The sequence below is a fragment of the Rhodanobacter caeni genome, assembly GCF_039523575.1.
In the GTDB taxonomy this organism is placed as follows: domain Bacteria; phylum Pseudomonadota; class Gammaproteobacteria; order Xanthomonadales; family Rhodanobacteraceae; genus Rhodanobacter; species Rhodanobacter caeni.
Map to the genome: position 1 here is coordinate 114,501 of NZ_BAAAFO010000002.1, position 57,671 is coordinate 172,171.

The window sequence follows — 57,671 nt, forward strand, 5'->3', positions numbered from 1 at the left end:
ACCGGCTTCGGCAAGCTGGCCAGGGTGCATGTCCCGGCCGATCAGCTGGAACAGTTGCAGACCAACCTGGTGCGCTCGCACGCGGCGGGCGTGGGCCCGCTGCTGGACGACACCAGCGTGCGCATGATCCTGGCCCTGAAGATCGCCTCGCTGGCGCGCGGCCACTCCGGCGTGCGGATGCAGGTCATCGACACCCTGCTGGCGATGTACAACGCGGAGCTGTGGCCGTGCATCCCGTGCCAGGGCTCGGTGGGCGCCAGCGGTGACCTCGCGCCGCTGGCGCATCTGGCGCTGGCGGCGATGGGCGAAGGCACGGTGCGTTGCCGCGGCGAGATCATCGATGCCGCCGATGGCCTGCGCCGCGCCGGCATCGCCCCGCTGCGACTGGCCGCCAAGGAAGGCCTGGCCCTGCTCAACGGCACCCAGGTGTCCACCGGCATCGCGCTGATGGCCTTGTTCGGTGCCGAGCAGGTTTTCGCATCGGCGGTACTGGCTGGTGCCTTGAGCGTCGACGCCGCCTGCGGTTCGGATGCGCCATTCGACGCGCGCATCCACGCGGTACGCGGGCAGCCGGGGCAGATCGAGGTGGCCGCGCTCTACCGGCAACTGCTGCAAGGCAGCGCCATCCGCGAATCCCACCGCGTCGGCGACCCGCGCGTGCAGGACCCCTACAGCCTGCGCTGCCAGCCGCAGGTGATGGGCGCCTGTCGCGACCTGCTGCGGCAAACCGCGCGCACGCTGGAGATCGAAGCCAACGCCGTCTCCGACAACCCGCTGCTGTTTCCGGAAAGCGGCGACGTGATCTCCGGCGGCAACTTCCACGCCGAGCCGGTCGCCTTCGCCGCCGACCAGCTCGCCATCGCGATGGCGGAAGTCGGTGCACTATCCGAGCGCCGCATCGCGATGCTGGTCGACGCCAGCATCTCCGGCCTGCCGGCCTTCCTGGTGCGGGATTCGGGCATCAATTCCGGCTTCATGATCGCCCACGTCACCGCCGCGTCGCTGGCCAGCGAAAACAAGACCCTGGCACACCCCGCCAGCGTCGATTCGCTGCCTACTTCCGCCAACCAGGAAGACCACGTCAGCATGGCCACCTTCGCCGCGCGCAAGGCCGCCGACATCGTCGCCAACGTGCGCCGGATCGTGGCCATCGAACTGATGGCCGCCGCCCAGGGCATCGACTTCCGCCGCCCGCTGCGCTCGTCCGAGGTACTGGAGGCCGCGCACGCGCGCATCCGCGAAGCCGTACCGCACTACAGCGAGGACCGCTACCTGGCACCCGACATCGAGGCGTTGAATGCCCTCATCGACAGCTCGGCACTTCACGAATTTCTCGACCTGCCGCTGCCGTCGACGGTGCCGTGATGGGCAATCTGCAGCGCGGCACGATGGCGAACGCCGCGTTCGAGGGGCAGAAGCCCAGACACAAAAAAACCCGCGTCGGCGGGCTTGATCACTCGAGCGGACTGACGAGCAATGGTGGCTATGGGTGGACTCGAACCACCGACCCCAGCATTATGAGTGCTGTGCTCTAACCAGCTGAGCTACATAGCCATCGGGAACCCGCCGCGGGGGATCGGAACGATCACGGGTGGGGCGCGGCAGTTTAGTCGTCTGGACCCTTCTGTTCAAGCCTTGAGCTTGCCGTGGCTTCGCGCGCCGTGCTTGAATCGGGCTGGCGGGTACGTTCCCGTGCGGCGCGGCGCCGCGTGATCCGAGGAAGCGAGATGATCGACGCTGATGGCTATCGACCGAACGTGGGCATTGTTCTGCTGAATGCGGACGGCCGGCTGTTCTGGGCGCGCCGGGTCAATCGCGACGGCTGGCAGTTCCCCCAGGGCGGCATGCGCAGCGACGAGACGCCGCTGGAGGCGATGTATCGCGAGCTGGAGGAGGAAACCGGCCTGGCACCGCATCACGTGGAAGTGATCACCGCCACCCACGGCTGGCTGCGCTACCGCCTGCCGGGCCGCTACGTTCGCCACCATCAGCGCCCCACCTGCATCGGCCAGAAGCAGGTGTGGTTTCTGCTGAAGCTGGTGGGCGGCGAGGAAGCGCTGAAGCTGGACGCCAACGAGAAGCCGGAGTTCGACCTGTGGCGCTGGGTGGATTTCTGGTACCCCGCCGCGCATGTGGTGAATTTCAAGCGGCAGGTCTACGAACGCGCGCTGCGGCAGTTTGCGCCGCTGGTGGAAGGCCTGTTCCAGGTGGACCTGGGCACCGCGCCGCCGCGCGAAAAGACGACCCCACCGCCGTCCGAGGGCGGCCGCAAGGTGGCCTGAACACGCCGGCGACGGGCGGGTCGGCTTGCCGGTGTTGACAATCATTCGCATTCGCGTTCTTATACGCGCCATGTACGTCTGCATGTGCAACGCCGTCACCGACCACGACATCCGCCGCGAGGTGGCTGATGGCGTGCGCACGTTCGCCGAGTTGCAGGCTCGCACGGGCTGCTCCGACTGCTGCGGCTGCTGCGAGCCGGAAGCGCGCGCGATCCTGGAGCAGGCGCTGGCCCAGGCGCCGTTCCCGCTCCCCTTCGTCACGGCCTGAACCCCCCTTCCCCGCAACGCCCGTTTGCCGCATCGCCCGATGCATCGGCAAACCATAGCCATTCGCGTTTCGCCTTGGCATCGGCGACCTTTGTATAGTCACCCGGTCGTCAACGGAGAACTGCCATGAAGGGTGATGCCAAGGTCATCGAGTTCCTGAACAAGGTGCTCTACAACGAGCTGACCGCGATCAACCAGTATTTTCTGCACTACCGCATGCTCAAGGACTGGGGCTACACCGAGCTGGCCGAGCACGAGTACAAGGAATCGATCGAGGAGATGAAGCATGCCGATCACCTGATCGAGCGCATTCTTTTTCTCGACGGCCTGCCGAACCTGCAGCACCTGGGCAAGCTGCGCATCGGCGAGAACGCGCTGGAATCGATGCAGGGCGACCTGGATCTGGAGCTGGCGGCGGTGAAGGACCTGCGCGAAGCCATCGCCTATAGCGAAGGCATTGCCGACTACATCAGCCGCGATCTGTTCAAGAACATCCTGCATGACGAGGAAGACCACATCGACTGGCTGGAAACGCAGTTCAGCCTGGTGCGCGACATCGGCGCCGAGCGCTACCTGCAGAGCAAGATGCAAAGCTGAAGTCCATCGTTGTGACCGGCGGCGCTTTTCCGAAGCGCCGCCCGGCGGCCAACCTTGACCGCCTCGCCGTGGCGACGCTATACCTTGGGTTTGCCGGGGGAGTCGCATGGCCTCACGACCACCACCGCGTTTCGTGGTGCGGCCGCACGATGAGCGGCGTCATCGGGGATTCTGGCTGGGCCTGGCCTGGCTCGGCAGCGTGGTACTGACCGCTGCACTGGTGGCATGGCTGACCTCGCGCAGCGCGCCCGCCAGCGTCGACCATCGCCAGCAAAGCGCCTTGGCCGCGCAGGTCGAGCAGCTGAAACAACAAGTCGCCAACCTGGAAAGCGCCGCGCGGGTGAACGAGGTGGCCACCCGCGCCCTGCGCACCACCTTGACCCAGCGCGAAACCGAGCTCAGCAGCCTGCGCGCCGACCTCGGCTTCTACTCCCGCCTGGTCGGCGGCGATGGCCGGCGCACCGGCCTGCAGGTGCAAGGCGTGCGGCTGCGCCCCATCGCCGGCTCGCGCGGCTGGGACATCAGCCTGAGCCTGTCGCAGAACACCCGCCGCGGCAGCGACATCAGCGGCGCCGTCACGGTCGACGTGGAGGGCTTGCGCGGCGACAAGGTGACCCGGCTGGCGTGGACCGCCGTGGGTGACGCGGGCCAGAAAGCCGGCATGCCGTTCAAGTTCCAGTATTTCCAGCAGTTGCACGGCACCCTGGTGCTGCCCGCCGATTTTCGTCCCACCCGGCTGCACCTGCGTATCCAGCCGGAGGGGCAACCCGCCATCGTCCGCAGCGTCGCCTGGAGCGATGCGCTCAGCGGCAACATCAATACCGTCCTGGGAGACAACGATGCTCAACCGTAAGCGCCGGGAGCGCCACCATGCCGGCAACGACACCAGCCTGATCGCCCGCGGCACCGTGATCCGCGGCGACCTCTGCTTCAATGGCGCGCTGCATCTCGATGGCCGCGTCGAAGGCACCATCGTGGGCGAGGGCGAGGAGGCGATGTTCACGCTCAGCGAGCACGGCCAGGTCGACGGCGAGATCCGCGTGCCGCACGCGATCCTCAATGGCCATGTGACCGGCGACGTGCAGGTGACCGCCCGGCTGGAGCTGTCGGCGCAGGCGCGCATCGACGGCAACCTGCGCTACCACACGCTGGAAATGGCCGCCGGCGCCCAGATCAACGGCAGCATTTGCCGCGAAGGCGACGGCAACGAAGACGCCGCGCGGCGCGAACTGCCGGCCCCCACCGACGTGGACGCGGCCACGCCCGCCTGAGCCGGTGATCGCGATGGCGCCGCCCGCGTTCATGGTGGCGGGCCCCGGCGCGGGTATGCTTGTACCGTCCCGCAACGACCCCATCTGGAACGTCCATGGATACTTTCGTCGCCATCCCCGATTACCGCAGCGCCAGCGCGCCGCTGTTGTTCACCGCGGCGGCCGCCAGCAAGGCGCATGAATTGATCGCCGAAGAAGGCAATCCGGCGCTGAAGCTGCGTGTATACATCTCCGGCGGCGGCTGCTCGGGTTTCCAGTACGGCTTCACCTTCGATGAAACCCAGGCCGAGGACGACCTGGCGGTCGAGCGCGAAGGCGTGACCCTGCTGTGCGATCCGCTGTCGCTGCAATACCTCACCGGCGCGCAGATCGACTACGCCGAAAATCTCAGCGGCGCGCAGTTCGTCATCAGCAATCCGAACGCCAAGACCACCTGCGGCTGCGGGTCGTCGTTTTCCGCCTGAGCCGGTCCGCCGCGCATGGACCGGGCCTGCACGCCGCCACCCAACACTTTCGCCGGGCTCAGCCTGGTGCTCGACCGGGTGGCCGAGCGGCGCGATGACCACGCCTGGATCGCGGCCCAGGCAAGATCAGCCGAAGCGCGTTATCTCCTGCTCGACGCCGCCGGCGACACCTTGCTGCAACGCGATCGCCAGGCGCTGCGCTGGCTGGACGCCGCCGAGCGGGAACAACGGCTGGGCGACGTATCGGCCAGCATGCTCGGCCTGATCGACGGGCGGCCGCATTTCGTGCTGGCGCTGGACGATTCCGCCCGCACCAGCGCGCTGGCGATCTCGCTGGGCGCACCGTTCGCCAGCCTGCGCCACGCAGGCCTGCAGTTGCCGGTCGATGAAGCGGCCTTGTTCGCGTACGCCAAGGGCCTGGTGCATTGGCAACGTGAAACCCGCTATTGCGGCCACTGCGGCGCGCCCCTGCGCCTGGTCAGTGCCGGCCATCGTGCGCAATGCAGTAGCGCCGAATGCGCGCGCATGCATTTCCCGCGCACCGACGCGGCCATCATCGTGATCGTCGAGCACGACGGCGCCTGCCTGCTGGGCCGCCAGGCCGGCTGGCCGGTGGGCCGCTACTCGACGCTGGCCGGTTTCGTCGAACCGGGCGAGGCGCTGGAAGACGCCGTGCGCCGCGAAGTGGCGGAGGAATCCGGTGTGATCGTGGACACGGTGGATTACCACTCCTCGCAACCGTGGCCGATGCCCGCCTCGCTGATGGTGGGTTTCACCGCCACCGCGCGCTCGCGCGACATCGCCATGCGCGACCACGAGCTGGAGGAAGCGCGCTGGTTCACGCCGCAGCAGATCGCCGACGGCCTGGCGGATGGCAGCTTCCTGCCCTCGCCGCCGCTGTCGGTGTCCTACCAGTTGCTGGCGCATTGGCTGCACCGGCGCGGCGGCATGGCGCTGGACGAACTGATCGCCGCGGCGGGAAAAGCGGCGCGATAGCAGCGGCGCACGGCGCGCGCGTGGGCGCACCGAAGCATTCGGCCGTCCAGACGGCGGATCGTCGCTCGCTTACAATGGGGCGTCCACCCGTGAGTGTCCGTCATGGCCATCAGCCTGTTCATCGTTCTCATCGCCCTCGGCCTGCTGCATCTGCGCCCGCAACTGGCCCGCTGGGGTGGCGACCGGCCGTTTCGCCAGTGGGTGCGGCAACTGGGTGACACCAGTGGCGTGGGGCGCGTGGTGCTGGCCCTGCTGTTGCCGCTGGTGCTTTGCGCCGCAGTGGCCTGGCTGCTGGGGCGGCTGCCGCTGGGTGAACTGTGGCAGATGCTGTTTGCACTGGCGGTGCTGCTGTATGCGTTCGGTCCGCGCGAATTCGAGGCGGATCTGGAGGCGATCGTGCAGGCGCCCGACGGGCTGCAGCGCGAAGCCACGGCGCAGGCGCTGACCGAGGATGGCGAGACGGTGGCCTGGCAGGCGGCGGCGCTGGGCGAAGCGGTGGCGTACGCCGCCCTGCGCCGGCGCTTCGGCGTGCTGTTCTGGTTTTTCCTGCTCGGCCCGGTAGGCGCGCTGCTGTACCGGCTGGGGCAGACGCTGGGGCGTGATCGTTCGCTGCAACTGGACGACGCCACCGCCGTCAGCGCGCGCCATGTGGCCAACGCGCTGGACTGGCTGCCGGCACAACTGCTCACCCTGACCCTGGCCGTGGTCGGTCACTGGGAGGCGGTGATCGGCGCATGGCGGCGCTGGCACGCGCAGGCCGCGCCCGAAAGCTGGTACAGCGCGGGGCCGGGCTTTCTTGGCGCGGCCGCCCGCGCCGATGCGCTCAGCGACATCGAAGGCGGCGATGGCTACGCCGAGGATCGCACCGATCCGCTGGCCGAACTGGTGCGGCTGCGCAGCGCGCTGCTGCGCGCGCTGCTGGCGTGGCTCAGCGTGGTGGCGCTGGTCGTGATCGGCGGCTGGGTGGCTTGAGAGCCGGGGTTTGGGATTCGGGATTGGGAATTCGGAAAGGCGCGCTAGGCGAGGTCGCCGCGTAATTCCTTGACGCGCGCCTCCAGTACTTCGGCGCTGGCTTGTGCCGGTTCCAACGGCGCGCCGGCGACCAGTTCCACCCGTGCCCGGAAGCGACGCGGCAGGCGCGCGCGGTGCAGGCGCGAATCGCGGCGGCTCCATACGCTGCCCCACAGGCCACGCAGCGCCAGCGGCACCACCGGCACCGGGCGTCGCGCCAGAATCTTCTCCACACCCGGGCGGAACGGAGCAATCTTGCCGTCGCCGGTCAAGCCGCCTTCGGGAAAAATGCACACCACTTCGCCCGCCGCCAGCGCGTCGTCGATCGCGTCATAGGCCTGCTGCAATACGGCCGCATCCTCTTTGTGGCCGGCGATCGGGATCGCCCTGGCGGTGCGGAAGAGGAAGCGCATCAGCGGGATGTTGAAGATCTTGTAGTACATGACGAACCGCACCGGCCGGCGCAGGTTCGCCATCAGCAGCAGTGGGTCCATGTAGCTGACGTGGTTGCACACCAGCAGCACCGGGCCATCTTCGGGAACGTGCTGCAAGCCGTCAGCCCGCACCCGGTACAGCGTGTTCACCAGCACCCAGGTAATGAAGCGCATCAGGAACTCGGGCACCAGGGTGAAGATGTACGTGGCCACCGCGACGTTGAGCAACGCGGCGGCCAGGAAAATCTGCGACGCGCCCAGGCCGAGCGCACCCAGCCCCAGGCCGAACCCCGCCGCCAGCACGATCAGCAAGGCATTGACGATGTTGTTGCCGGCGATGATGCGCGACAGCTTTTCGCGCGGCGAGCGCGCCTGCACGAAGGCAAACAGCGGCACCACGTAGAAGCCGGCAAACACGCCGATCAGGGTGAGGTCCAGCGCAACGCGCCAGCTGCCGGCGCCGTGCAGGAAAGCCAGCCAGTCCAGCCCGCGCACCGACGCGATGCCGTGCCGCGCGAAGTACAGATCCACGCCGAACACGGTGAGCCCGAACGCGCCCAGCGGCACCAGCCCGATCTCCACCCGCTTGCCCGACAGCCGCTCGCACAGCAACGCGCCGATGCCGCTGCCGACCGAGAACAGGGTCAGCACCAGCGTATTGACCGTGCCGTCGCCGCCCAGCGTCTCGCGCGTGTAGTTGGGCAACTGCGCGATCAGCACGGTGCCGAAGAACCAGAACCACGAGATGCCCAGCACCGCGTTCCACACGGCGCGATCCTCGCGCGTGATGCGCAGCACGCGCGCGGTCTCGCTGAACGGGTTCCAGTTGAACTTCAGCCCCGGCGCCGTGGCCGGCGCGGCCGGAATCCGGCGGCAGACAAGATACCCCGCCACCGCCACCGCGATGGTGGCGCCCGAGGCCAGCAGCGGACCCACGCCGGCGACCAGCATCAGCGCATTGCCCGCGATCATGCCGATCAGGATCGCCAGCTGCGTGCCCATTTCCACCAGGCCGTTGCCGCCCACCAGCTCGGCCGGCTTGAGCGCCTGCGGCAGGATCGCGTACTTGATCGGCCCGAACACCGTCGAGTGCATGCCCATCATGAACAGCACCACCAGCAACAGCGTCACGTGGTGCGTGTAGAAGCCGATGGCGGCAACCACCATCGCCACGATCTCGAACAGCTTTACCGCGCGGATGATGCGCGTCTTCTCGAACTTCTCCGCCAGTTGCCCGGCGGTGGCCGAGAACAGGAAGAACGGCAGGATGAACAGCGCCGGCGCGAAGTTGGTGTACAGCGACACGGTGTGGTCGTCCAACCCCATCCGGAACGCCACCAGCATCAGCAGCGCATTGCGGAACGCGTTGTCGTTGAACGCCCCCAGCGCCTGCGTCCAGAAGAACGGCGCGAAGCGACGCTTGCCCAGCAATGCGAATTGGCTCATGCGGATCCGTGGTGGTGGGTGGAAGGTGTCGAGCGCTTGCTACCTGGCGTTATCCAGCACGGGCAAAGAGCGCCCCCATCCGCCTTCGGCACCTTCCCCCGCAAGCGGGGGAAGGAAACTTGGGAGCTTGCGGCGAACCTGCTGTTCCTTCCCCCGCTTCGCGGGGGAAGGTGCCCGACAGGGCGGATGGGGGCGCTTTTGGCCACGTCCGATCTCCCCTTCAGAACCCCGAACCGGCTTCACCGCAGCGTCAAGCGCGATGCAGCGCCCGATGCGCGATGTCGCGGCGGTGGAACGCGCCCTCGTAGCGGATCTTCCCGATGGCGTCGTAGGCATGTTGGCGGGCGGCGGCGAGATCGTCGCCAAGCGCGCAGACGGTCAGCACGCGGCCGCCGGCGGTGACGGCGCGACCGTGTTCGTCGAGCCTGGTGCCGGCGTGGAAAACCTTGACGTCGGGCGCGGCGGCGGTATCCAGCCCGTCGATCGCATCGCCGCTGCGCACCCGCGCCGGATAACCCGCGGCAGCCAGCACCACGCCGATCGCCGGCCGGCGGTCCCAGCGCGCGCTGACCTCATTCAGACGGCCATCCAGCGCCGCGTCGATCAGGTCCACCATGTCCGATTTCAGCCGCATCAGGATCGGCTGGGTTTCCGGATCGCCGAAGCGCACGTTGTACTCGATGACCTTGGGGTTGCCCTGCTTGTCGATCATCAGCCCCGCGTACAGGAAGCCGATGAACGGCGCGCCTTCCAGCGCCATGCCGCGCAGGGTGGGTTCGATCACGTCCTTCAGGATGCGCCGCTCGACCTCGGGCGTGACCACCGGCGCGGGCGAGTACGCGCCCATGCCGCCGGTGTTGGGGCCCAGATCGCCCTCGTCGCGGCGCTTGTGGTCCTGGCTGGAAGCCATCGGCAACGCGTGGCTGCCGTCGCTCATCACGATGTAGCTGGCTTCCTCGCCGTCGAGGAATTCCTCGATCACCACGCGGGCGGAGGCGTCGCCGAAGCTGTGCGCGCCCAGCATGTCGTGCAGGGCCAGCTCGGCATCGGCCTGGGTCAGCGCCACCACCACGCCCTTGCCGGCGGCCAGGCCGTCGGCCTTGATCACGATCGGCGCGCCGTGCTGGCGCACATGGGCCAGCGCCGGCTCCAGCTCGGTGAACACGGCGTAGTGCGCGGTGGGAATGTTGTGCCGCCGCAGGAAATCCTTGGCGAACGCCTTGGAGCCTTCCAGCTGCGCGGCAATCGCGCGTGGCCCGTAGATGCGCAGGCCCGCGTCGCGGAAGCGGTCGACCACGCCGGCCACCAGCGGCACCTCGGGGCCGACCACGGTCAGCGCGATGTCTTCGTCACGGGCCAGTTTCAGCAGGCCGTCGAGATCGGTCACCGCCACGGCGGCGTTGCGCACGCCCGGCTCGCGGGCGGTGCCGGCGTTGCCGGGCGCCACGATCACTTCGCTGACCCGCGGCGATTGCTTCAGCTTCCACGCCAGCGCGTGTTCGCGACCGCCGCTGCCGATGACGAGAACCTTCATGTACTGCTCCGATACCATGCGCGCCGACGCGGCGCCGTCGCGCATTGTAGGGCACGCTGCGCCGCTGACGGCCGCGCGTCAGTCTTGCGGCTGGCTTTCGTCGGCCGTGTGCAGCAACGCCAGCAGCGCCGCGCGCGGCAATTTGCCGGTTTCGTTGCGCGGCAGCGCGTCCACCAGTCGCAGCGGGCGCGGCAGGAACAGCGGGTCGATCGCGCGGCGCAGCGCGTCGAGGATCGCGTGTTCGTCCAGCCCCGGCGCCACCACCACGGCGGCGACGCGGCGCACGCCGATGGCGTCGGCGTCGTCCAGCTGCAGCATCACGCCGTCGCGCACGCCGGGGATGGCCAGCAGGCGGCGGGTGAGGTCGGCCAGCGAGGCGCGCTTGCCGGCGATCTCCAGCAGGTCGGCATGGCGCCCGCGCAGGCGGAAACGCCGGCCGCCATTGTGCAGGCTGACCAGGTCGGCCAGCGCCACCGGGCGATCCAGCTGCGGCGCATCGACCAGGGTGCCGTCCGGCTGCGGGTGCAGGTGCACGTCGGCGAACAGCGACCATTCCTCCTGCACGCCGGCGCGGCGGCTGGCGAACACGCAGGTCTCGGTGGAGCCGAACACCTCCAGCAACGGCGCACCGAAACGCTGTTCGGCGGCCCGCGCCAGTTCGCCCGACAACGGCGCCGTGGCCGAAACCATCGCCGCCAGCGGCGGCAGCGCAATGCCCGAATCGACCAGCGCACGCAGGTGCACCGGCGTGGTCACCAGCACCCGCGGCGCGGGTATCTCGGCCAGCGCCGCCGCCACGTCGGCGGGAAAGAACGGCCGCCCGGCATGGATGCCGACGTCGCCGAGCAGCGGCAGCAGCACCGACATCTCGATCCCGTACATGTGCTGCGGCGGCACGGTGGCGACCACTTCGAAACGCGGCCCCAGCTCGGCGCTCAGCATCTGCAGGTTGCCGGCGGTGCTGGCGTGGAAGCTGCGCCAGGTTTTCGGGTTGGCGCTGGGCGTGCCGGTGGAGCCGGAGGTGTAACCGATCGCCACCACCTGGTCGGCGTCGATCAGCGGCAACACGAAGTCACTACCCCGCGTGGCGTCTTCCAGCGGCGCCAGGCGCTGGTAGCGCGGCGGCGCCTGATCGAGCGGCAGGTCGCCCAGCACATGGCAGCCCGGATGCGCCGCCATCACCTCGTCCACCGCCTGCGGCGCCCGCGAGGACGGCAGCAGGTTGGTCTGGCCGCGCAGCACGATCGCGCAGAACGCCACCAGGAACATGTAGCGGTTCTCGCAGAGGTTGACCGTGGCGGCCGTCGCCGGCAACTGCGCGGCCACCTGCCGCACGTGATCGAGAAACCGGGAGGCGCCGATGGGCGCGCCGTCGCGCCAGGCTACCGTGCGTGCGGGGTGGGTGACGGACAACAACGGCAGCCGCTGCGGCGCCTCATGCTGGAACGTGTCGTAGACGATGGCCAAGCGCGGGGTCTCCTGTGGCATCCGGCCGGTGGACCGATGCTTCCTTGCCGATGGTTTCAGCGACGGATTATCGCGTGGACGTTCAAGACCGGATAGTGGCGCCGGTGAGCGCGTCGCGAATGGTCGTGGGGCGTTGCTGCTGCCCCAGCGGCGCGTCGAGCAGGCCGTCCAGGGCATCGCCGAAATAACCGGCCACCGCGTCGGCCGAGCGCGCCGGTGCGCTGCCATGCGGGTTGGCGCTGGTGGACACCAGGGCGCCGCCGTAGGCGCGGCACAGCGCGGCGGCCGGCGCGTGGGCCGTTACCCGCAAGGCGATGCCGGCGTGCGCGCCGGCGATCCAGTCGGGAACGTCGGCGGCGCGCGGCAGGATCCAGGTATGCGGCCCCGGCCAGCTGTCCATTACCTGCGCCAGCACGGCGGCGGGGACGGCGCTGCGATCGATGTAGCGCTCCACCTGCGCGACGTCCGCCGCGATCAGCAGCACACCTTGCGTCGGTGGCCGCTGCTTCAGCGCAAACAGGCGCTCGAACGCCGTCCGGTTGCGCGGGTCGCAGCCCAGGCCGAACACAGCCTCGGTCGGATAGGCCAGCACGCCGCCGTCGCGCAGCAGCGCGGCGGCGGCATCGGTCTGGTCCGCGGTGAAACGCTGCAGCATCAGGCCTCGTCCGCGCTCGACATGGCCGCCTTGCTGGCCGGCGTCTTGCGGGTGGCCGTCTTCTTCGCCGCCGCCTTCTTGGTGGCGGTTTTCCTGGCCGCCGTTTTCTTGGTGGCGGTCTTCTTGCTCGCCGTCTTTTTGGCGGCGGCCTTCTTCGCCGCCGGAGCCTTCTTTGCCGCCACTTTCCTGGTCGCCGCCTTCTTGCCGAAGCGGCCTTTCTTCACCGGCGCGGCGGCCAGCAATTCAAGGCACTGGGCTTCGGTCAGCGTCTTGGGTTCCTGGTCCTTCGGGATGCGCGCGTTCTTCTCGCCGTCGGTGATGTAGGCGCCGTAGCGGCCGTTGAGCACCTGCACGCCGTTGCCGAAATCGAGGATCAGGCGGTTGGCCAGCATCTCCAGCTTTTCCTGCACGATCTGCAGCGCGCGCGGCAGTTCGATGGTGTAGGGATCGTCCTCGGGCTTGAGCGAGGCGTAGGTGCTGCCCTGCTTCACGAACGGGCCGAAGCGGCCGATCGCCACGCTCACCTCGTCGCCGTTCTCGGCCTGGCCCAGCTTGCGCGGCAGCTTGAACAGCTCCAGCGCCTCGGCCAGGGTGATGGTGTGCATGCTCTGGCCCGGGCGCAGGCTGGCGAAGGTGGGTTTTTCCTCGTCGTCCTTGGTGCCGATGGCGGCATAAGGCCCGAACCGGCCCAGCCGCACGGACACCGGCTTGCCGGTTTTCGGATCGGTGCCCAGCTCGCGCGCGCCAGTGGCCTCGCTGCGATCGACCGATTCGGTTTTCTCGTCCACCTGCTGCTTGAACGGCTGCCAGAAGCGCTCCATCAGCGGCACCCAGGCCTCCTCGCCGCGGCTGACGGCGTCCAGCTCGTCCTCCATCTTCGCGGTGAAGTCGTAGTCGACGTACTGGGTGAAATGCTGGGTGAGGAACTTGCTGACCGCACGGCCCACGTCGCTGGGCTTGAAGCGGCGGCTGTCGAGGTACACGTACTCGCGGTTCTGCAGCACCTGGATGATGCTGGCGTAGGTGGACGGACGGCCGATGCCGTGCTCCTCCAGCGCCTTGACCAGGCTGGCTTCGGAGTAGCGCGGCGGCGGCTCGGTGAAGTGCTGGTCGGCGGCGATCTCGTGCAGCGGCACCGCCTCGCCTTTCTCCAGCCGCGGCAGGCGCCGGCCTTCGTCGTCGTCATCGGCCTTCTTCTGGTCGCTGCCTTCCTCGTACACGGCCAGGAAGCCTGGTTCGACCACCGTGGTGCCGCTGGCGCGGAACGAGGCATCGCCGCCTTCCACGTGCGGCAGCGCAAATTCCACCGACACGGTGTTGAGCGTGGCGTGGATCATCTGGCAGGCGACGGTGCGCTTCCAGATCAGCTCGTACAGCTTGCGCTGGTCGTCGTTGAGGTAGGCCGCCACGGAGCGGGGCGTGTGCATGGCCGAGGTGGGACGAATCGCCTCGTGCGCCTCCTGCGCGTTCTTCGACTTGGTCTTGTACACCTGCGGCGCATCCGGCAAGGCCTTGCTGCCGTAGTCGCGGGCGATCAGCTGGCGCAGCTCGGCCAGCGCGTCGTCGCCGAGCATGGTGGAATCGGTACGCATGTAGGTAATCAGGCCGACGTTGCCTTCGTCGCCCAGCGCCACGCCCTCATACAGGCCTTGCGCCACCTTCATCGTGCGGCTGGTGGTGAAGCCCAGCTTGCGCGCGGCCTCCTGCTGCAGGGTGGAGGTGGTGAACGGGGCGGCGGGGCGGCGCTTGCGCTCCTTGGAGCTGACCTCGCTGACGGTGAGCCGGCCGCGCGCCGCCTGTTTCAGCGCGCTGCGGGCCGCCTGTGCATCGGCTTCGCTGGTGAGGTCGAACTGCTCGAACTTCTTGCCGTTGAGCTTGGACAGGCGGGCGGTGAAATCGCCCTCGGCATGCTTGAGCTGGGCCTCGATGGTCCAGTATTCGCGCGCCTTGAACGCCTCGATCTCCTCCTCGCGCTCCACGATCATGCGCAGTGCCGGCGACTGCACGCGGCCGGCGGACAAGCCGCGCTGCACCTTGCGCCACAGCACCGGTGACAGGTTGAAGCCGACCAGGTAATCCAGCGCGCGGCGCGCCTGCTGGGCATCGACCAGGTCGTGAGACAGCTGCCGTGGCGCGGCCACCGCGGCCTTGATCGCCTTGGGTGTGATCTCGGAGAACACCACCCGGTGCAGCTGCTTGCCCTTGGTCAGGCCGCGCTCCTTCAGGATCTCGCTGATGTGCCAGCTGATGGCCTCGCCTTCGCGATCCAAGTCGGTCGCCAGATAGATGTCGTCGGCCGCCCTGGCCGCCTTGGCGATGGCATCGACGTGCTTCTCGTTGCGCTCGATCACCTCGTAGGCCATGGCGAAGCCATGGTCGGTATCGACCGCGCCCTCCTTCGGCCGCAGGTCGCGCACATGGCCGTAGGAGGCCAGGACCTGGAAGTCCTTGCCGAGGTATTTGTTGATCGTCTTGGCCTTGGCCGGCGATTCGACGATGAGCAGGTTTTTTGCCATGAAGCTGGATTTCCACAAACGAAGGACCGCCGCCGGGCGACGGGCGCATATATATAGTTGAAACCACGCCGGGCGGGCGACTGTCAAGCCGCATTACGCCGCCCGGGCGTTCAGCCAGCCAGTTGCTGGTAGCGATTGCCGGACAGCGTCTCGACGCGTCCCTGCAGTTCCAGCATCAGCAGCATCGAGGAAACGGCCGCCGCCGTTTGCCCGGTACGCTGCACAAGTTCGTCCAGTGTCGCCGGATCGTGGCCGAGTGCCTCGCACAGGTCGCGATAGGCCGGATCGACCGGTTCCGCCGCCGCGGCATCACCAGCGGTGGCGGCCGCGTCCGTACTACGCAGCCGCGCTGCCAGCTCGCCGCCAAGCATGCGCGCTGCCGGCGTCAATGTCTCGATGATCTCGGCCGCCGTTTCCACCAGGCGGGCGCCATCGCGGATCAGGCGGTGGCAACCGCGCGCCAGCGGATTGTGGATGGAGCCGGGCAGCGCGAACACCTCGCGCCCCTGCTCGCCGGCCAGCCGGGCGGTGATCAGCGAGCCGGAACGCAGGCCCGCCTCGACCACCAGAGTGCCCAGCGACAAGCCGGCAATGATGCGGTTGCGACGCGGAAAATGGTCGGCGCGGGCACCGGTGCCGGGCGGGAATTCGCTGATCAACGCGCCCTGCGCGGCAATGCGCCGGGCCAGCGCATGGTGCTTGCGCGGGTAGACCCGGTCGGGCCCGGTGCCGATCACCGCCAGCGTGCCGGCACCGGCATCGAGCGCAGCCGTGTGCGCGGCGCCGTCGATGCCGTCGGCCATGCCGCTGGTGATGGCGAAGCCGGCCTGCGCCAGCGCCCGCGCGAAGGCGCCGGCATGGGCCATGCCGGCCACGCTGGCGCTGCGCGCGCCGACGATGGCCACCTGCGGCAGCAGGGCGAGGCCGGGATCGCCGGCCACGAACAGGACGGCCGGCGGTTGCGGGATGTTTTCCAGTTGCGGCGGGAAATCCGCGTCGGTACAGCGCAGCAGATGGTGATCCGGCTCGGCCAGCCAGGCCAGGTCGGCGGCCAGGCGCGCCTCGTCGGGCGCGTCGAGCCACGCCTTGGCGCCGTCGCCCAGCGCCGCGGCATGGCGATGCAGCTCGCGCAGCGCGGCGTGGATGTCGCCATCGGCCGCATCGAGCTTTTCGCGCAGGCCGCCCGGCCCCAGGCCGGGCGTGCGCAGGGCGGTCAGCCAGGCGCGCAGTTCGTGTGTTTCGTCCATGGCCCGAAGTTTACGCAGTCGCCCCAGACGACCACGGCGCGGTGGTAGCCGCGCCGTGGTGTCAGGGAATGTCGATGGGCCCCACGCCCCTGGATTACTCCGGCATCGTCAGCCTGTCGTTCTTGTGCACCGGCCGCAGGCTGTCCATCACCAGGCCGTAGCTGACCCGGTCGAACGTGCGGAACACCATCACGTGGCCCACGAATTCGTCCGGCAGGGTGACCCGCGAGCCCACGCCGCGGCGCCAGCTGTTGCTGGCCACGTCATCATGGATGTTCTCGCCGGGGTGGTAGATCGAGAACGTCGTGCCGTTGTCCACGCCATCCTTCGCACCGACCGACAGCGCCACCACCTGACGCGAGCCCACCGCGTCCAGCGCGTCGGCGAAGCCGATCACGTGCGCGTCCCTGGCGATCGACTTGGGCGGGTGCGGGTAGTAGTAGGGGTCGTACGGCGTGTCGTCGATCGGCAGCACGCGGTCGCCGGTGCGGATCTCGCGGGTGGAATCGAGCAGCAGCAGGGTGGACGGATCGCCCACGCGCAGGGTTTCGGCGGTGCCGATCACGGTCACTTCCACGCCCATGTCCTGGCCGCGGCCGTACTGGCCGTCGTGGCGGGAATCCTCGCGCCACGGCGCGTTGACCATGGCCGCGTTGCTGTCCAGCTCGTGGGCGAAGATGCGGCTGTCGGCGTCGTTCGGATCATCCTGCTCGAAGCCGCGGAAGACGTGGCTGGGGCGCACGATCGCCCAGCGCTGGCCGGGGGTGGCCTGCAGGCCGCGCACGTAGAGGTTCTGGCCCACCGCGCCGCGCAGCCGGTTTTCCTCCAGGCCCACCACGTAGGGCGCGGAGCTGACCTCGTTGGAATTCATCACGCGCAGGTCTTTCAGGAAGGTGCGCAGCTCCGACAACGGGATGGCCGGCACGGCATCGCCCTCGCGATGCACGCTGGGCTGCAGGCGCAGGGTCGGGCCGTTGATGAAGGACAGGTTGAGCACGTCGCCCGGATAGATCAGGTGCGGGTTGCGCACCTGCGGATTGGCCTGCCAGATTTCCGGCCACAGCCACGGCTTGACCAGGAAGCGGGCGGAGATGTCCCACAGCGTGTCGCCGCGGCGCACGGTGTAGTTGTCGGGGTGATCGGCACGCAGCTGCGCGCCTGCTGCGTAGACGGCCACGGTTACCAGCAAGCCGGCCAGCAGGACGATGCTTTTTCTGATCATTGTTGGGAATCCCCCTCCCCCTATGCTCGGTCGAGTGTAGCTGAACCTTCTTGACGCGCAACCGGCATCCGTCGACAAAAATCGTCTGCAGACACGCGCTTGCCGACGTACAATGAGGCACATTCTAAATGGCGCCAGGGCTCGATTTTCACCAAGTCGCCCGCACTTTCGGCGTCGAGGTGAGAAAACCATGTCCGTTCTGCCCATTCTCGAATTTCCCGACCCGCGCCTGCGTACCCGGGCCGCGCCGGTCAGCGTGTTCGACGCGAAGCTGAAACAGTTCGTCGCCGACATGTTCGAAACCATGTACGCGGCCAATGGCGTAGGCCTGGCCGCCACCCAGGTCAACGTGGCCCAGCGCGTGCTGGTGACCGACATGAGCGAGGGGCGCACCGAGCCGCTGGCGCTGATCAACGCGCAGATCCTGGAAAAGGAGGGCTCGCAGGTCTACCAGGAAGGCTGCCTGTCGTTTCCCGGCCTGTACGCCGACGTCACCCGCGCGCTGAAGGTGAAGGTGAAGGCGCAGGATGTCGCCGGCAACGAGATCGTCGTCGATGCCGAAGGCCCGCTGGCGGTCTGCATCCAGCACGAAATCGACCATCTCGACGGCAAGGTGTTCGTCGACTACCTGTCGCCGCTGAAGCGCGGCATGCTGCTGAAGCGGCTGGAGAAGGCGCGCAAGCAGGCGGCGAGTGCTTGAATAGTGCCGGCTTGAGCAACCCCGGCCTGCGGGTGGTTTTCGCCGGCACGCCGGAGTTTGCCGTGCCCTGCCTCGAAGCCTGCCGCGCCAGCGGCGCCGAGGTGGTGGCCGTCTATACCCAGCCCGATCGCCCCGCCGGCCGCGGCCGCAAGCTGACCCCCAGCCCGGTCAAGCAGGCCGCGCTGGCCGCGGGCATCGCGGTGCATCAACCCGAATCGCTGAAATCCGCCGACGCGCAACAGGCGCTGGCGGAGCTGAAGCCGGACCTGCTGGTGGTGGTGGCCTACGGCCTGATCCTGCCGCGCAAGGTGCTGGCGATTCCCCGCTTCGGCTGCTGGAACGTGCACGCCAGCCTGCTGCCGCGCTGGCGTGGCGCCGCGCCGATCCAGCGCGCCATTCTTGCCGGGGACGCGGAAAGCGGCGTCGACCTGATGCAGATGGAAGCGGGCCTGGACACCGGCCCCGTCCTGCTGGAACGGCGCACGCCGATCACGCGCGAAGACACCGGCGGCTCGTTGCACGACCGCCTTTCCGTGCTGGGCGCGGAGGTGCTGGCCGACGGCCTGCGGCGCCTGCTTGCCGGCGACATGCCCTCGGCCGTGCCGCAGGCGGACGACGGCGTGACGTATGCGCACAAGCTGGACAAGGCGGAGGCGAAACTCGATTTCCGGCGCCCGGCGATCGAGCTGGAGCGCCAGGTGCGCGCGTTCGATCCCTGGCCCGTTGCCGAAGGCGAGATTGCCGACGAGCACCTGCGCATCTGGGCCGCGCTGGCGATCGACACGCCGCACCAGGCAACGCCCGGCAGCGTGATCGCGGCCAGCCGGGACGGCATCGACGTGGCATGCGGGCAGGGCGCGCTGCGCGTGCTGGCGGTGCAGCGCGCGGGCGGCAAGCGCATCGGCGCCGCCGACTATCTCAACGCGCGCCCCCATCTGCTACCGCCGCGCCATCCAGACGGGAGCGTCTGAGGTGGCCTCGAAGGCAAACAGGCGATCCCGCACGGCACCTTCTCCTCCTCCTCTCCCCCAAGGCGAGAGGAATGAGGAGAGGGGCGGGTGGTTGTCATGAAACCCGACACCCGCGCGCTGGCCGCCAAGGGCCTGGCCGAAGTCGCCCTGCGCGGCGCGTCTTTGCGCGACGTGATGGAGCGCAACGCCAGGCGATTGGCCGATCCCCGCGATCGCGCGCTGCTGATGGCCCTGCTCAGCGAAGGCGCGCGCTGGTGGCTGCGCTTCGACGCGGCCATCGACGACCTGCTGGAGAAGCCGCTGCGGCACAAGGACCCGGCCGTGCACGCGTTGCTGGTGCTGGGTCTGGTGCAGCTGGAGATCCTGCAGTTGAGCGACTACGCCGCCGTGGCCGCCACGGTCGAGGCGACGCGCACGCTGGGCCGGCCGCCGCTGGCTGGCCTGGTCAACGCCATCCTGCGGCGCTGGCAGCGCGAGCGCGACACCCTGCTCGCCCGCCTCGATGCCAGGCCGCAAACCCGCCACGCCCACCCGGCCTGGCTGGCCGCCGCGCTGCACCGCGACTGGCCGCGGCAGGCCGAGGCGGTGATGGAGGCGGACAACCGCGAGCCCCCATTGATGCTGCGCGTCAATCGCCAGCGCAGCGAACGCGCGGCGCTGATCGAACAATTGCAGGCCGCCGGCTACGCGGCCAGCGCGCATCCGTGGCTGGACGATGGACTGGTACTGCCGCACAGCACCGACGTCACCCGCATGCCCGGGTTCGAGGACGGCCTGTTCGCCGTGCAGGATGGCGCCGCCCAGGTGGCCGCCGACCTGGCCGACCTGCGCGACGGCCAGCGCGTGCTGGACGCCTGCGCCGCGCCCGGCGGCAAGGCCTGCCACCTGCTCGAACGCGCCGACATCGACCTCACCGCACTGGAGTTCGACGCTGCCCGCGGCGAGCGCATCCGCCAGAACCTGATGCGGTTGCGCCTGGATGCGAAAGTGGTGACCGGCGATGCCGGTGCGCCCAAAAGTTGGTGGAAGGGCCAGGCCTTCGATCGCATCCTGGTCGACGCGCCCTGTTCGGCCACTGGCGTGTTGCGCCGCCGCCCTGACGTGCGACTGCACCGGCGCGAAAGCGACATCCCCGCCATGCAGGCGCAGCAGCGGCGCATCGTGGCGGCGCTGTGGCCGTTGCTGGCGCCGGGCGGGCGGCTGGTCTACATCACCTGCTCGGTGCTGCGCGCCGAGAACGAGGCCATCGTGGGCGAACTGCTGGCCGCCCAGCCCGATGCGCAGGCGGTGCACTTCACCCTGCCGGCAGGCCACGCAGCCGGCGTCGGCTGGCAGATCCTGCCGGGCGACGGCGACCTGGACGGCATGTATTACGCGGTGATCGGCAAACGGGCCACGTGAAGGGCTCAGCTGGCGGTAAGCCGCATCCGGCTATACAACGCGTCTATCCACCGCTGTCTGGTATGTTCCGGCACCGCTTCCCCATCGGTCTCCACCCGGACGGCACGCCCCCGTTCCCCACTCAATTGCGCAAGCGCTGGAATGCCATGGACGCCATGCAAGGCACACACTTGAAGCGATGGTCGCTGGCGTGCTGCAGCTTGCTGGTCGTGCTGGTTCCGTTGTCGTTCTCCATCGAGCGGCACGTCAGGGTGGTGCCGATCGCGCTGCTTTTCCTGACCGGCCTGTGGCTGCTGGTGGCCGACCGCTCGGTGCGCCGCAGCTACCGCCACGCCTGGCCGGCAATGCTTCCCGCGGCACTGATGGTGGCGCTCTCGGTGGTCAACATCTGGCAGCACCGGCTTGGCTGGCGCGAATTCGACCAGTCCGCGCACATCATCATGTACGCGGTGATCGCGGCCGTTTTCACCCTCGGCCTGAACATGCGCCGGGTCTGGAACGGCTTCAGCCTGACCCTGATTTTCCTTGGCGTGGTGAGCATCGTGCAGCACCATTGCTATGGTGTGCTGCGGCCGGCAGGACTCAATGGCGGCCCCGCCAGCACGATCGAGTTCGCCACCGTGATGCTGGGGCTGACCTTGCTGGCGCTGCTGCAACTGTTGAAACCGAAAGCGCCCACCGCCGAAAAATGGCTGCATGGCGCGGCCATGGCGCTGGGCATCTATGGCGCGCTGCTGACCCAGAGCCGCGGGCCGCTGCTGGCGTTCGTGCCGGCGTTTGCGCTGGTGATGGCACTGCATGGCTACCGCAAGGGCCTGCGCCGCCGGCAATGGCTGCCGATCCTGGTGATCGGCATCGCCGCGGCGCTCACGGCCGCGGCCAACCTCGACGGGCGGTTGGTCGACCGTTTCGCCAGCATCAGGAACGAGGTCAGCACCTACAGCCCCGATCACAACGCCACGGGCGCGGTACGCGAGCGGCTGGAAATGTGGCGCACGGCCGTGCGCGCGTTCAAGGAGCACCCGCTGGCCGGCGTGGGCATCGATCGCTTCGGCACCTATGTGCGCAGGGAAGTGGCGGCTGGACGCACCAACGCGGCGGTCGCCAAGTATGGCCATCCTCACAACGAATACCTGGATGCCGCGGCCACCCGCGGCATCTTCGGGCTGCTGGTGCTGGTGCTGCTGTTCGTGTTGCCGTTCTTCTATTTCTTCCGGCATGCGGGCGATCCCGACGATGCCGTGGCCAGGCCCGCCTATGCCGGCCTGGCGATCGTGGTGCTCTATGCGGTCTGCGCGCTCACGGAAAGCGTGCTTTTCCGGGTCATGTCGCAATCGCTGTTCTTTTTCCTGCTGCTTGGCCTTGCGGTGCGGGTGGGCGACGGGCTTCGCCGCCGGGCCGAGGACCACGCGGGCTGACCGTTGCGCAACGCGCGGCCTCGCGTCGCCGGGCGCAGACGCTAGACTTCCCCATCGACTCCCGCGTTTCCGCTTTCGCAGGCTTGCGCCGGCGGGAAAGGCGGGGCTTTCCTGGCGCCATCGCGTGGCGCCGCGTTCGGGACTATCCATGGCAAAGCCGCACCGTTACCTGCTTTTCGCCGAGTTGTCGTATGCGTTCGAGATCCTGCGTCCGCTGCAGGCAGCCGCGCTGGAACGCGGCGACGAGGTGGCGTGGTTTCTCAATGGCCCGGCGCCGGGCAACCTGCTTCCCGGCGAACGCTTGCTGCGTACCACGGCGGAAGTGCGTGCGTTCGATCCCGACGCCGTGCTGGTACCTGGCAACGAAGTGCCGCTGTCGTTTCCGGGGCTGAAGGTGCAGGTTTTCCACGGCCTGGGCATCGAGAAGAAGGGCCACTTCCGCATTCGCGGCATGTTCGACCTGTTCTGCACCTTCGGCCCGCTGACGACGGCACCGTTCGAGCAGCTGGCGCGGCAGCACGGCTGGTTCAAGGTGGTGGAAACCGGCTGGCCAAAGACCGACGTGTTGTTGCGCACGCCTCCCGCTGCACGCGCCGAGGGCGACGAGAAACGCATCCTCTACGCGCCCACCTTCAGCCCCTCGCTGACCTCGACACCGGCCCTGGCGGCCGAGATTGCCGGCATCGTGGCGCGCCGGCCGTGGCGCTGGACGGTGAAGTTCCATCCGAAGATGGCCGAGGAATTTGCCGCGCCGCTGCGCGCGATCCATGGCGACAACTACGAGATCGTCTCGACCACCGCACTGGCACCGCTGCTGCAGGAAGCCGACGTGCTGCTGACGGACACCTCGTCGGTGGCCGCCGAGTTCATGTTGCTGGACAAGCCCGTAGTGGCGTTCCGCAACCGCCTGCCCGGCCCGTACCTGGTGAACGTGGACAACCCCTCCGCACTGGAGCGCAGCCTGGAAGCTGCGCTGGGCGGGGACGATCCCTCGCGCGACGCGCGCCGCGAATACGCGCATGCGATGCAGCCGTGGCGCGACGGACGCTCCAGCGAGCGCGTGCTCGACGCGGTGGAAGCGATGCTGGCGACCGGTCGCGGCGGCCTGAAACGCAAGCCGCTCAGCCTGCTGCGCCGCTTCAAGTACTGGCGCACGCTGCCATGAGCGCGGACAACAGCGAGGCAGGGGAGCGACCGATGAAAAACGTCGTGCTGACCTACGGCACCTTCGACCTGTTCCACGTCGGCCACCTGAACCTGCTGCAGCGGCTGAAGGCGCTGGGCGATTACCTGGTGGTGGGCGTGTCCACCGACGAGTTCAACGCCACCAAGGGCAAGCAGACGATCGTGCCGTTCGCCGATCGCCAGCGCATCGTGCAGAACATCAAGTGCGTGGACCTGGCCATTCCGGAAAGCCACTGGGAGCAGAAGGTGGGAGACATCGCAAAATACGGCGTGTCCACCTTCGGCATGGGCGCCGACTGGACCGGCCGTTTCGACGAACTGAAGGCGCATTGCAACGTGGTCTACCTGCCGCGTACCGAGGGCATTTCCAGCACCAGCATGAAGAAACTGCTGCGCGTGCTGGACAAGGAGCACGTCGACGACCTGCGCCAGGCGCTGAACGTGATCTCGGCGATCATCGACCGCTTCGACTGAACAGGCCGCCGTGCCCCTGGCCTTGACTGGTAGAGTCGCCGCATGTCCCAGCTTCCCCTGACCCTGGTCGTGATGACCCACAACGAGGCGGCCGTGATCGGCCGCTGCCTGGACAGCGTGCCGTTCGCCGCGGAAAAGCTGGTGATCGACTGCGGCAGCACCGACGCCACGCTCGAGGTGGCGCGCACCCACGGTGCCCGCGTGGTGCACCAGGACTGGCTGGGCTTCGGCCCGCAGCGCAATGTCGGCACCACCCAGGCCAGCCATCCTTGGATTCTTGCCCTCGATGCCGATGAATTTTTGTCGCCGGAGCTGGCGCGCGAGCTGGAACAACGGCTGCCGCAGGTCATGGCGTCCGACGCCTGCGTGGGCATCCTGCGCCGGCGCACGCTGTACATGGGCGCGCCGATGCGCTGGTACCGGCCGATGGTCGGCGAGAAGCTGGCCCGCCTGTACCATCGCGACCGCGCCCGCTGGCGCGACGTGCGGGTGCATGAATCGCTGGCCTGGAGCGGCCCGCAGGCGTCGTTCCGGGCGCCGTTCGAGCACGAGAACAACCCCACCCTGGTGCACAAGGGCCTGAAGGTGCTGCGCTATGCGGAGCTGAAGGCGCGCGACTGGCGGCAGAAGGGGCGCAAGCCGCGCATGTGGGATTGCGCGCTGGTGTTCGTCACCACCTTCTTCAAGGATTACGTGGTGCGCCTGGCCATGCTGGACGGCTGGCGCGGCTTCGCGGTGTCGCAGACCAACGCCAGCTACGCGGTCTACAAGCGCATGCGCTATTACGAGATGTGCCGCAACCCGGCGTCGGTGGAGATGGCCGGCGACGTGCTGATCCGCCACGATCTGGATCGCTGAGCGCGCCGGTCACGGTACGCGACGACCGCTTGGCGCCGCGCCAGCCGGTACGATCTGCGTCGTCCGCCACGTTGCCGCGATGCGCCGCAGGCTAGAATCGGCTGCCTCTCAGCCAAGAGTTTTCCCGTGCCCGTCAACGCCTATAGCCGTCTCGAAAACCTGCGCGCCATGTGGTCGTGGTTGTTGTTGTGGACGGTGGTGGCGCTGCTGGCCATTTTTTCGCACGGGCCGATGCCGCTGTATTCGACGCGCACGCTGGCGGTGGCCTGGGAGATGTTCAACCAGGGCCACTGGCTGGTGCCGCACATCAATGGCGAGCCGTACAGCGAGAAGGCGCCGCTGCTGTTCTGGTTGATCCAGGGCGGCTGGTTCGTGTTCGGCGTCAACGACGTGTGGCCGCGCGTGCTGGAAGTGCTGTTCGGCGCCACCCAGCTGGTGCTGCTGTCCACGCTGGCGCAGCGGCTGTTTCCGAACCGGCCGTGGATGGCCAAGGCGGCGCCGTGGATGCTGCTGGCGCTGGGCTATGCGTTCCTGTTCGGCCTGCAGATCATGTACGACGTGCTGCTGGCGGTGTGGACGCTGGCGGCGCTGCTGTGCCTGACGCCGAAGGCGCGCCGGGCCGAGCCGCGCTGGTTGCTGTTCGGCATCTGCATCGGGCTGGGCCTGCTGACCAAGGGCCCGGTGATGCTGCTGCACGTGGTGTTTCCGTGGCTGCTCGGTCCGTTGTGGAACGACTGGGCGCGCGAGCACCGGGCCCGCTGGTACGGGCGCGGCGTGCTCTCGCTGCTGCTGGCGGCGGCGATGTTGCTGGCGTGGGCCTTGCCGGCCGGGCTGTCCGGTGGCGAGGCTTACCGGCAACGGCTGTTTTTCACGCAGACGGCCGGGCGCGTGGTCGACGAGTTGTCCCGCGGCAAGGATCTGCAGAACCACGCCCAGCCCGCGTGGTGGTACCTGCTGTGTCTGCCGGCGTTGCTGTTTCCGTTCAGCGGCTGGCCGCGCGCGCCGGTGGCGGTAGCGGCAACCTTGCTGCGCCGGCCATGGGAGCGCGGTATCCGGCCCGCGCTGTGGCTTTCGCTGCTGGCGCTGGTGGGCCTGGTGGTGGTGGCGCTGATTCCCGGTGCCTGGCCGTGGACGGCGAAACTGCTGGTGGGCCTGTTGCTGGCGCCGCTGTCGATCGCCCTGCTGCGACGGCCGCTGGAGCCGGGCCTGCGATTCGCGCTGTGCTGGTTGCTGCCGGGCTTGTTCGTGTTTTCGCTGATCAGCGGCAAGCAGCTCTATTACCTGCTGCCGGAGCTGGCCGGGGTGACACTGCTGATCGCCGGATGCATCGCCATGCTGCGCGAACGTCATCCGGTGCTGGCCACGCATGGCTGGCTGGGTACCTGGCCGCTGGGCGTGGGCGGCATCGTGTTCGCGGTCCTGCTGTTCGCGCTGCCGCTGCTGGTGGACAGGCATGTGCTGGTCGGCGACTGGGCCACCGATGCCGCGCCGTATACCCGCTATTTCAGCGTGGTATTCCTGCTGCTGGGCGGGTTGCTGCTGCTGCGCGGCCGCGGCGAATTGCGGCGGCTGGCGATCGCCGGGCTGATCGGCGTGCTGTCGCTCAATACGCTGTTCACGCTCGCCCTGTGGAGCAACTACGACATCCGCCCCGCGGCCCGCCTGCTGGGCGCGGTCGAACAGGCGCATCGATCGATCGGCTATCTGGGCAACTACGCCGGCGAGTTCCACTTCGCCGGACGGCTGACCCAGCCGATCACCGAGCTGTATGGCGACCAGGCACTGCAGGATTTCGCGCGCCAGCACCCGGATGCGGTGGTGGTGACGCACCCGCAGACGCTCGATGCCAACGACCTGCGCTACGCCCTGCTGGTGCAGCCGTTCCGTTCGTCGTGGCTGGCGGTATGGCCGGCGCAATCGCTGGCGGACCTGCGCGAAGGCCACACGCCGCCCGAGCCCAGCCGGCCCACCCAGGTCTATCCGGCCGACGACTGGCGCTACCGGGTGCAACCGTGAGCGCACCGCGCATCGCCAGCCTGCGCCAGCAGTGCGGCGGACCGCGCGACGGCGCGCTGCTGCGCTTCTCGCTGGGCACCGCCCTGCTCGACGACGGCGACGCGGCCGCGGCGATCGAGGAATTGCAGCGCGCGGTGGCGTTCGACCCGGGCTATTCCGCGGCGTGGAAGGCGCTGGGCAAGGCCTGCCTCGCCGCCGGCCAGCAGCCGGCGGCCGCCGACGCATGGCGCCGCGGCATGGCCGCCGCCGCGCAACGCGGCGACAAGCAGGCGGAGAAGGAAATGGCCGTGTTCCTGCGCCGGCTGGACTGATTCAGCGGGCGTCGTAGGGGCTGGGCCAGCCGTTGCCCGAAAAGCGCTTGTACTGCCACTGGTACTGCGCAAAGGCCTGCTCGACGCAGGCTTCCACGCCCCGGTTGAGCGCGTTGCAGGCCACTGCCGGGTCCGTGTCGTCCAGCTGCGGCGGCGCCCCCTGCAGGCGGATGCGATAACCCGCGCCACGCGGCAGCCGCTCGGCGAAGGCAAACAGCACGGTGGCGCCGGTGCGCGCGGCCAGCCGCGGCAGCAGGACCATCGTCAACGCGTCGCGACCGAAGAACGGCACCACCTGCCCCTCGCCCGCCCGCGGCTTCTGGTCGGGCAGGATGCCCACCGTGCCACCGGCGGCCAGCCGCTTGTACAGCGCACGCACGCCCGCGCCGTCGGCGCGCACCTGCTCGGGTGCCAGCGCGCCGCGCACCTTGCGCAGCAGCGCCTCGATCGCCGCGATCCGGGGCGGGCGGTAGAGAATGGCCAGCGGCATCTTGCTGCCCAACCAGTAATTGAGCAGCTCCCAGCAGCCCAGGTGCGGAGCGGCGATGATCACGCCCTTGCCCGCCGCCAGCGCCTCGTCGAGCAAGGCCTCGCCGCGCACTTCGCGGATCAGGCCCAGCGACCGCTGCGCGCCGCTGCCCCAGATCTTGATGATCTCGGTGACCGACTTGCCGCTCTCCCTCATCACGTCACGCAGCAGCGCGGCCTGTGCCTCGGCATCCAGTTGCGGCCGCACGATGCGCAGGTTCACCGCCGTGTTGCGGGCGGTGCGGCCGTTCCGCCACAGCAGCAGGCCGCCCAGCAGCGCACCGGCGCCATGCAACAGGCGCAATGGCAGCAGGGCGAGCAGACGCAGCAGGAGATAGAGCAGATAGACGTCGGGGCGCATCCACGAAGTTTACGTGAGGCCGCCGAAGAATCCGCCGCTCGGGTCGGCATCGAGGCGCAAAAAGCGCCCGCCGCGCGGTCTTTCGCCGACTCCGCTGGCGCCGTAAGCTGTGCGCTTCCCGCTTTCGTCGAGCCGCCATGATTGCCCTGATCCAGCGCGTCCTGTCTGCCGAAGTCGAGGTCGAGCAGGAGTGCGTTGGCGCGATCGGGCCGGGCCTGCTGGCACTGGTGGCGGTGCAGCCGGACGACGGCGAAACCCAGGCGCGGCGGATGCTCGAGCGCCTGCTCGGCTACCGCGTGTTCAGCGACGACGCCGGGCGCATGAATCGCTCGCTGGCCGATACCGGCGGTGGCCTGTTGCTGGTCAGCCAGTTCACCCTGGCCGCCGACACCCGCTCCGGCATGCGGCCCAGCTTCACCACCGCCGCGTCACCGGAGCACGCCCGCCGCTGGTTCGACCGGCTGCTGGAGCTGGCGCGCGCCGCACACCCGGGGGTGGAAACCGGGCGCTTCGGTGCCCATATGGTGATCCGGCTGGTCAACGATGGGCCGGTGACGTTCCGGCTCGACACGGGCTGATGCCACGTCGGCGCCTCGCCCCGGAAAACCACGCAAGGCCCCGATCTGGCGCGCTTTTTGCGTAGTCCATCCTGACGATTTCTCACTTGCAAACTGGTCAGAAAAGCAGCATATCGCTATAATGTCCGGTTCTTGAACCCCGCGGTGGTCGGTTAATGAATAGCAAAGCTCCCCACGAGCAACAGTCGGAAATCAAGGCGCTCATCTCCAAGGGTCTGGAGCAGGGCTATCTGACGTACGCCGAGATCAACGACCACCTGCCCGACGACGTCGTCGACCCGGAGCAGATCGAAGACATCATGGCGGTGCTCAAGGGCGTCGGCATCGAGGTCCATGACGCCGCGCCCGACACCGACACCATCGCCGACGGCGTCGCCCCCGGCAACACCTCCGGCGACGACGAGGCCGCCGCCGAAGAGGCCGTGGCGCTGCTCTCGGCGGTCGACGCCGAAGTGGGCCGCACCACCGACCCGGTGCGCATGTACATGCGCGAGATGGGCACGGTCGAGCTGCTCACCCGCGAGGGCGAGATCGCCATCGCCAAGCGCATCGAGGAAGGCCTGGGCCAGGTGCAGACCGCGCTGGCCAGCTTCCCGCTGACCATCGAGCTGCTGCTGGAGGAATACGACCAGCACCTGGACGGCAAGCGCCGCCTCAGCGAGATCCTGGCCGGCTTCCTCGACCTGGAGGAGGCCGCCGACCTGGCCCGCAAGGAGAAGGAAGCGGCGGCCGCCGAAGCCGCGGAGCTGGGCCTGGACGAGGAGTCGGACGGCGAGGACGACAGCGACGACGAGTCCACCGACGAGGAGGAGGCCGGTCCCAGCGGTCCCGATCCGGAAGAGGTGAAGCGCCGCATGGAACTGCTGCGCGGGTACTACGAGAAGTTCCAGAAGGCCGCGCCCAAGGCCGACAGCATCACCGACAAGAAGATCGTGAAGCTGCGCGACCAGATGGCCGAGGAGTTCCTGAAGCTCAAGCTGCCCAGCGCGCTGATCGACGGCTTCGTGCGCAAGCTGCGCGAGGTGGTGGGCGACATCCGCCACCACGAGCGCGCGCTGATGGACATCTTCGTCAAGCAGGTGAAGATGCCCAAGACCGAGTTCATCAAGACCTTCCCCAGCAACGAGGGCAACATGGAGTGGGCGGCCGAGCTGAGCCGCAAGCGCCAGAAGTGGTCGCCCAACGTGAAGACCCACCGCGAGGCGATCGATGCCGAGCAGGAGAAGCTGGCCGCGATCGAGCGCAAGCTGTTCCTGCCGCTGATCGACATCAAGGACATCAACCGCGCCATGGCCAGTGGCGAGGCGCGCGCGCGCCGCGCCAAGAAGGAAATGGTGGAGGCCAACCTGCGCCTGGTGATCTCGATCGCCAAGAAGTACACCAACCGCGGCCTGCAGTTCCTGGACCTGATCCAGGAGGGCAACATCGGCCTGATGAAGGCGGTGGACAAGTTCGAATACCGCCGCGGCTACAAGTTCTCGACCTACGCCACCTGGTGGATCCGCCAGGCGATCACGCGCTCGATCGCCGACCAGGCGCGCACCATCCGCATCCCGGTGCACATGATCGAGACGATCAACAAGTTGAACCGCATTTCCCGCCAGATGCTGCAGCAGTTCGGCCGCGAGGCCACGCCGGAGGAGCTGGCCAAGGAAATGGAGATGCCCGAGGACAAGATCCGCAAGGTGCTGAAGATCGCCAAGGAACCGATCTCGATGGAAACCCCGATCGGCGACGACGAGGATTCCCACCTGGGCGATTTCATCGAGGACGGCAACGCCAGCTCGCCGATCGACTCGGCCACGGAAACCGGCCTGATGGAAACCGTGCGCGACGTGCTCGGCGGCCTCACCCCGCGGGAGGCGAAGGTGCTGCGCATGCGTTTCGGTATCGACATGAATACCGACCACACGCTGGAGGAAGTCGGCAAGCAGTTCGACGTCACCCGCGAGCGCATCCGCCAGATAGAGGCCAAGGCCCTGCGCAAGCTGCGCCACCCCAGCCGCTCGGAGCAGCTGCGCTCATTCCTCGACGTGGAATAGCCGCTGCCCGCACTGATAACGAAGAAGCCCCGCCAAGTGCGGGGCTTCTTCGTTGGGACGGCGTTTTTCTGTAGGAGTGGCTTCAGCCGCGACGCTTTTGGGTAGTGGTCGAAGAGCGTCGCGGCTGAAGCCGCTCCTACAACAGCTGTCGGCGTGGCGTGCGGATCAATCCCACGCCAGGCGGTACCACGCCGACAGCGTGGCGCCCGGCTCAAGCTGTTGCGCCAGGCCAAGATTGAAGGCATCGGGCGGGCCGCTCTGCGGCTCGACGCAGGTGGCATGGGCCGGCTGGTCGTAGACCACCCAGTGATCGCAACTCGACGTCAGCCGCAGTTGCTGCAGGCCGCGCGTGAGCACGACCGGCTGGTCGTTGATGAAGCAATCGTCCCATGGCCCCGGCGGCGGCCCGGCCAGCGGCAGGGTCGCCATGCCTTCGGCGTCGCGGGGGTAGTAGCGCGACGGCTGGAAGTCGAGCCGGTCGGGTTTCAGAAACCAGGGATGCCAGCCCAGGGTGACCGGCATGGCCTGTTCCCCGGCGCTCACCGACAACGTCATGTGCAATGCCCGCTCGCCCACCTCGATGCGCTGGTGGGCGCGGCCGCCGAACGGCCACCGGTGGTCGCGCGGCAACGGCAGCGACATCGCCACGTGCGTGGCCGAGTGGTCGTCCACCTGCCACGGCAGCAGCAGCGCCACGCCGTGGATGGCGTGGTCGCCCAGGTTCACCGGCAACTGGCGCGGCCCCAGGAAATCGAACTTGCCGTTCCGCACGCGGCCGGCCCAGGGCAGCATGGGAAAACTGCCCCAGGCGATCGCCGCCTGGTTGTTCACGCTGTAGTCCACCAGCCAGGCGACGCCATCGAACATCACCTGCGCCACCCGTCCGCCGGCCACGGGCGCAACATCGACCGTCAGCGGCCCGTGCCCGATGCGCAGCAGCGGCCCGGGCGGCAGGTCCGCGGTGACATCCGCGTCCGGTGCTGCCGGCTCAGCCGCCATAGGGGTGCAGCATCACGATCCGGCCCTGCTCGTCGTGCTGCAACTCCGTCATCTTGATCGAGCGCAGGTGCGTCACGCCGCCGGACAACAACGCGTCGTGATAGAACAGGTACCACTTGTCGCCGATGGCGCAGGTGGAGTGATGCGTCGTCCAGCCCACCACCGGTGACAGGATGCGGCCGCGGTAGGTGAACGGCCCGTAGGGGTTGTCGGCCGTGGCGTAGCACAGGAAATGCGTGTTGCCGGTGGAATAGGACAGGTAATACGTGCCCTTGTAGCGGTGCATCCACGGCCCTTCGAAATAGCGCCGTTCGTGGTCGCCCGCCCGCAGCGGCTTGCCCTCCTCGTCGAGGATGACGATTTCGCGCGGCGCTTCGGCGAAGCCGGTCATGGCCGCGTCGAGCCTGGCCACGCGCGGCCCCAGCGCCGGCTCGTCCGCCGCCGGCTCCTCGTTCGCCTCGGCGTAGGTGTTGTCGCGGTATTTCTGCAGCTGGCCGCCCCAGAGGCCGCCGAAATACATGTAGTGCTCGCCATCGTCGTCCGCATAGACCGCCGGGTCGATCGAGTAGCTGCCTTCGATCGCCGTGGGCTCGGGCTTGAACGGCCCCTCCGGCCGGTCACCCACGGCCACGCCGATCTGGAAGATGCCGTCGGCGCGCTTGGCCGGGAAATACAGGTAGTACTTGCCGTTTTTGCGCGCGGCATCCGGCGCCCACATCTGCCGCTCGGCCCAGGGCACGTCCTTCACATGCAGGGCCACGCCGCAATCGACCGCCTCGCTGTCCGGCGACGCCATGCGGAAGACGTGGTAGTCCTCCATGCAGAAGTGGTCGCCGTTGTCGTTGAACGGCACGCCGCCCTCGATGTCGTGCGACGGGTAGATGTAGATCGCCCCGTCGAACACATGCGCGGAGGGGTCGGCGGTGTAGATGTGCGTGACCAGGGGCGAGGAAATCGCGCGCGCCTTCAGCGCCTCGATCTCGGCCGGGGTGGGGTTGTCCGGCACGACGGGAAGAGTGGACATCAGACGGCCTCCTCAGCCAGTTGCCGACGCTGCCCGAGCTCGCGCTCGATGCGCGACTCCATCGGCTTGTTGATCTTGTAGAAGAACAGCAGCCCCACGCAGGCCAGGAACGGCAGCGCGGCGTACAGGCTCACCGACAGGCGGATGCCGTCGACCGTGGCGGCGGCCTGGGTCGGCGCGCCGGCCTCGTAGCCATAGTGGGCGAGGATGCCGGCGACCAGCGCGCCGCCGATGCTCAAGCCCAGCTTCAGGCCGCACAGCATGGCCGAGAAGATGATCGCGGTGGCGCGGCGGTTGTTTTTCCACTCCGAGTAGTCGGCCACGTCGGCGGTCATCGCCCACAACAGCGGAATGGTGATGCCGTAGAAGAAGCCGTGCAGGATCTGCGCGACGAACACCAGCCCGATCCGGTCCGGCGGGAAGGCCAGGAATGCCAGCAGGAACAAGGTGGAGACGAACAGCGCCGCGCCGAACACGTCGCGCTTGCCGAAGCGGTCGGCCAGCCGCTTGGAGAAGCCGATGCCGACGATCATGAAGATGATGCCGCCGGCGTTGAACAGGCTGAACGCGGAGGTCGCCGGATCTTCCGGCCACTTGAACTCGGTCAGGCCGATGCCGGTGAGCAACGCATTGAGGCCGTCGATGAGCCGGTTGAAGCCGATGTCGTGCAGGAACGCCGCCAGCGCCGATTCGTCCAGGTAATACTCGAAGTAATAGACGTAGGTGCCGCCCTTCAGCGCCAGCGTGGTGAACACCATGATGGTCAGCACCAGCATCACCATCCACGGACGGTTGCCGGCCAGGTCGGCCAGGTCCTGGCGGACGCTGGATTTCTGCTCCGGCGCCGGAACGATGCGCTCGCGGGTGGTGAAGAAGGTGATCAGCAGGAACACCGTGCCGACCACCGAGAACAGCAGCATCGCGTTGTGGAAGCCCTGCACCTTGTCGCCACCGCCGAGGATCAGCACCAGCGGAAGCAGCAGCGACTGCACCATCAGCTGGGCGACCATCACCGCCACAAAGCGGTAGGCCGACATGCTGTTGCGCTCGGCCATGTTGCCGGTCAGCACGCCACTGAGCGCCGAGTACGGCAGGTTGCTGGCGGCGTAGACCATCACCAGCAAGGTGTAGGTGGTGGCCGCGTAGATGACCTTGCCGCCCGGCGCCAGGTCGGGCGTGCTGAAGGCCAGCAGCGCCAGAGCGCCGAAGGGGATCGCGGTCCACAGTATCCACGGCCGGAACTTGCCCCAGCGCGAATGGGTGCGGTCGGCCAGCAACGCCACCAGCGGGGTGAACACGAACGCACCCAGCAGGCCGACGACGAAGATGATCTTGGCCGCCGTGCCGGCGGGAATGCCGAAAACGTCGGTATAGAAGAAGGCCAGGAACGTGATCAGCGTCTGGAAGATCAGGTTGGCCGCCAGGTCGCCCAGGCTGTAACCGACCTTTTCCGTGACCGAAAGCCGGTCGGTGGCGCTATGCGTGGTTGTGGATGGTTTCATGATGGAACGCTTCCGCGCTGTCGCGCCTCAAGAGGAGTATCACGCCACCTTCGCCCTCCGCCTGGCGACCGCCGTTGTGTATGGCGGCGCACCGAACGCAGGGCAATCGATGTCGCACATGTGGCGGCCCGCCCGATGCGTCTGCATCGGGCGGGCCGCCGGTGTCGCTGCCGCCGACTACGGCACGGCGGCCTGTTGCATCAGAACGTACCGCGAATCCCCAGGGTGATGGTACGACCTGGCTCGTAGTACTTGTCGACCATGCTGTTCAAACCGAAGTATGACGTGATCGCCTTGTCCGTGAGGTTCTGCACGTTGAGCGTGATCTGCGGCTGGCTGGGCAGGCTGGCCAGCGTGTAGCTGGCCGACAGATCCAGCTGGCCGCGATCGGCGCCGTAGTAGTACGCGAACGGGATGCTGTTCGCATTGGTCGCCGAGCCCTTGGCGCCCTGCTGCCAGTTGTAGGACAGCCGTACCGATGCGCCGTAGTTTTCCCAGTACAGCGTGCTGTTCCACATCTTCGGCGAAACGCCATAGATGTTGCCCGCCAGCGCGCTGGCGTCGTGGCCTTCCGTGGTCAGCTTCAGCTTGGTGTAGTTGGCCATGATGCCCAGGCCTTTCAGGGCGAAGTCCAGCGGCTGCACCCAGGTCGCTTCCCAGCCACGCACGTTCAACGCGGCATTGGCGTTGACCTGCTGCGACACGTTGACGACGAAGTTGTCGTAGCCGCCGTTGGCGTCCACCTGCGCCTGCTGGGTTGCATCCAGCGAGCTGTACGGCACGCCCAGCTGCGCCAGCGTCAGGTGGTTTTCGCCGGTGTACGTGTAGCCTTCCACGCGCTTGTTGAAGAAGGTGAGCCCCACGTAGCCCTCGCCGCCGGTGTACCACTCGCCGCCCAGGTCGAAGTTGGTCGAGGTATACGGCGACAGGTTGGGATTGCCCTGCTTGGCCCGGTCCGCACCGATGCCGGTGAAGGAGGTTGCCGGCAGCATCGCGCTGGGGTTCGGACGGGTCATCGTCTTGGAACCGGACATGCGCACCACCACGTTCGGCGCCACATCCCAGGCCGCGCTCAACGAGGGCAGCCACTCGCTGTAGGAGCTGTCGAAAGTCTGCCACTGACGCACGCCGCCCAGCGTTACCGGGCCGCTGATGTTCTGGTCGGTGGTGGCGTAGCGCACGCCGGCGTTGATGCGCAGTTCGCGATCCCAGACGTCGCTGGCTTCGTTGAACTCGACGTAGGCGGCGCGGTTGATCTCGTTGAAGCTGCCGGTCTGCGCCGTGTTGTTGGTGATGCCACCTTCCGGCGCGCTGTCGCGGTACTGGGCGTAGTCGGTGGCATCCATGAACGGGCCGAAATCGGCCGTGATGAAGCCCGGGCCCGGCTTCAGGTACTGCGGCAGGGACGCATCGGGAATCTGCGAGAACACGTAGCTCTGCCAGGCGGCGCTGTTGTCGAAGCCCTGGATCTTGCGGTAGTTGCTGTCCCAGGCGATGCCGACCTTGACGTTGTTCTTGTCGTCGCCACCCAGTTGCAGATCGACGCGCGCGTTCTTGGTCTTGGTCAGGCGATGCTCGTTCTGCACGTTGACGCGGCCGCCCGTCCACGACCAGCCGAGATTGGGGTCGTTGAGGTCGAGATCCGAGGTCACCACCGGCATGCCGTTGCTGTTGGTGTAGGTGACGTTGGTGAACGGCGACGCCACCAGGATGGTCGGCGAGTCGCGGCGCATCCAGCTGCGGCTGGTACCGCCCTGCACGTCCAGCTTGATATCGTCGTTGTCGCCGAACCAGAACGTGGCGCCCGGGTCGACCTGCCAGTAGTCGACGTTCTCGTTGTAGGGGCGCGCTTCGAGGAAGAACTGCGCATTGCTGAAGGTGGCGTTGGTGACCACGCCATCGTCATCCACCTGCATGTCGATCGGGATCATGCCGTTGGCGTTGTTGTTGCGCGCCACCAGGTTCATGTCGATGCGCTTGTTGGTGCGCTTGGCCTTGCTGTACAGGTAGTCGACCCAGAAATGCGCGCTCTCGGACGGGCGGAATTCCACCGAGCCCAGCAGCGCGTCGCGATCGCGGTTGCCGCGCATGCTCACCGGACGGGGCAGGTAGGGCACTAGGGCGTCGCCGATCTGACCGGTGCTCAGGCCGCTGTTGTGCGCCTGCAACCAGGCCGCGTCGATGGTGTCGCCCGGGGTCAGGCCCGCCGCGATGGTGCTGCTGTTGTCCGGCACCACGTCGGGAATGCGCCAGCGGTTGGACGATGGGCTGCGGCCACAATCGCCACCGCACTGCACGTCGGTCAGGCCCGGGTCGATCCAGCCGCCATTGCCATCTTCCCAGCTGTCCACGGCCATCTTGCCGCGCACCGACGAGACGCCCACCAACACGCCGAAGGTGCCGGCATCGTTGGTCCAGCTGCCGATCACCGAGCCTTGCGGCGCGATCTTGTCGGCGATGCTGTTGTCCGCGGCCTGCAGCGAATAGGTCAGGTGCGTGCCGGGATTGTCGAAGGCGTGGGCGTTGCGCATGTCCACCACGCCGGCCACGCCACCTTCGGGCAGGCTGGCCTTGGGCGTCTTGTAGACGGTCAACTGGGTGAAGAATTCGGTCGGGAACAGGTTCAGGTCGACTTCGCGGTTCTGGTTGGTCGCATCCAGGCCGATCGACGCGGTGGCGACCGAATTGCCGTTGATCGTGGTACGGGTGAAGCTGCTGCCAAGGCCGCGCACGGCGATGCTCAGCCCTTCGCCGTTGACGTCACGGTTCAACTGGATGCCGGGAATGCGGTTAAGCGATTCGGCGATGTTGGTGTCGGGGAACTTGCCGATGTCCTCGGAGAAGATCGAGTCAGTGAAACCGGTGGCGTCGCGCTTGGCCTCGGTGGAGAACTGCAGGCTGTTGCGGTAGCTGCCGCTGACGTTGACCGTGGCCAGTTGCTTGGCTGTCTTCTGCGGATCGGTGGAACTGCCGGCGGCGTCCTGCGCCTGGGTGGCCGGCTGTGCCGGCACGGTTGCATCCTGCGCGTAGGCGCCGCTCATCGCGCCCAGCAGCGCCAGCCCCAGCGCCTGCGACAGCACCGTTCTTGCGATATGTTTTTGCACCGTGTCTCCTCCCGATTTGGGGTTTCGTGTTGTTCTCCCCCCGGAACGCTGGTGCGGCCCATCGCACGCGATGGGCCACGGTACCAGCTCCCGAAGATAGCGCTAACACTGTAGCCCCGCACGCTGCACAGCAACATTCGACGGGCCATGCACGGATGTGGCATAAAGCGGTAAAACAAGCAGTTGTGATGTGATGCGCGAACGATCTCCGCGGACGGTCCGGCCGCATCGGGAGGCGCCCATTGATAGCGCTATCATCCAGCGGACCGGCCCGCGCCGGTCCGACCGCATGAACCGCATGACCTGAACCTCCACGCGCCGCTGCCGCCATGGCAGCGGATCACCAGCCGGAAGGAAACTGACATGGGTGTCATCGACGTCGCCTCATCACCGCCGCCGCAGAAGGTTGGCCGCTACCGCTGGCGCGTCTGCGCGCTGCTGCTGGCGGCCACCACGCTCAACTACATCGATCGCCAGGTGCTGGGCGTGCTGGCGCCGTTCCTGCAGAACCAGATCGGCTGGAACGAGATCGAATACGGCTACATCGTCACCGCGTTCCAGTGCGCCTACGCCATCGGCCTGTTGTGCGCCGGCGCGATCATCGACCGCTTCGGCACGCGCATCGGCTACGCGCTCTCGATCGGCATCTGGAGTCTTGCCGCGATGAGCCACACGCTGGCCGCCAGCGTGCTGGGGTTTGCGCTGGCGCGGTTCGCGCTGGGGCTGGGCGAAGCGGGCAACTTCCCGGCCGCGATCAAGACCGTTGCCGAATGGTTTCCGCGCCGCGAGCGCGCACTGGCCACCGGCATCTTCAACTCGGGCTCGAACATCGGCGCCATCGTGGCGCCAATGGTGGTGCCCATCGTCGCGGTGGCCTGGGGCTGGCAGGCGGCATTCCTGTTTACCGGCGTGCTCAGCGCCACCTGGCTGGCCACCTGGCTGATCACCTACCGCACGCCGGAGCGCCAGCCGAAGTTGTCGCCCGCCGAACTGGCATACATCCAGAGCGATGCCGCCGAACCCGCCACCCGCGTGCCGTGGGCGGCCATCGTCCGCCACCGGCAGGCGTGGGCGTTCATCGTCGGCAAGTTCATGACCGATCCGATCTGGTGGTTCCTGCTGTTCTGGCTGCCGAAGTTCCTGCACAGCACGTATGGCCTGTCGCTGCTGGAACTGGGGCTGCCGCTGATCGCGATCTACGTGACCGCCGATGTCGGCAGCATCGCCGGCGGCTGGCTGGCCGGTTACCTGATCCGTCGCGGCTGGAGCGCCAATCGCGCCCGCAAGGGCGCCATGGCGGCCTGCGCCCTTTGCGTGGTGCCCATCGTGTTTGCGGCCAACGCCAGCCACATGTGGGTGGCCGTGGCGTTGATCGGGCTGGCAACGGCGGGACACCAGGGCTGGTCGGCGAACCTGTTCACGCTGGCCTCGGATCTGTTCCCGCGCCGCGCCGTGGCGTCGGTGGTCGGGATCGGCGGCTTTGCCGGCGCGGTCGGCGGCATGCTGATCGCCACCTTCGCCGGCTTCCTGCTGCAGGCCACCGGCAGCTACGTGCCGCTGTTCATCATGGCCGGCTCGGCGTACCTGCTGGCCCTGCTGGCGGTGCACCTGCTGGCGCCGCGGCTGCGGCCGGTGGCGCTCGAAAGCGCCCCGGCGCGCCCCTGATCGAACAACCCACCGGAGCTTGACCATGGAGATGTCCGCAATAGTCCCGGCTTTCGGTCGATCGGGCTTTCAGGGTGGCGTCCACTGTCCCTCGCAAGCGGCCGATGACCTGGCGCGCGCGGCGATGCCGGTGCCATACGGCGAGGTGGGCGACATCCAGGGGATGATCGCGTGAGCGTGCGCCGGGTTGTCTTCGCGCTCGCGCTGCTGGTGGCCAGCCACGCGTACGCGGCCACCGATTGCGCGCAGCCGGCCGCCGTGTGCGCGCAAGCCGTGCCCGGCGCGCTGCCGCTGATCGAGGCCGGCAAGCCGGCCACCGTCGTGGCCGATGCGCAGGATCACCCCGGCGTGCTGCGCGCCGCGCACGACCTGCAGGCGGACCTTTCCGCCGTGGCGGGCGCGCAGGCGACGTTCACCACCGGCACGCCGGCCGCCGGCCGCAGCGCGATCATCGTCGGCACGCTGGGCCACAGCCCGCGCATCGACCGCATCGTGCGCGACAGGCACATCGACGTGAGCGACGTGAGCGGCCGCTGGGAGGCGTACACGCTGCAGGTGGTCGCGCATCCCGAGCCGGGCATCGACCGCGCGCTGCTGGTCATCGGCGCCGACAAGCGCGGCACCATCTTCGGCATCTACGAGGTGTCGCGCCGCATCGGCGTGTCGCCGTGGACGTGGTGGGCCGACGTGCCGGTGCCGCAGCGCGCGGCGCTGTACACCGCACCAGGGCGCTTCGTGGATGCGCCGGTGGTGCGCTACCGCGGCATCTTCATCAACGACGAGGAGCCCGCGCTCGGCGGCTTCGCACGGGCGCGGTTCGGCGGCTTCAACCACAAGTTCTACGCCCACGTCTTCGAGCTGATCCTGCGCCTGAAGGGCAACACCTTGTGGCCGGCGATGTGGGGCAGCGCGTTTGCCGACGACGACCCGCAGAACCCGGTGCTGGCCGATGAATACGGCGTGGTGATGGGTACCTCGCACCACGAACCGCTGATGCGCGCCCACGCCGAGTGGGCGCGCTACGGCCACGGCCCCTGGGATTACGCGAAGAATGCCCAGGCCCTGCGCACGTTCTGGCGTGGCGGCATCGAGCGCATGGATCACCACGAGAGCCTGGTGACCGTGGGCATGCGCGGCGACGGCGACGAGCCGATGACCCAGGGCACGGCCATCGGCCTGCTCGAACGCATCGTCACCGACCAGCGCAGGATCATCGCCGACGTCACCGGCAAGCCGGCCGACCAGACCCCGCAGGTGTGGGCGCTGTACAAGGAAGTGCAGGATTATTTCGACGCCGGCATGCGCGTGCCCGACGACGTGACGCTGCTGTTTGCCGACGACAACTGGGGCAACCTGCGCCGCGTGCCCAAGCTGGGCGACAAGCGCGGCGGCGGCTACGGCATCTACTACCACTTCGACTACGTGGGCGGGCCGCGCAACTACAAGTGGATCAACACCACGCAAATCGAGCGCACCTGGGAGCAGATGCGGCTGGCCTCGGCCTACGGCGCCAACCAGTTGTGGATCGCCAACGTGGGCGATATCAAGCCGCTGGAATTCCCGCTCAGCTTCTTCCTCGACCTGGCGTGGAACCCGCAGGCGATGACGCTTGAACGATTGCAAGGCTATGCCGCCAGCTGGGCCGCGCAGCAGTTCGGCAGCGAGCACGCCACCGCGATCGGCGAGCTGCTGACCCGTTACACGCAGTACAACGCGCGGCGCAAACCGGAGCTGCTGTCGCCGGACACGTACAGCCTCACGAACTACCACGAAGCCGAACGCGTGCTGGCCGACTGGCAGGCGCTGGCCGACAAGGCGCAGCAGATCGGCAAGGCGCTGGGCAGCACCTACCGCGACGCGTACTACGAACTGGTCGAATACCCGATCCTGGCCAGTGCCAACCTCAACGCCCTGTACGTGGCGGTGGCGCGCAACCGGCTGTACGCGCAGCAGGGCCGCGCCTCGGCCAACGCGTGGGCGGCGGAGGCCAGGCGCCTGTTCGCGCGTGACGCCGAACTGGCGCGCGTGTACGAGCACGACATCGCCGGCGGCAAGTGGGCGCACATGATGTCGCAGACGCACATCGGCTATACCTACTGGCAGCAGCCCGAGCGCAACGTACTGCCGGCGCTGTCGCACGTGGATGTGCCGGCCAAGGGCGTGATGGGCGTGGCGATCGAGGGCGACCCGCGTGCGCTGCCACACGTCGCGCAACGCGCGCAGCTGGCGCCGCTGGAATCGTACGGCGCCGCCACGCAGGACGTGGTGGTGTTCAACCGCGGCGGCGCGCCGTTCACCTTCCAGGCGAAGCCGTCGCAGCCGTGGCTGCAGGTCACGCCGGCCAGCGGCAAGGTCACCGACGCCAGCACGCTGCACCTGGCGGTCGACTGGAAAGCCGTGCCGCCGGGGGCGCACACCGCCGAACTGTATCTGCGCGGCAGCGACGGCACCGAGGTGCACATCGACGTGCCGGTGCGGCGCGACGACACCCGCATGCACGGCTTCATCGAAAGCGGCGGCGTCGTTGCCATCGAGGCCGCGCACCATGCGCGCCAGGTCGATGGTGACGGCGTGCAATGGACCACGATCCCTAACCTGGGCCGCACGCTTTCCGGCGTCACCGCCTTGCCGGCCACGGCGCCGAGCAGCGTTCCTGGCGGCAACAGTCCGCGACTCGAATACCCGATCTGGCTGCAGCGCGATGGCGAGGTGGACGTGCGTGTCACCGTCTCGCCCACGCTGGATTTCCGCGGCGGCGACGGCCTGCGTTTCGGCGTCTCGATCGGTGACGAAGCGCCGCAGATCGTGACGATCAAGCTCGACCCCACGCCGGGCGCGGCGGATTTCGTCGCCTGGAGCAAGGCCGTGGCCAACAGCGTCGACGTGGTGGTGTCGCAGCACAAGGCCAGGGCCGGCGCGCAGACGCTGACGCTGTGGCGCATCGATCCGGGCGTGGTGTTCCAGCGCATCGAGATCGTGCGCGGCCCGCTGCGCGACAGCTACCTGGGCGCGCCCGAGAGCATCCGCCGTTGATCACACCTCCGTTCTCCTCCGTTGCGAGGAGAATGGAGCCATTCCCCACTGCTGATATGCCATCGCCATGAGCCTTGCCGGAAACTCCTCCCAGTCAACGCCGCTCGTCCTCGACGAGAACCGCCTGTTCGCCTCCGACCCCACGCAGCGCGCCATCGCCCACCGCCTGTACGCGCAGGTGGCGCAACTGCCCATCGTCAGTCCGCACGGCCATACCGACCCGGCGTGGTTTGCCGGCAACGCGCCGTTCGTCAACGCGACCGAGCTGCTGCTGGTGCCGGACCACTACGTGTTCCGCATGCTCTACAGCCAGGGCGTGCCGCTGGACGCGCTGGGCATTCCGCGCCGCGATGGCACGCGCGCAAAGGTGGACCCGCGCGCGGCGTGGCGGCTGTTCGCCGAGCGCTTCCACCTGTTCCGCGGCACGCCGTCATCGATGTGGCTGAACCATGTCTTCCATGAAGTGTTCGGCCTGCGCCAGCGGCTGGATGCGGGCAGCGCGGACGCGTACTACGACACCATCACCGGGGCGCTGCAGACCGACGCGTTCCGTCCGCGCGCACTGTTCGAACGCTTCAACATCGAGGTGATCGCCACTACCGAATCGCCGCTCGATCCGCTGACCCATCACGCGGCGATCCGCGACAGCGGATGGAGCGGGCGCGTCATCACCGCCTACCGGCCCGACCCGGTGATCGACCCCGAGCACGAGCAGTTCCCCAGCGCGCTGCAGTACTTCGGCGAGATCACCGGCGAGGACGTCCATACGTGGGAAGGCTACCTGCGCGCCCATCGCCAGCGCCGCGCGTTCTTCGCATCGATGGGCGCCACCTCCACCGACCACGGCCACCCCGACTGCACCACCGCCGACCTGCCGATCGACGAGGCGCGCAAGCTGTTCGACGCGATCGTGCGCGGCCAGTTCACGCCGGCCCAGGCGGCCACTTTCCGCGGCCAGATGCTCACCGAAATGGCGGCCATGAGCCTGGACGACGGCCTGGTAATGCAGTTGCATCCGGGCTGCTTCCGCAACCACAACCAGGGCCTGTTCGACAAATTCGGCCGCGACAAGGGCGCCGACATCCCGGTGCGCACCGAGTACGTGCACGCGCTCAAGCCGCTGCTGGATCGCTTCGGCAACGAACCGAACTTCCGCCTGATCCTGTTCACCCTGGACGAAAGCACGTACTCGCGCGAACTGGGCCCGCTGGCCGGCCATTACCCGTGTTTGCTGTTGGGTCCGGCGTGGTGGTTCCACGACGCGCCCGAGGGCATGTGGCGCTTCCGCGAACAGACCCTGAGCACCGCCGGCTTCTACAACACCGTCGGCTTCAACGACGACACCCGCGCCTTCCTGTCCATCCCCGCCCGCCACGACGTGGCCCGCCGCATCGACTGCGCGTTCCTGGCCAAGCTGGTGGCCGAGCATCGGCTGGACGAGGACGAAGCGGCGGAGGTGGCGGTGGATCTGGCGTACCGGCTGCCGAAGCAGGCGTACAAGCTCTAGGGAAGGTCTGAACAACCTTTGCTCGTCATTCCAGCGAAAGCTGGAATCCAGTGTCTTCAATGAGGTTGCCGAGGCACTGGGTCCCAGCTTGACCGGCCCTTCGGCCGTTGAGGAGCGCCTCGCTGGGATGACGACTTGCTCAGGCCATCCCTGGAACGCCACGACCGGTGACCTTCGCCCGCGATGACTCAACCAAGGCGCACGGACATGTTGAAGACCCTTTTGCAGATGGTGGGCACGGCAGCCCTGGTTGTGGCGGCGCAAGCACAAGCGGCGCCGGCCACCTTGGCCCCCACGCCGCCGATGGGCTGGAACAGCTGGGATTCGTACGGCCTGACCATCGACGAACCGCAGTTCCGCGCCAACGTGGACGCGCTGGCGAAGCGGCTGAAAGCGGCTGGCTATCAGTACGCCGTGGTGGATGAAGGCTGGTATCTGGCCAACCCGCAGGATGCGTCCAAGCCCGAGACGCTGCATTACCGCATCGATGCCAACGGACGCTACGAACCCGCGCTCAACCGCTTCGCCACGGCAAAAGGGGCGGCGGGATTCAAGCCGGTGGCCGACTACGTCCACGCGCAAGGCTTGAAGTTCGGCATCCACATCATCCGCGGCATCGCCAAGCAGGCGGTAAGCGCGAACCTGCCGATCGCCCACAGCGCGTTCCACGCCGTCGATGCGGCCGACACCGGCGACACCTGCCCCTGGAATCCGGACAACTTCGGCGTGAAGGACAACGCCGCGGGCCAGGCCTGGTACGACGCCCTGATGCAGCAGTACGCCAGCTGGGACGTCGACTACATCAAGGTCGACTGCATCGCCTCGCATCCTTACAAGGGCGACGAGATCGCGATGATCCATCGTGCGATCGCGAAGACGGGGCGGCCCATCGTCCTCAGCCTCTCGCCCGGCCCCGCGCCGCTGGAACAAGCCGTGGAACTGGGGCGCAACGCGCAACTCTGGCGCATCTCGCAGGACGTCTGGGACCACTGGGACGACAACGGCGAGTGGTCGCAGAACGTGAAGGCGCAGTTCGCCATGATCGCCAGCTGGGCCCGCCACGTGAAGTCCGGCAACTGGCCCGACGCCGACATGCTTCCGCTGGGCTGGCTGGGTCCGGTGCCCGGCGACGGCCAACCGCGCACCACGCGACTGACCCGCGACGAACAGCGCACCCTGGTGACGCTGTGGTCCATCGCCCGCTCGCCGCTGTTTTTCGGCGGCAACCTCACCCGGCTCGATGACTGGACGCAGGCGTTGCTGACCAACCCGGCGGTAATCGCGATGGATCAGCGCGGCGAAAGCCAGCGGCTGGCGGGACAGCATGGCGACGTCATCGCCTGGACCACGCACGCCGACGGCGCAGACTACCTGGCGCTGTTCAACACCGGCGATGCGGCCACCGCGATAAAGGCCGCGTTTGCGACGTACGGGCTTGCCGGCGGCACGTATGCGGTGCGCGATGTGTGGGCGGCAAAGCGCCTGGGCCAGCTGGCCGGCGTGAACCACACGGTGGCGCCGCACGGCGTTCTGCTGCTCGAATTGCGGCGCTGAGCGACCGCGCGACCGGATTCATGCGCCAGCCCCTGGCGGCTGGCTTGTCGGCCACCGTGCCGTCGTCGCCCGGACGGCTTCACCTCACCTGCGCGTGATCCGCGCGAAGCTCTGCTGGCTGCCGGCCACCCCTTCATGCCGAACGTGATGACGTGCCACGCGCGCCCCGGTTCGGCCCTGGCTTGGCGTGTCTGCAGCGTTTCCTCCCATGCAGGTACCGATGTCGATGGCTCCGCTTCGCTCATTCCCGCCTGGCGTGATCGTGCTCCTCGCCAGCGCGATTGCAGGGCTCGCCCTCGCGCTCTACGCGTATTTCACCCCATTGACCGGTGTGACGGGAACGCTGGGCGCGTTGGCGGTCATCGTGGCCTGCGCGGTGCTGGCGGTGCTGGCGCTGGCGCAGCGTGTCTCCCTCAAGCACGGGGCGCGGGTCACCTTGCGCGTGGCGATCGTGCTGCTGCTTCTGGCCACCTGCTTTGCGGCCTTGCTGCTGCATCGATGGTGGATCTGCGTGGCCATGGGCGTGGGGCTGGCCGGCGTGGTTGTCGAGACGGTTCGTCCTGCCGGCACCAGCCACACGGCACGCGCATGAAGCCGAAGCTCGCCATCGCGACGGTCGCCGTGCTGTTGGTGGCAGGCCCTTCGTCGCTGCGCGCACAGCCGCCCGCCACGCCGGCCGAAGCGGGCAGCGCCGCGCCGCCACAAGCCACGTGGGACAGCTTCCATGGGCAGCTCAACGCGCAGAAGTACAGTCCGCTCACCCAGATCACCGCCGCCAATGTGCAGCACCTGCGGAAGGTGTGGGAATTCCATACCGGCGACGTGTCCGATGGCAGCGGCAAGGTGCCGGCCACGGTGTGGTCGGCCACGCCCATCTTCGCCAACGACACGATCTACATCGGCACGCCCTTCTATCGCCTGATCGCGCTGGACCCGGCCACCGGCAGGCCGAAGTGGAGCTTCGACACGCATACGCCGCTGAAGGCGACCACCCAGCCGGTGCTGAAGAATCGCGGCGTGGCGTACTGGGCCGCGGCAAATCCGGTGCCGGGCGCGCCGTGCCAGAAGATCGTCTACATGGGCACGATGGATGCGCGACTGTTCGCACTCGATGCGGACACGGGCAGGAAGTGCGCCGGCTTTGCCGATCACGGCGTGCTCGACGTCAACCGCTGGAACAACACGCCGAAGAAATGGCCGCTGTCGCTGCTGCAACCGCCCACGGTGGTGGGCGATCACCTGATCCTGGGCTGGGCGGGCAAGGACTGGGCGTACGAGCACGCGCCGGCCGGTACGGTGTGGTCGATCAATGCACGGACCGGTGAGCGCGAGTGGACGTTCGAGGCGCTGACCCCGCAGATGCGCAAGCACAGCGGTACCGCCAACGTGTGGACGCAGATGTCGGCCGATCCGAAGCTCGGCCTGGTCTACCTGCCGGTGTCGTCGCCCTCGCCCAATTTCTGGGGCGGCAACCGCACCGGGGACGCGCCGTACGCCACCTCCACCACCGCGCTGGATGTCGCCACCGGCAAGGTGGTGTGGTCGCGGCAATGGGTGCATCACGACGTGTGGGATTACGACGTCGACTCGGCGCCCACGCTGGTGGATATCACCGTCGACGGCAAGGCCATCCCGGCGCTGATCCAGGCGACCAAGATGGGCTTCCTGTTCGTGGTCAACCGCAAGACCGGCGAGGACGTGTGGCCGATCGAGGAGCGGCCGGTGCCCGGCGGCGACGGCTCGGTGAAGGGCGAGCACCTGTCGCCCACGCAACCCTTCCCGACCTTGCCCAAGCCCTTGCTCGACCAGTCCCGCAAACCCGACGTGTGGCCGCTGGCCGATGCGGTCGGCGCGGGCCAGTGCTCGCGGCTGTGGAACAAGCTGGAATACCGTGGCATGTATACGCCGCCCACCACGCGCGGCGAGGGCACGCTGGCCTTTCCCGACAGCGCCGGCGCGGTGCAGTGGGGTGGCGTGGCGTTCGATCCGGTGAGCCAGACGGCCGTGGTCAATACCTCGCGCCTGGTGCAGTACGTGAAACTCTACGATCGCAAAGCCTACGAAAAGGCCGACAAGGGTTCGGGCAACGAATCGGGCTTCGCCCCGCAGATGGGCGCGCCCTACGGCATGCGCCTGGAGGTGGCGCGCAACTGGCTGGGCATGCCGTGCTGGAAACCGCCGTTCGGCGAACTGGTGGCGTTGGACATGCACACCGGCCAGGTGAAATGGCGCCGCCCCGTGGGCGCCTCCCAGCAATACGGCTTTTTCATGCCCGAAAGCTGGGGCTCGCCCACCATCGGCGGCCCGGCGGTCACCGCCGGCGGCGTCATCTTCATCGGCGCCTCGATGGACGCCAAGGTCCGCGCCTATTCCCTGGCGACGGGCAAGGAGCTCTGGTCCGACCAGGCGCAGGCGCCGGCGGTCGCCAACCCGGCCGTCTACGAATACAAGGGCCGCGAATACGTGGCCTTCGTGGCCGGCGGCAACACCATCCTGAAGGACCAGGTGGGGGATCAGATCGTGGTGTATGCATTGCCCGAGGATTAGCCTGGCGCGCTCCGTAGGCTTCTACAACCGCGCCCGGCTAGTGGCCGGCAAACAGCTCCGCCACACTGCGCGGCGCGTGCTCGCCAAAGAAGCGGCGGTGATTGCTGGCCGTCTGGCGCGCCACGGAGGCGCTACGCGGAAACAGCGCACGCTCATACGCGGCCAATGCCGCCTCGATGTCGCCAGGATGATCGCGAATCGCCAGGCCCAGTTCGGCACCATCGAGAATGGCAAGATTGGCGCCCTCGCCCGCAAACGGTGACATCAGGTGGGCGGCATCGCCCACCTGCGTGACGCCGGCGACGCGATCCCACCGATGGTCCACGGGCAAGGCATGGATAGGCCTCACGATGGGTGCCGTATCGCTGTCCGTGACCAGGGTCCGCAGCTCGGCGGCCCAGCCATCGAACTCGTCGGCGAGCCGGCGCAGCGCGGCGGTCGGCTGGCTGAAGTCGATCGCGTCGAACCATGCCATCGGCTTGTTCAGGGCAACGTAGGTGTGCAGCGCACCGTCCGCGTAGCGATGCGCCAGGATGCCCTTGCCCGGCTCGACCGCCATCAACGTGCCGCTGCCGATGGCCTTCGCGCTGGCCTGGTAGCGGGTATCGCCATCGAACAGATGGGTCTCAATGAAGGTGGTGCCGATGTACGCCGGCACCGCGCTCGACAGAAGCGGGCGCACGCGGGACCAGGCGCCATCGGCCCCGACCAGCAGATCTGCCGTGACCGTCGAGCCGTCCGCAAAGACAAGGTGGTGCGCTCCTTCGGTGCGGCGGCAAGCCTCCTTGAGCCTTCGGCCCCATTGAATGGCGCCGGCAGGAAGCGAATCGATCAACAGGCGACGGAGCGCGCCACGGTCCACTTCCGGCCTGGCGCTGCTGCCCGAACCCGGTTTGTCGAGCAGCACCTGTCCGTCTTTGTCCATCACCCGCTTGGCATCCTCGCCCGGAAGCGCGAGAGCGAGGAAAGCCTCGTACAGGCCCGCGGCCTTCAGTCCGAGCTGGCCGTTGTATTCGTGGATATCGAGCAAACCACCCTGCGCCCGCGCATCGGGCGAGGATTCGGCTTCATAAACCGTCGCGGAAATACCGCTCACGTGCAGGACGCGCGCAAGCGTCAGCCCACCAAGGCCGGCGCCGACGATGGCGATGCGTGGATAGTTCGACGCAGGGGATGAATGAAGTTCTTTGTTCACGGCGCGCTCCGATGACTGCAGCCGCGCGGTTAGACCCGCGACAGTTCGCAGCAAGCTCCGACATATGTCGGGGGAAACGCTGGCCGACCCAGCTCGAACGCATGGGCGGCGTGTGTGCGCCTGTCTGGTCGTGCAACTTGCATGGCGGGCCAGACAGCCGTTTTTCGCGATGATTGAGGACGCACTATCGCACAAGGCGATGGGAAACCCGGAGCCGGCAGGAGCTTGGGCGTTGATCCGTTTGATACGCCAGGTCGCCTGGCCAAGGGAATATGGGCTCCGGGAAGTGGCTCAGAGCTGGTTACAGCAGGGTGTCTATATTCAGATTGTCCCTGACACCATTTTCTCGCGCTGCCAGTTGTTCTTGAGGATACCGTTTGCCCCAGGGCATCGCTCTTCCTTGACTCTCCAGGCCTAACGCTGGAGTTAAGCGGCGGCGAAGCCATCCGCCTCGAATGAATTGTTAGGGTGCACTGGCACGAACTGTCAGCTCCCCACCGATGCGTACGTCACGACCATACTTGAATGTACGGGAAGCGACAATTGCTTTGTCACAGACTAGCGTTGCACGATGACCCTTGCGCGATGGGTTGACGATGATGCTCTCACGAAAGTCCCCCAGAACTGCTCGTTGGTCTGGGTTTGCGGTAGAGCCAACGGGAGCTACCGACAGCTGGCAAGGCGTATCGCCCGGCGTTGAGCCAACGGCGTAGAAGAAGCCATCTGCAGGGCCGAACCAATGCGCGCAGCCAGATAGGAGTGAAAGAAGAAGTATGGCCGCCGAGGTACTTCTCATGTGCGCCCTAACGCAGAGCTAAGCCGCGCCGGCCATCGAGACACTAGGAAACATGACGCGCTGTCCCCGGCGTCGGCTTGAGCGCCTTGTTGGGCTGGCCCCGTCCTGAGCCGGCCATCGATTTACGGCCGACCAAACTCAACCTCACCTATTTTTGATTCCCCACCCTCAGACGCAACAACAACGGTAATGGCTTCACTGTATACATCGCCACCAATGCTCACATAGGCCCAGCCAACATCATCAGGTCGCTTACCGGGCCAGCTTGACATGGTTTGGCCTACGTCAATAGGACCGATTTGGCCCCAGTCGGTAGGTACAATGTTCTCAAATGCGGTTCGCAGCTGTTCGGCAGTAGTTCGCTTACGGTACTCTTGGCTCGTCATTGCGTAAGCCTTTTGGTATTCACGCGCGGCCAATGACTTAGTGAACTCCAGCGCAATTTGTTGGTAGCTAGATGTATTCCCAGATGACATTTTTGGCTCCTCCTTTGAACAGCCGGCGATAACGATGGCCACTACAAAGAGGGTGGCCAAGAAAGAAAGGTGAGTATTCATCGTCATAATTGCGGCCCAACACCTGAGTTAAACCGACTTGGCCCGCGTAGCGGGACAAGTTCGGCTTGAACGAATAGTTAGGGCGCCGGCGACAGAACTACCTGAGCCCGTTGCAGGAACTGTACGCCAGCCGATTGCCACGCAGGGCTTGCCCAGAGACAACTCGGCAATGGGCCGCCCAGTGGAAGGCCGCCAGCCTGCGGCTTGCACCTGGAGTTCTCGGGAACGAAGCTGCGGCGCGACGGCCTGGTGCGGCAGGCTTGCGCGAGCAAGGTAACGTTGCTGCGACCACACACCGACCATGGGATGCCTCAGCGAGCGCCCTAACGCTTGAGTTAAGCGGCGCGCGGCTTTTTCGCGCGTCCGCTTGGACGAGATGTTAGACGGTTGCGACGCTGCATGCTCGGGCGACAACGACTGCCACGACGAACGCACCGCTTGAGCAACCGACTCCCCCAAAACTGCCAGCTTTGAATGCCCAGGCTTGCGACGATGCCGCGCGAAAAGTTGCTGCGGCGACGGACGACAAGCCAGCGCGACGCTGGGCGAGACACACCACACGAAGAGCCCACACGATCTACCGACTAACGCTTGAGTTAAGCGGCGCGCGGCTTTTCGCGCGTCCGCTTGGACGAGATGTTAGACGGTTGCGACGCTGCATGCTCGGGTGACAACGACTGCCACGACGAGCGCACAGCTTGAACAACCGACTACCCCAAAGCTGCCGGCTTTGAATGCGCAGGCTTGCGACGATGCCGCGCGAAAAGCTGCTGCGGCGACGGACGACAAGCCAGCGCGACGCCGGACGAAACACACCACACGAAGAACCCACACGAGCTACCGACTAACGCTTGAGGTAACCGGCGCAAACCCGCGCAGCGGGTTTGCGTCCGGTTGACCGAACTGTTAGCACTCACTCATTGATTTGAGTGGACCGCTCAATACGCGGCCCCTCGCCGCTGATCAACCTGAGGCGAAATGTGTTTGGGCCTTGGGGCCGAATCTCTATGTCGGTCTCGCCCATTGGCTCACCAAGCGGATTCTTTTCTTGTTTGACCGAGAACATGTGGTTGCCAGCAGATAGGTAAAACTCGAAACGCTGACTAGGCTTGAGCATAACCACGTTTTTGCCGTCCACTGCGACGATGGCACCGACAAAACTACCCATGAAGCCGGCGTCGCGAATGAGTAGAACTGGAAGTGTACGGCTGGCTGACGGTGCCTGCAGCTCGGGAGCGATCACCTGCGCCGCTGGGACCGGGTGAGATGCACTGCGCGTGACGGGCGTGGTGGAACAACCAGCTAACGCGACGATGGCGAACAAAAATGCAACACGTTTCATGATTCTCCCCTGTGAGTGCTAACGCTGGAGTTAAGCGGCGCGCGGCTTTTTCGCGCGTCCGCTTGGACGAGATGTTAGACGGTTGCGACGCTGCATGCTCGGGCGACAACGACTGCCACGACGAACGCACAGCTTGAACAACCGACCGCCCCAAAACTGCCAGCTTTGAATGCCCAGGCTTGCGACGATGCCGCGCGAAAAGTTGCTGCGGCGACGGACGACAAGCCAGCGCGAAGCTGGGCGAAACGCACCACACGAAGAACCTCCACGAGCTACCGACTAACGCCCGAAATCAGGGGCGCTAACCCGCGTAGCGGGTTTGCGTCCGCTGGATTGAGTTGTTAGCGCACACACTTTATTGGCAAGAGATTTGTGCCGCCCTCTGAGTAATAGCGGCCGTGATAGTCCAACTTGAGCGAACCATCGCCAAGAATCTTTAGAACGCTCGGAAACTTGACATAGCCATCGTTGGACGCTTCGTGAAGAACGATAGCCGAATCTTTTTGCTCCCATGTGCCCGAAGCCTCCCCCCAACGCCCGACGTCGCCGTTGAGTGTAAACACATACGACGCATCTGGGTTGAGCTGCAGCGCGAAACTGTTGTAACGAAGGCCGTCTGTACTGGCATAGCAACGCTCCGGCGCAGTGCGCGCTGAACGAGGCGGCGATGCGGAGCAGCCCGAAAGGACAAGAAGGCCGCAGAGTAAATATGAAGCTCGCATGTGTGCGCTAACGCTGGAGTTAAGCGGCGCGCGGCTTTTCGCGCGTCCGCTTGGACGACGGGTTAGGCCTACCCGCAGAACTTTTTGGAGAGGCCCGCTGTACCTCGTACGGACTAGCTCGCAGCGGAAACGCCGCAGGCGGGTAATACGAAACCCAATACTCTGCCGGACCATGACAAGTTTGCAAGAACCACTGCTCACCACGAAAACCGTTGTTACCAAAGACTGTTGTGCCAACTTTTGTGAGCGAGGTGGTGCACGATGGCCCAAGACTGGTCTTGATGAGGCCCAGCCAATTGGATTCGAGCGTGTCCGATGCTGCCGCTGACCGAGCAGGAAGCGATAACGCCAGAGCAAGAACGAAGATTCGCGTTGCGATGCTCATAAGGCCTAACGCCTGAGTTAAGCCGCGCCGCGAAGCGGCGTCGGCTTGGACGAATTGTTAGGCCGCAGCCCCACTGCCCAACTTACGGCGATTCTGGCTGAGATGCCTTGGAACCGAGTTCTTGCGCTAGAAGGGGGGCGAGGTCTCTACCCCCGGTTACCGGAGTCGCCTTGGCGCACATGTCCGTGGCGGGGCCACCCAGCCATTGCTCGTACGGGTCCGTCTTGATGGTAGCGAAATCGGCCCACTCTGCCTTTGCTGCGGTGCCGATATGCACCTGCCCACAAAGCATGTAGCTGCGCGTACCCGTATCCGTCTCACGGAAGCGCAGGTTCACCTGCCGAAAGCCGTCCGGCTTTGGGCCGTGAGACGCGAAGTCCGAAATCGTGTACGCGGCGATAGCGTCCTCTAGGCCCTCAACATAGGAGTTGTTTCCTTGCGCGGCCGCGACTGTGGAGGCGCTGAGCAGCAAGGCGAGGGCCAAGGGGCGGGGCTTGAAAAGCTGCGGCATCGGGACTGTCCGTTATGGTGGAGTAAAGCAGCTGTGGGCGCGCCGCAGACGTTTCAATGCGGCCTAACGCTGGAATTAAGCGGCGGCGGAGCCGTCCGCTTGAATGAAAAGTTAGGAGCTTACGGGACGAGCGCAAGTCCTACTGGAAGCAACATAGCAGCGGACATAACGTGTCAAATCGCTTTGCTGCTATTTTTGCCGCAAATTACTAATAGAATTATTAGCCCAATGAATACCCCTAACGCATACACAAAGAGGCTAAATAACAGTGCAAACAAGTAGCTTATGGGTTCTTCGCTGTAGCAGTAGATGCCTCCGGAATGGCCAAACCTATCGTAGGCTACCGCACACCCCTCACTGGCTCGACTTATTGCTATAGCAACCCGCGACGCAACGTACAATATCCATGCAAGCGGCAACCACGATAGAAAAAACTTCTCTAAGCGAACATGTTTGTTGATGTAAGGAAATAAAAGAAGTGCAGTGTACGTAGCCATTCCAAAGAAGGCCATTGCTAAAGACAGGGCGGCTAATGTATTTGCGAACTCCTGCATAGTCTGCTAGATGTGCCTTATAGATCGTTAGAATGAGTGAATGTGTGCTGACGCCTAACGCTAAGTAGACCCCAAAAATCGGGTGTTGCACACAGTATGCGGCGGCTGGCTTGGCCTCACAACCAACGAAATCCGCCGGGATATCGGGCCTGGCCCGGAGACTTGGGCCGACGGGTCAACTATTCCACGGTGTTATCCAGCAGCTTTGGTGGCGTATGAGTTACGCAGGCAAAAGTGAGGTGTAACACGGAGGAAGAACACGCTGATTTCGAGCACGGACATGCGCGACGGGGTGGCTTCGGGCTGACGGCGTGATTTGTCTATCATCGCCGTTGCACCCGCGCATTTCCGCAGCTCGGCCATCACCGGAGCCACCATGACCCACCGACGCACTGCCCTTCGCCCGATTCATGCCGCGGCATCCGCCCTCGTCCTGCTGCTGGCCGCCTGCGTGCTGCCGGCGCGCGCCGCCGATGCGCCGACCACGACGCTGAAGCAGGCGTATGCGCACGACTTCCTCATCGGCACGGCGGTGAATGACAGCATCGTCAGCGGCAAGGATGCGGCGTCGCGGGCGTTGGTGCTGAAGCACTTCAATGCGATCACGCTGGAGAATGCGATGAAGGCCGAGGTGGTGCATCCCTTGCCCGAGCAGTGGGATTTCAAGGCGGCAGATGCGTTTGTGGAATTCGGCCGGAAGCACCACATGTTCGTCGTCGGCCACACGCTGGTGTGGCACAACCAGACGCCGGAGTGGTTTTTCCAGGACGACGCCGGCCAACCGCTGCCGAGCAAGCAGCTGGCCAAGCGGATGCGCCAATACATCGAGAAGGTGGCCGGCCGCTATGCCGGGCGCGTCGACAGCTGGGATGTGGTGAACGAGCAGATTGGCGATGACGGCGCGTACCGCGACACGGCATGGGTGCGCGGCATCGGCGATGGCGACGAATTGATGCGGCTGGCCTTTGCCAACGCGGCGCGCTACGCGCCGGACACGGAGTTGTACTACAACGACTTCAATGCGTGGCGACCGTCGAAGGTCGCGGGCATCGTGCGCATGGTGAAGATGCTCAAGGCGCATGGCATCCGCATCGACGGCGTCGGCATCCAGGGCCATTGGGGCCTGGATTATCCGTCGCTGGCCGACATCGAGGCGGCGATCGACGCGTATGCCGCCGCCGGGGTCAAGGTGTCGATCACCGAGCTTGACGTGGACGTGCTGCCGCTGACCAAGGAGGGCCAGATCATCGGCCAGGGCATGACCCATCCGCAGTTCCAGCTGCCGGAGTTCAAGAAGTTTCTCGACCCCTACCGCGATGGACTGCCCGCCGCCGTGCAGCAGCAGCTGACCGACCGCTACGCGGAGCTGTTCGCCCTGTTCCATCGCAAGCGCGACAAGCTGGCGCGCGTGTCGGTATGGGGCGTGAGCGACGACATGTCGTGGAAGAACGGCTACCCCATCCCCGACCGCACCAACTACCCGCTGCTGTTCGACCGCGATCGCCAACCCAAGCCGGCGTTGGACGCGGTGCTGGCGGTGCCGTTGCGGCATTAGGTCGCAGTGCTGCGCCAAGTGCGTGCGGCGCCGGGCAAAAGCGCGCCGCAGCGCGCGCGGGACTGGAAAAAGTCGTATAGGAATGCGTTGGCGGCGCGGGTATACAGAAGGAATGTTAGCGCTATCCAAGCTGCGCTGACGCTTCGGCCAGGCTTGGGATTTTCATACTGGCACGCAGGCATAAATGAGGGCTGCGCAGCGGGGCTGCGTGCATTCCATCCATCGAGAGGGGGCAACATGAAGAGGAATAGCCAAGGGCTGCCGGGCAAGCGCGTGCACGCGCAAATGCACCACCGGTTTCGCGAGACGAAGCTTGCCGCGGCCATCGCGCTGGGCGTGGTGCTGGCCGGTGCGCCGTGCCTGACGCTGGCGCAGGACGCCGCCGCCGACGCCGCGACGAATCCGTCCGCGCAGGTGGCGAAGACACCGGCCAGCACCGCCGGGCAGGACAAGGCGGCCAAGCCGGACAACGTATCGGACCTGGGCGCCGTCACCGTTACCGGCATCCGCGCCAGCCTGATGTCGGCGCAATCGCTCAAGCAGAACGCCGACCAGATCATCGACTCGGTGACGGCCACGGACATCAACGCGCTGCCCGACCGCAGCGTCACCGAGACCCTGCAGCGCATCAGCGGCGTAACCGTGGACCACTTCCTGGCCGATGACGACCCGAACCATCCCGCGGCCGAGGGCAGCGGCGTGCTGATCCGCGGCCTGCCGTACGTGGGCAGCCTGCTCAACGGCCGCGACAGTTTCTCGGCCAACAACGGCCGCGCGCTGGGTTTCCAGGACGTGCCGGCGGAACTGATGGCCGGCGTGGACGTGTACAAGAACCCGTCCGCCGAGATCATCGAGGGCGGCATCGGTGGCACGGTGAACCTGCGCACGCGCATGCCGTTCGACACCGGCAAGACCACCGCGTTCTCGTTCGGCATCAACGAAGGCGACATGGCGAAGAAGCACAAGCCGGCGGCCTCGTTCCTGTTCAGCAACGTGTGGGAGAGCGACACCTTCGGCAAGTTCGGCGCGTTGTTCGACGTGGCCATCTCCGAACTGTCCACGCGCAGTGACGGCGTGCAGGTGCAGCCGTACGTGCTGCGCCCGACCAAGAACGACGGCCCGGACACCTGGCTGCAGGATGCCGACGGCAACTGGCGCAACGACCTGGGCGCCACGGTGGCCGATGGCGCGCCCAATGGCCAGGGTTACGTGCCCGGCGGCGTCAACTGGCGGCGCATGGACATGGACCGGCGCCGCATCGGCCTGTACGGCGGCCTGCAATGGCAGCCGAACGACCGCTGGGAAATCTACTCGCAGTTCTTCCGCTCCAACTACAACCTGCACTGGTCCGAGCACTTCGTGCAATCCAACGAGGCGAACTTCTACAACCTGCTGCCGGCCGACGGCACCGACTTCACCTATGACGATCGTGGCGTGTTCCAGACCGGCACAGTCACCTCCTCGGCATGGCGCGGCAGCCCGGCGCTGGGACCGTTCTCCTACAACGCGTACTACACGACGAACCGCAACGCCGAGCAATTCACCCAGACCACCGACTGGTCGAACGGCTTCAAGTTCAACGTCACCGACAACGTGATCCTGAGCGGCGACCTGCAGTTGGCCAAGTCCGTCAGCAACACGCTGGATTTCACGGTCTACAACCAGATCTACATGCCGCCGCTGCAGCTCGACGTCAGCGGCAGCGTGCCCAGCGTCACCGTCACCGACCCGGCCTACCTGGCCGACGGGCACAACTACATCCTGTGGTCGGCGATGGATCATCTGCAGCACGACTACGGCCTGGAACGCGCCGGCCGGCTCGACCTGGAGGTCAACTTCGACAGCGACGTGGTGCGTACATTGCGCGTCGGCGTCCGCGCCACCGACACCCACCGCTACAGCAACAACACCAACAGCTCGTACAACTGGGGCGCGCTCAACACGCACTGGCTGACCTACAGCTCGCCCGACGACCTGGCCCGCGCCGACGCCTTGCCGAGCTGGATGCAGTCCTACGAGACGCTGGGCAACTTCTACCGTGGCGACGCGCACGTGCCCACCACGCTGTGGTTCCCCAGCAGCGAGCTGGTCAGCAACTACCGCAAGGCGATTCCCGCGTTGCGCTCGCACGCGCTCGAAGGCGGCATCTGGTGCCCGCAGGAAACCACCGACGGCTCCTGCACGCCGGGAAGCCCGATGAGCGACAACCACATGTGGGAGAAGACCCAGGCGCTGTACGGCTCGCTGTACTTCGGCACGCCCGACGACCGCTTCGACGGCAACGTCGGCGTGCGCCTGGTGCGCACCAGCGTGCGGTCGAACGGCTCGGTCACCTTTCCCTCGCTCTCCAGCGTCACCGGCGACCTGGGCGACTGGCCGCAGGAGGTGCTGGACGTGATGTTCAGCGGCAAGACCGAACCGATGGAAGGCCACACCACCTACAAGAACGCGCTGCCCAGCCTCAACCTGCGCTACAAGTTCACCGACGACCTGCAGTGGCGCTTCGCCGCCGGGCGCGCCATCACGCGGCCGGCGATCAACCAGCTCAACGCGTACCTGAAGGTCGGCGCCTCGTGGGCGGCGACGCCGGGCGGCGAATCGGAGCTGGCGGGCTGGAAGGCCACCTCCGGCGGCAACCCGGCGCTGCGTCCGATGCTCTCGGACCAGTTCGACACCTCGCTGGAGTGGTACTTCGCGCCCACCGGCCAGCTCTACACCACGCTGTTCCACAAGAAGCTGAAAAACTACATCGCCGACGAGATCTGGCTGCAGAACATCGGCGGCCAGACCGTGCCGGTGACCGGCCCGGTGAATGCCGGCGACGGCACGGTGAAGGGCTTCGAGGTGGGCTATTCGCAGTTCTTCGA

Annotated in this window: 45 protein-coding genes and 1 tRNA gene (2 of these 46 cut by a window edge); 29 read left to right on the forward strand and 17 right to left on the reverse strand. The window is 67.0% G+C overall.

Annotated elements, in window-relative coordinates; genetic code table 11:
• Positions 1 to 1,365, forward strand: the 3' portion of a protein-coding gene (gene hutH / locus ABD017_RS05100; RefSeq protein ID WP_343880849.1) for a histidine ammonia-lyase. 165 nt of this gene lie to the left of the window's left edge; 1,365 of the gene's 1,530 nt are visible here — the last part of the coding sequence; its start codon lies off the left edge, out of view; its stop codon occupies positions 1,363 to 1,365.
• 112 nt (positions 1,366 to 1,477) lie between these two features.
• Here the strand turns inward: hutH and ABD017_RS05105 are convergent.
• A tRNA-Met gene (locus ABD017_RS05105) sits at positions 1,478 to 1,554 on the reverse strand.
• 173 nt (positions 1,555 to 1,727) lie between these two features.
• Between ABD017_RS05105 and ABD017_RS05110 the strand changes: the two genes are divergently transcribed.
• From ABD017_RS05110 to ABD017_RS05145, 8 genes are all read left to right on the forward strand, one after another.
• Entirely contained in the window at positions 1,728 to 2,282 is a 555-nt protein-coding gene (locus ABD017_RS05110; RefSeq protein ID WP_343880851.1) for an RNA pyrophosphohydrolase, read from the forward strand.
• A gap of 70 nt (positions 2,283 to 2,352) precedes the next feature.
• Positions 2,353 to 2,550: a (2Fe-2S)-binding protein gene (locus ABD017_RS05115; protein WP_343882168.1), complete on the forward strand. Its 198-nt coding sequence runs from the start codon at positions 2,353 to 2,355 to the stop codon at positions 2,548 to 2,550.
• A gap of 125 nt (positions 2,551 to 2,675) precedes the next feature.
• Entirely contained in the window at positions 2,676 to 3,146 is a 471-nt protein-coding gene (gene bfr / locus ABD017_RS05120) for a bacterioferritin (protein WP_343880853.1), read from the forward strand.
• Positions 3,147 to 3,252: 106 nt separating this feature from the next.
• Positions 3,253 to 3,999, forward strand: a complete 747-nt coding sequence (locus tag ABD017_RS05125; RefSeq protein ID WP_343880855.1) for a DUF6776 family protein — start codon at positions 3,253 to 3,255, stop codon at positions 3,997 to 3,999.
• Complete coding sequence (locus ABD017_RS05130; protein ID WP_343880857.1) at positions 3,986 to 4,417, forward strand: bactofilin family protein; 432 nt, start codon at positions 3,986 to 3,988, stop codon at positions 4,415 to 4,417. The genes ABD017_RS05125 and ABD017_RS05130 overlap by 14 nt, the downstream gene beginning before the upstream one ends.
• Before the next feature lie 95 nt (positions 4,418 to 4,512).
• Entirely contained in the window at positions 4,513 to 4,881 is a 369-nt protein-coding gene (gene erpA, locus ABD017_RS05135; protein WP_343880861.1) for an iron-sulfur cluster insertion protein ErpA, read from the forward strand.
• Positions 4,882 to 4,896: 15 nt separating this feature from the next.
• Positions 4,897 to 5,877: an NAD(+) diphosphatase gene (gene nudC / locus ABD017_RS05140; protein ID WP_343880863.1), complete on the forward strand. Its 981-nt coding sequence runs from the start codon at positions 4,897 to 4,899 to the stop codon at positions 5,875 to 5,877.
• Positions 5,878 to 5,979: 102 nt separating this feature from the next.
• Positions 5,980 to 6,849, forward strand: coding sequence for a beta-lactamase induction protein (locus ABD017_RS05145; RefSeq protein ID WP_343880865.1), 870 nt, complete (start codon positions 5,980 to 5,982; stop codon positions 6,847 to 6,849).
• Positions 6,850 to 6,893: 44 nt separating this feature from the next.
• On the opposite strand, the gene ABD017_RS05150 is transcribed toward ABD017_RS05145, so the two are convergent.
• The 7 genes from ABD017_RS05150 to ABD017_RS05180 all read right to left on the reverse strand — a co-directional run bounded on the left by ABD017_RS05150 (position 6,894) and on the right by ABD017_RS05180 (position 17,409).
• A complete protein-coding gene (locus ABD017_RS05150; RefSeq protein WP_343880867.1) occupies positions 6,894 to 8,768 on the reverse strand; it encodes an MFS transporter in 1,875 nt (624 codons plus the stop codon).
• A gap of 250 nt (positions 8,769 to 9,018) precedes the next feature.
• Complete coding sequence (gene purD / locus ABD017_RS05155) at positions 9,019 to 10,302, reverse strand: phosphoribosylamine--glycine ligase (RefSeq protein ID WP_343880869.1); 1,284 nt, start codon at positions 10,300 to 10,302, stop codon at positions 9,019 to 9,021.
• A gap of 78 nt (positions 10,303 to 10,380) precedes the next feature.
• Complete coding sequence (locus tag ABD017_RS05160) at positions 10,381 to 11,769, reverse strand: AMP-binding protein (protein ID WP_343880871.1); 1,389 nt, start codon at positions 11,767 to 11,769, stop codon at positions 10,381 to 10,383.
• A gap of 82 nt (positions 11,770 to 11,851) precedes the next feature.
• Positions 11,852 to 12,424, reverse strand: a complete 573-nt coding sequence (gene tsaC / locus ABD017_RS05165) for an L-threonylcarbamoyladenylate synthase type 1 TsaC (RefSeq protein WP_343880873.1) — start codon at positions 12,422 to 12,424, stop codon at positions 11,852 to 11,854.
• Positions 12,424 to 14,940, reverse strand: coding sequence for a DNA topoisomerase I (locus ABD017_RS05170; protein WP_343880875.1), 2,517 nt, complete (start codon positions 14,938 to 14,940; stop codon positions 12,424 to 12,426). The genes tsaC and ABD017_RS05170 overlap by 1 nt, the downstream gene beginning before the upstream one ends.
• Positions 14,941 to 15,050: 110 nt before the next feature.
• Positions 15,051 to 16,187, reverse strand: a complete 1,137-nt coding sequence (gene dprA / locus ABD017_RS05175; RefSeq protein WP_343880877.1) for a DNA-processing protein DprA — start codon at positions 16,185 to 16,187, stop codon at positions 15,051 to 15,053.
• A gap of 94 nt (positions 16,188 to 16,281) precedes the next feature.
• Positions 16,282 to 17,409 carry a LysM peptidoglycan-binding domain-containing protein gene (locus tag ABD017_RS05180; RefSeq protein ID WP_343880879.1) on the reverse strand — a complete coding sequence of 376 codons (1,128 nt, stop codon included), beginning with the start codon at positions 17,407 to 17,409 and terminating at the stop codon, positions 16,282 to 16,284.
• A gap of 190 nt (positions 17,410 to 17,599) precedes the next feature.
• Between ABD017_RS05180 and def the strand changes: the two genes are divergently transcribed.
• From def to ABD017_RS05225, 9 genes are all read left to right on the forward strand, one after another.
• Complete coding sequence (gene def, locus ABD017_RS05185) at positions 17,600 to 18,109, forward strand: peptide deformylase (RefSeq protein ID WP_343880881.1); 510 nt, start codon at positions 17,600 to 17,602, stop codon at positions 18,107 to 18,109.
• 11 nt (positions 18,110 to 18,120) lie between these two features.
• Positions 18,121 to 19,080: a methionyl-tRNA formyltransferase gene (fmt, locus tag ABD017_RS05190; protein ID WP_343882170.1), complete on the forward strand. Its 960-nt coding sequence runs from the start codon at positions 18,121 to 18,123 to the stop codon at positions 19,078 to 19,080.
• A gap of 96 nt (positions 19,081 to 19,176) precedes the next feature.
• Positions 19,177 to 20,481 carry a 16S rRNA (cytosine(967)-C(5))-methyltransferase RsmB gene (gene rsmB / locus ABD017_RS05195; RefSeq protein WP_343880883.1) on the forward strand — a complete coding sequence of 435 codons (1,305 nt, stop codon included), beginning with the start codon at positions 19,177 to 19,179 and terminating at the stop codon, positions 20,479 to 20,481.
• Between the two features lie 170 nt (positions 20,482 to 20,651).
• Positions 20,652 to 21,899: an O-antigen ligase family protein gene (locus ABD017_RS05200; RefSeq protein WP_343880885.1), complete on the forward strand. Its 1,248-nt coding sequence runs from the start codon at positions 20,652 to 20,654 to the stop codon at positions 21,897 to 21,899.
• Between the two features lie 148 nt (positions 21,900 to 22,047).
• A complete protein-coding gene (locus ABD017_RS05205; protein WP_343880887.1) occupies positions 22,048 to 23,064 on the forward strand; it encodes a CDP-glycerol glycerophosphotransferase family protein in 1,017 nt (338 codons plus the stop codon).
• Between the two features lie 32 nt (positions 23,065 to 23,096).
• The gene (locus ABD017_RS05210; protein ID WP_343880889.1) at positions 23,097 to 23,558 is read left to right on the forward strand and encodes an adenylyltransferase/cytidyltransferase family protein; all 462 of its coding nucleotides are present in this window, start codon (positions 23,097 to 23,099) and stop codon (positions 23,556 to 23,558) included.
• Between the two features lie 42 nt (positions 23,559 to 23,600).
• Positions 23,601 to 24,416: a glycosyltransferase family 2 protein gene (locus tag ABD017_RS05215; protein WP_343880891.1), complete on the forward strand. Its 816-nt coding sequence runs from the start codon at positions 23,601 to 23,603 to the stop codon at positions 24,414 to 24,416.
• A gap of 168 nt (positions 24,417 to 24,584) precedes the next feature.
• Entirely contained in the window at positions 24,585 to 26,432 is a 1,848-nt protein-coding gene (locus ABD017_RS05220; RefSeq protein ID WP_425543693.1) for a glycosyltransferase family 39 protein, read from the forward strand.
• Positions 26,429 to 26,743 (forward strand): tetratricopeptide repeat protein, encoded by a 315-nt coding sequence (locus ABD017_RS05225; RefSeq protein WP_343880895.1) that lies wholly within the window; start codon positions 26,429 to 26,431, stop codon positions 26,741 to 26,743. The genes ABD017_RS05220 and ABD017_RS05225 overlap by 4 nt, the downstream gene beginning before the upstream one ends.
• A 1-nt stretch (position 26,744) precedes the next feature.
• Here ABD017_RS05225 and ABD017_RS05230 read toward each other — a convergent pair whose 3' ends face one another.
• Entirely contained in the window at positions 26,745 to 27,632 is an 888-nt protein-coding gene (locus ABD017_RS05230) for an LpxL/LpxP family acyltransferase (RefSeq protein WP_343880897.1), read from the reverse strand.
• 137 nt (positions 27,633 to 27,769) lie between these two features.
• On the opposite strand from ABD017_RS05230, the gene dtd reads away from it, so the two are divergent.
• Both dtd and rpoD read left to right on the forward strand, forming a co-directional pair.
• Entirely contained in the window at positions 27,770 to 28,210 is a 441-nt protein-coding gene (gene dtd / locus ABD017_RS05235; protein ID WP_343880899.1) for a D-aminoacyl-tRNA deacylase, read from the forward strand.
• 155 nt (positions 28,211 to 28,365) lie between these two features.
• Positions 28,366 to 30,252, forward strand: a complete 1,887-nt coding sequence (rpoD, locus tag ABD017_RS05240; protein ID WP_343880901.1) for an RNA polymerase sigma factor RpoD — start codon at positions 28,366 to 28,368, stop codon at positions 30,250 to 30,252.
• Between the two features lie 165 nt (positions 30,253 to 30,417).
• Here rpoD and ABD017_RS05245 read toward each other — a convergent pair whose 3' ends face one another.
• The 4 genes from ABD017_RS05245 to ABD017_RS05260 form a co-directional block, all read right to left on the reverse strand.
• Positions 30,418 to 31,251: an aldose epimerase family protein gene (locus tag ABD017_RS05245; protein ID WP_343880903.1), complete on the reverse strand. Its 834-nt coding sequence runs from the start codon at positions 31,249 to 31,251 to the stop codon at positions 30,418 to 30,420.
• Positions 31,241 to 32,257, reverse strand: coding sequence for a glycoside hydrolase family 43 protein (locus tag ABD017_RS05250; protein WP_425543694.1), 1,017 nt, complete (start codon positions 32,255 to 32,257; stop codon positions 31,241 to 31,243). The genes ABD017_RS05245 and ABD017_RS05250 overlap by 11 nt, the downstream gene beginning before the upstream one ends.
• Positions 32,258 to 32,274: 17 nt before the next feature.
• Complete coding sequence (locus ABD017_RS05255; protein WP_343880908.1) at positions 32,275 to 33,777, reverse strand: MFS transporter; 1,503 nt, start codon at positions 33,775 to 33,777, stop codon at positions 32,275 to 32,277.
• A gap of 200 nt (positions 33,778 to 33,977) precedes the next feature.
• On the reverse strand, positions 33,978 to 36,881 hold the full coding sequence (locus ABD017_RS05260; RefSeq protein ID WP_343880910.1) for a TonB-dependent receptor: 2,904 nt from the start codon (positions 36,879 to 36,881) through the stop codon (positions 33,978 to 33,980).
• 363 nt (positions 36,882 to 37,244) lie between these two features.
• On the opposite strand from ABD017_RS05260, the gene ABD017_RS05265 reads away from it, so the two are divergent.
• The 7 genes from ABD017_RS05265 to ABD017_RS05295 all read left to right on the forward strand — a co-directional run bounded on the left by ABD017_RS05265 (position 37,245) and on the right by ABD017_RS05295 (position 47,187).
• A complete protein-coding gene (locus tag ABD017_RS05265; RefSeq protein WP_343880912.1) occupies positions 37,245 to 38,546 on the forward strand; it encodes an MFS transporter in 1,302 nt (433 codons plus the stop codon).
• Between the two features lie 25 nt (positions 38,547 to 38,571).
• Entirely contained in the window at positions 38,572 to 38,721 is a 150-nt protein-coding gene (locus ABD017_RS05270; RefSeq protein WP_343880914.1) for a hypothetical protein, read from the forward strand.
• The gene (locus ABD017_RS05275; protein ID WP_343880916.1) at positions 38,718 to 41,579 is read left to right on the forward strand and encodes a glycosyl hydrolase 115 family protein; all 2,862 of its coding nucleotides are present in this window, start codon (positions 38,718 to 38,720) and stop codon (positions 41,577 to 41,579) included. The genes ABD017_RS05270 and ABD017_RS05275 overlap by 4 nt, the downstream gene beginning before the upstream one ends.
• Positions 41,580 to 41,646: 67 nt before the next feature.
• Positions 41,647 to 43,086, forward strand: coding sequence for a glucuronate isomerase (uxaC, locus tag ABD017_RS05280; RefSeq protein WP_343880918.1), 1,440 nt, complete (start codon positions 41,647 to 41,649; stop codon positions 43,084 to 43,086).
• Between the two features lie 207 nt (positions 43,087 to 43,293).
• Positions 43,294 to 44,640, forward strand: a complete 1,347-nt coding sequence (locus ABD017_RS05285; RefSeq protein WP_343880920.1) for a glycoside hydrolase family 27 protein — start codon at positions 43,294 to 43,296, stop codon at positions 44,638 to 44,640.
• Positions 44,641 to 44,902: 262 nt separating this feature from the next.
• Entirely contained in the window at positions 44,903 to 45,232 is a 330-nt protein-coding gene (locus tag ABD017_RS05290; RefSeq protein ID WP_343880922.1) for a hypothetical protein, read from the forward strand.
• Positions 45,229 to 47,187, forward strand: a complete 1,959-nt coding sequence (locus ABD017_RS05295; protein WP_343880924.1) for a pyrroloquinoline quinone-dependent dehydrogenase — start codon at positions 45,229 to 45,231, stop codon at positions 47,185 to 47,187. Before ABD017_RS05290 ends, ABD017_RS05295 begins: the two co-directional genes overlap by 4 nt.
• Positions 47,188 to 47,224: 37 nt before the next feature.
• Here the strand turns inward: ABD017_RS05295 and ABD017_RS05300 are convergent, their stop codons facing one another.
• The 4 genes from ABD017_RS05300 to ABD017_RS05315 all read right to left on the reverse strand — a co-directional run bounded on the left by ABD017_RS05300 (position 47,225) and on the right by ABD017_RS05315 (position 52,695).
• Complete coding sequence (locus ABD017_RS05300; protein ID WP_343880926.1) at positions 47,225 to 48,382, reverse strand: FAD-dependent oxidoreductase; 1,158 nt, start codon at positions 48,380 to 48,382, stop codon at positions 47,225 to 47,227.
• 918 nt (positions 48,383 to 49,300) lie between these two features.
• Positions 49,301 to 49,735, reverse strand: coding sequence for a hypothetical protein (locus ABD017_RS05305; protein WP_343880928.1), 435 nt, complete (start codon positions 49,733 to 49,735; stop codon positions 49,301 to 49,303).
• A 913-nt stretch (positions 49,736 to 50,648) separates the two neighbouring features.
• Positions 50,649 to 51,077 carry a hypothetical protein gene (locus ABD017_RS05310; protein ID WP_343880931.1) on the reverse strand — a complete coding sequence of 143 codons (429 nt, stop codon included), beginning with the start codon at positions 51,075 to 51,077 and terminating at the stop codon, positions 50,649 to 50,651.
• Between the two features lie 1,189 nt (positions 51,078 to 52,266).
• Positions 52,267 to 52,695 carry a hypothetical protein gene (locus tag ABD017_RS05315; RefSeq protein ID WP_343880933.1) on the reverse strand — a complete coding sequence of 143 codons (429 nt, stop codon included), beginning with the start codon at positions 52,693 to 52,695 and terminating at the stop codon, positions 52,267 to 52,269.
• A gap of 930 nt (positions 52,696 to 53,625) precedes the next feature.
• Between ABD017_RS05315 and ABD017_RS05320 the strand changes: the two genes are divergently transcribed.
• Both ABD017_RS05320 and ABD017_RS05325 read left to right on the forward strand, forming a co-directional pair.
• Complete coding sequence (locus tag ABD017_RS05320) at positions 53,626 to 54,804, forward strand: endo-1,4-beta-xylanase (protein WP_343880935.1); 1,179 nt, start codon at positions 53,626 to 53,628, stop codon at positions 54,802 to 54,804.
• A 237-nt stretch (positions 54,805 to 55,041) separates the two neighbouring features.
• Positions 55,042 to 57,671: the 5' portion of a TonB-dependent receptor gene (locus ABD017_RS05325; RefSeq protein WP_343880937.1), read on the forward strand. The gene runs 547 nt beyond the window's last position; 2,630 of the gene's 3,177 nt are visible here — the first part of the coding sequence; its start codon is at positions 55,042 to 55,044; its stop codon lies off the right edge, out of view.

Bases quoted from the DNA above. Each gene is read 5' to 3' on its own strand.
- ABD017_RS05110 (WP_343880851.1), top strand. From the start codon at position 1,728: ATGATCGACGCTGATGGCTATCGACCGAACGTGGGCATTGTTCTGCTG.
- ABD017_RS05115 (WP_343882168.1), top strand. From the start codon at position 2,353: ATGTACGTCTGCATGTGCAACGCCGTCACCGACCACGACATCCGCCGC.
- bfr (WP_343880853.1), top strand. From the start codon at position 2,676: ATGAAGGGTGATGCCAAGGTCATCGAGTTCCTGAACAAGGTGCTCTAC.
- ABD017_RS05125 (WP_343880855.1), top strand. From the start codon at position 3,253: ATGGCCTCACGACCACCACCGCGTTTCGTGGTGCGGCCGCACGATGAG.
- ABD017_RS05130 (WP_343880857.1), top strand. From the start codon at position 3,986: ATGCTCAACCGTAAGCGCCGGGAGCGCCACCATGCCGGCAACGACACC.
- erpA (WP_343880861.1), top strand. From the start codon at position 4,513: ATGGATACTTTCGTCGCCATCCCCGATTACCGCAGCGCCAGCGCGCCG.
- nudC (WP_343880863.1), top strand. From the start codon at position 4,897: ATGGACCGGGCCTGCACGCCGCCACCCAACACTTTCGCCGGGCTCAGC.
- ABD017_RS05145 (WP_343880865.1), top strand. From the start codon at position 5,980: ATGGCCATCAGCCTGTTCATCGTTCTCATCGCCCTCGGCCTGCTGCAT.
- ABD017_RS05150 (WP_343880867.1), bottom strand. From the start codon at position 8,768: ATGAGCCAATTCGCATTGCTGGGCAAGCGTCGCTTCGCGCCGTTCTTC.
- purD (WP_343880869.1), bottom strand. From the start codon at position 10,302: ATGAAGGTTCTCGTCATCGGCAGCGGCGGTCGCGAACACGCGCTGGCG.
- tsaC (WP_343880873.1), bottom strand. From the start codon at position 12,424: ATGCTGCAGCGTTTCACCGCGGACCAGACCGATGCCGCCGCCGCGCTG.
- ABD017_RS05170 (WP_343880875.1), bottom strand. From the start codon at position 14,940: ATGGCAAAAAACCTGCTCATCGTCGAATCGCCGGCCAAGGCCAAGACG.
- dprA (WP_343880877.1), bottom strand. From the start codon at position 16,187: ATGGACGAAACACACGAACTGCGCGCCTGGCTGACCGCCCTGCGCACG.
- ABD017_RS05180 (WP_343880879.1), bottom strand. From the start codon at position 17,409: ATGATCAGAAAAAGCATCGTCCTGCTGGCCGGCTTGCTGGTAACCGTG.
- def (WP_343880881.1), top strand. From the start codon at position 17,600: ATGTCCGTTCTGCCCATTCTCGAATTTCCCGACCCGCGCCTGCGTACC.
- rsmB (WP_343880883.1), top strand. From the start codon at position 19,177: ATGAAACCCGACACCCGCGCGCTGGCCGCCAAGGGCCTGGCCGAAGTC.
- ABD017_RS05205 (WP_343880887.1), top strand. From the start codon at position 22,048: ATGGCAAAGCCGCACCGTTACCTGCTTTTCGCCGAGTTGTCGTATGCG.
- ABD017_RS05210 (WP_343880889.1), top strand. From the start codon at position 23,097: ATGAAAAACGTCGTGCTGACCTACGGCACCTTCGACCTGTTCCACGTC.
- ABD017_RS05215 (WP_343880891.1), top strand. From the start codon at position 23,601: ATGTCCCAGCTTCCCCTGACCCTGGTCGTGATGACCCACAACGAGGCG.
- ABD017_RS05220 (WP_425543693.1), top strand. From the start codon at position 24,585: ATGTGGTCGTGGTTGTTGTTGTGGACGGTGGTGGCGCTGCTGGCCATT.
- ABD017_RS05230 (WP_343880897.1), bottom strand. From the start codon at position 27,632: ATGCGCCCCGACGTCTATCTGCTCTATCTCCTGCTGCGTCTGCTCGCC.
- dtd (WP_343880899.1), top strand. From the start codon at position 27,770: ATGATTGCCCTGATCCAGCGCGTCCTGTCTGCCGAAGTCGAGGTCGAG.
- rpoD (WP_343880901.1), top strand. From the start codon at position 28,366: ATGAATAGCAAAGCTCCCCACGAGCAACAGTCGGAAATCAAGGCGCTC.
- ABD017_RS05245 (WP_343880903.1), bottom strand. From the start codon at position 31,251: ATGGCGGCTGAGCCGGCAGCACCGGACGCGGATGTCACCGCGGACCTG.
- ABD017_RS05255 (WP_343880908.1), bottom strand. From the start codon at position 33,777: ATGAAACCATCCACAACCACGCATAGCGCCACCGACCGGCTTTCGGTC.
- ABD017_RS05265 (WP_343880912.1), top strand. From the start codon at position 37,245: ATGGGTGTCATCGACGTCGCCTCATCACCGCCGCCGCAGAAGGTTGGC.
- ABD017_RS05270 (WP_343880914.1), top strand. From the start codon at position 38,572: ATGGAGATGTCCGCAATAGTCCCGGCTTTCGGTCGATCGGGCTTTCAG.
- uxaC (WP_343880918.1), top strand. From the start codon at position 41,647: ATGAGCCTTGCCGGAAACTCCTCCCAGTCAACGCCGCTCGTCCTCGAC.
- ABD017_RS05285 (WP_343880920.1), top strand. From the start codon at position 43,294: ATGTTGAAGACCCTTTTGCAGATGGTGGGCACGGCAGCCCTGGTTGTG.
- ABD017_RS05295 (WP_343880924.1), top strand. From the start codon at position 45,229: ATGAAGCCGAAGCTCGCCATCGCGACGGTCGCCGTGCTGTTGGTGGCA.
- ABD017_RS05305 (WP_343880928.1), bottom strand. From the start codon at position 49,735: ATGAATACTCACCTTTCTTTCTTGGCCACCCTCTTTGTAGTGGCCATC.
- ABD017_RS05310 (WP_343880931.1), bottom strand. From the start codon at position 51,077: ATGAAACGTGTTGCATTTTTGTTCGCCATCGTCGCGTTAGCTGGTTGT.
- ABD017_RS05315 (WP_343880933.1), bottom strand. From the start codon at position 52,695: ATGCCGCAGCTTTTCAAGCCCCGCCCCTTGGCCCTCGCCTTGCTGCTC.
- ABD017_RS05320 (WP_343880935.1), top strand. From the start codon at position 53,626: ATGACCCACCGACGCACTGCCCTTCGCCCGATTCATGCCGCGGCATCC.